The following is a 57,671-nucleotide window of genomic DNA, read 5'->3' on the forward strand; positions in this document are numbered from 1 at the left end:
AAAAGTCTGCGTAAGCAGAAGAGGTAAGAATTAGTGTTGAAAGTACGGAAGATAGGGCTAGAGATCGCATAAAAATCCATTGCAATAAAAAAAGAGCGGCGAAGCCGCTCTTTTTATAACTTAGATCAGAGTATTAACCTAGGTACTTAGAAAGTACTGGAGAGCGCTCCATAACCTTAACGATATCTTGGTAAGCTGACTCAGAAGTCACATCAGCCGTCGCAAAAATCATATCAAAGTTAGCTTGCATTTCTTGGTTGAAATCAGCCTTGTCTGCTGCTTCTACACCGATTAGCTCTGCAAGCGCATTCAAAGATTCACCTTCACCTTTCGCTGAATCAACAGCTAGAGGCTCTAAATTGTCATTGATAAATAACGCAACACCACCCGCAAGTGGCGCATCAGGGATATCACAGCCCAAAGTACCTGAAGTCATGCCGAAGGTCTGATTACCTGATGTTCCGTTTGTCGTTGCAGCAAGAACATGTTCATGCCATTCATTAGCATCTTTAAAGATAACTTCCGAACCCAGACCACAACCAGCAGGGCCGTACGCTGCAAAAGATGATACTGAAGTCGTTGCCAATAAAGCAGAAAGCAATAATTTTTTCACAAGTAATTTCCTTGAATTCCGTTTAATTTAATCACTAATAAAATTCCATTTTTAAAACCGGAAACTTATTAGTTATGCGTATTATATTGTTAAATTGCCTATAAGAAGCAAAACCAACCGTAATTAAATTGTAAAACTCTAAAAAAATTAAGAAGGCCGTTACCAACAGCCTTCTGTATACAGCTCAGTTTAAGCTTTTATTAATAAAGCTCTGAACGCAAGCCTTTGTAAATGCTTACACACATCAACAGCAGGATAACAGTGAATGGTAAACCTGTTGTCACAGCACCTGCTTGTAGAGAACTTAGTGCTTCAGAGCCGCCGCCAAACAATAGCACGCCAGCAATTAGCCCCACCATTGACGCCCAGAAGATACGCTGTGGCACAGGTGTTTCCACTTTACCACCAGCAGTAATCGAGTCGATTACCAGCGAACCAGAATCTGATGATGTAATAAAGAATACCAATACCAAGATGATCGCAACAATTGACGTCAGGGTGCTAAGAGGTAGATTTTCAAGCATCTGGAACATCGCACTGGATACATCACCTAAGCCGCCTGCTAGAGCACCTACGCCGCCTTGTACTTGATCGATCGCTTGGCCACCAAAAGCAGACATCCAAATAATAGATACCAACGTTGGCACCAACAATACTGCGATCATGAATTCGCGAACCGTACGGCCTTTAGAAACACGCGCGATGAACATACCTACGAATGGAGACCAGCTCACCCACCATGCCCAGTAGAATACCGTCCAGCCTTCATAGAATTTGTTGTCGTCGCGACCAATCCAGTTACTAAGCGGAATAATGTATTCAACGTAAGAAACTGTGGTGTTAAATAGGTGACCGAAGAAACCAATCAGTGAACCAAAGATTGCCACAAACAACACCAAAATAGCTGCAAGTGTCATATTGATATTACTCAACACTTTTACACCGCCATCAAGACCGCGCATTACAGATAGCACTGCAATACTCGTTACTACGATAATAATGCCGATCTGAGTCGAGATAGTATTTTCAACACCAAACAGGAAGTTCAAACCACCTGCTGCTTGCGTCGCACCTAGACCAAGAGATGTTGCCAGACCAAAGATTGTTGCAATGACCGCAATAATATCGATGACATGACCGATTGGTCCCCAGCAACGTTCACCAAGAAGTGGATAGAATGCTGAACGGATCGTTAATGGCAAGCCTTTGTTAAATGAGAAGAATGCCAGTGCTAGCGCCACAACACCATAGATCGCCCATGGGTGTAAGCCCCAGTGGAACATGGTTGCGCCCATGGCTGCAGAAGCAGCCTCATCTGTGCGAGCCTCAACATTAAGTGGTGTTCCCCACCAGTCTGTAAAGTAAGCCACAGGCTCAGCTACTGACCAGAACATCAAACCGATACCCATACCCGCTGCAAACAGCATTGAGAACCAAGACAATGTTGTAAACTCAGGTCGAGCTTCATTACCACCAAGGCGTACCTTACCAACAGGCAGCATAATCAAAGCTAAACAGAACAGTACAAAAATGTTCCCGCCTATCATAAATAGCCAATCAAACGATGCGATAGCTCCACCTTTCGCGCCATTTAACCACTCTTTCGCTGCTGCAGGGAAAAGTAGTGCAAATGCAATAAATCCAATAATCACCAATGCGCTGGTTGTAAATACGGGGTTGTTAACGTCCATCCCTAATATCTGAACATTATCCTGCCCCGCCTTATAGTCAGACGTATAATCTGTCGACTTTGGGCGTCTTTTCATTTTTTGATCCATCCGATTACTCCACCTTGTTGAATTGGCAACCACTCACTTAGACCCAACAACTGTGAACCTAGGTGATAAGTCACGGTTAAATATTTCATTATTTTTTATTTTCCGTGCATATAAGCCCACTTTATAAAGCCACTTTTACACGGTAAAAAAGATAGTACGATGACCAAGTGCTCAATTAGTGACCAATTGCGACAACACTGAACATATAATGACCGCATGCGGCGAATTTTAAAACACTAACGCTACTGCTTGAATAATGTTTTATATTTAAAAATTATTTATTAACAAACAGGATATTAAGAGGAGAATTTTATTTTTATCTATTCTATTCAATTTGGTATAAAATAGCCAAGCGTTAAACATTCTCCTTCAACTGAGTAAACGTTCCATCACTTGATGCACCTCAGGTAATAAAGTGGCCTGAGTAGCGAAGAGCTCATCGAAAGCGGACCTTAAAATGGCTTCATGTGCCGCATCTGCAAGTAACCAATTTTTCGTAACTTGCTCAACCTCCTCTAAGGTCTGACAATCCCTAACCGGAACATCAATACCCAACATTTTTTCTTTAAAATCCACTTCATCAATCAGGTCAACTATCATCATTTTCTAGAACTCTCTACATCTTTCTACAAGGCTACTGTAAGAAATCTAACGCAAAAAAAAGGGAATGGATAGAAGCCATTCCCTTTTAATCAAAAGCATATTATCGAATCACTTTCTCTTCGATTAATAAGTCAAAGATCGCTTGCGCTTTTTCTTGTGCAGATTCGTTTTTCATGACTTTACCCGATCCACCTTGTGGTTTAGCGGTCGCTGCCTTAAATCGGTCCGCAGCGGTTTTCGCCTTAACAACTTTCAGACGCTTAGGACGAGCTTTCGCTGGTACTTCGCTCCAGTTCACACGCACCGCATCCTCTTCTGCTGAGCCAGTTTGGGTAGCCATTTTGGCACGAAGGCCAGGACCGAATGCACTTTGACGTGCTGCTTGCGCAGCGTTATCAATTGACGCAATAAAAGGCAGCTTAACCGTAACTTGACGACGCTGACCTCGCGGAAGTGCCAGTAGAACCTGCGCTTCACCATCTTTGATTTCAACGATATCCGCCACACGAGCAACAATTGGCCAACCTAATTGCTCTGCAAGAAGGTAAGGCGTCATACCCGATGACTCACCGCTTTCAGAGCGAACACCCGTTAAAACGATATCCGCTTTTTCAGCTTTCAAGTAGCTAGACAGTGCAGGTAATGCGTCTGCGCTTTCCGCTTGTTCCAAAACCGTCACTTTTGATAGACCCATACCTGCGTATTGGCGCAGTACTGGCTCTTCTGCATTACCAGCATGAACCACATCTAAGTCTGTTCCAGCAAGCTTAAGCCCTAGCTCCACAGCACGGCTATCTTGATCAGCACGACGAGAACGACCTGATTGAGGATGACGGCCGACAGAGATTAAAGAAATGACTTTATGCGGCATTGCTATTCTCCTCCGCTTGATCGCTTAGGCTTGTTTGCTTGTGTTCAGCAACGAGTTTCATCAATTCAGCAAGAATTTCTTCACTGTCACCGATCACACTCAGCGCAGCACGTTTCACCATGTCACAGCCAGCGTCCGTGTTGATCGCAACCACTTTGTCTACTTGACCGATACCCTGCATGTGCTGAATCGCACCAGAGATACCTACTGCCACATACACACGCGCAGTTACCCACGTACCGGTTGCCCCCACCTGACGTGAACGCGGCATAAAGCCATCGTCGACCGCCACACGACTGGCACCTTCTGTTGCACCCAGCACTTTTGCGGCTTCGTGGAACTGATCCCAGTTATGGATACCGTTACCCGCAGACAAGATAAATTCAGCTTCTGCCATTGGGATCGCGTTTGGATCCACGGCCATCAGGCCTTTATCTTTGATCGTTGCTGCAGCAACAGATACATCATCCAAAGAAATTGGCGTCGCTTCATGACGCGTTTCGTCAATGGCGTCAGCACATTCTTCAAGCAGCATCAGAATTTTAGGTGTTTGACGCGTAATGTCTAAGCTCGCAGAAGCGCCACGGCTTACGGTTTGTTCAGCATTAACTTGCCATGCTTGTGTCGCTGGACGTTCACCTAGACGAGCAGCCAAACGAGACGCTAGGTCACAACCACCATGGATGCTGTCTGGGAACAGCCAGTGTTTAACCGTGTATTGTGCTTCCAATTTAGTCAGTGCTTGCACTCGTGCTTCAGGAGCGTAGCCTTCAAAGGCTTCACCTTGGATATGCAACACACGGTCAACACCCGCTGTATCGAAGTGTTCTTCTTTCACTTCACCGAAGCACACTGCAACAACGGCACCGTTGCCACCTTGCTCTGCGATCAGCTTGTGCGCAAGACCTAGGATATCTTTATCGTGGCCTGTTAAACGGCCACCGACCATATCCGCCACCACCATGATGTAGTAATCAGGGTTGTCCACCTTGTGTAGCGGTAATTGAACCTCTTGTGCCGCAGCTGAACGCTTACCTTTCGGTGCAGAAGAGTTACCTTTAAGACGGTCGATACGTTTAATACCGTTTGGACCGATAAAGCCAACTTTATGCGGGAACTTACGAATCAAGCCAGATGGGCCGCGAACTTCGCCACCCTCTTCTTGACTTGCGTATTGCTCATGCAGTGGGTGCAGACGGTTACGCATAATCCATTCTGCACGTGGGTCACGACGAATGATGTCACTCATTAGTGAACCTCCTCAATCAATTGATCCACTAGGATTTCAGAGATGTCTTTCACTTGTGGACGAGGTTCAACAACCCCCTCAAGCATAGCGGTACATTGCTGACAACCTACTGCCACAAGCTCAGTCCCCGTAGCGCTCGCATCTTCCATACGCATGTCTGCTATACGGCGTTCACCTGGAATATCCGTGATCGGTGCGCCACCACCACCGCCACAACAACGTGAGCGGAAACCAGAGCGTTCCATTTCAGCAATTTCAATACCCAAAGAACGTAATAGATCACGTGGCGCTTCGTACTCACCGTTGTATCGACCTAGGTAGCAAGGGTCATGGTAAGTCACTTTGCCGCCTTTGAAAGCGTCAAGTTTAAGCGCGCCAGACTGAACGAGTTGGTTCAAGAAGGTCGTGTGGTGCAACACTTCAACACCAGCCAAAGCACCGCCTTTATCGAAGTCAGCGTATTCATTACGCAGACAATGGTAAGCGTGCGGATCGGTCGTTACGATCTTGTTGAACTTGTATTGACCTAGCGTTGCCAAGTTGCGTCTCGCAAGACTTTGGAATGTCGCATCATCACCTAGACGACGAGCTACGTCACCGCTGTCACGCTCTTCGTCACCAAGGATCGCTACATCAACGTTAGCCGCTTTCATCAGTTTCACGAAGGCACGTAGAATACGCTGGCTACGCATATCAAAAGCACCGTCAGACACCCAGAATAGAACGTCGACTTCTTTCTTGTCTTTCATGACCGCAAGGTTTTGGTCAGCCGCCCAGTTAGTACGGCTACCAGGCGCGTAACCACCAGGGTTGTCGGTTGCGATGATGTTTTCTAAAACTTCAGAGCCTTTGTTTGGCGTTTCGCCTTTTTCCATGGTTAGGAAGCGACGCATATCAACGATGGCATCGACATGCTCGATCATCATTGGACATTCTTCCACACAAGCACGACAAGTGGTACATGACCAAAGGGTTTCTTGGCTCACAAGACCCGCTGTGATGATCTCGTTGGGACTGCCTTTCGCCTGCCCCACTTCTTTACCTGGATAAGGAGAACCTGCGTAATTCGCATCGCTACCACCAGCAAGCCCCACCACCATATCTTGAATCAGTTTTTTCGGGTTAAGCGGCTGGCCTGCAGCAAACGCAGGACACATTGCCTGACACTTACCACACTGTACACAGGCATCAAACCCTAACAGCTGATTCCATTTAAAGTCACTTGGCTTAGCAACACCAATCACCGACGCATCAAGATTCGCAGGCTTAAGGCCCGTTGAACGCCCACCACCGAAGCGCTCTGGACGACGGTGAAAAGCTAGGTGAAGCGCCCCTGCAAAGGCATGCTTCATTGGGCCACCCCAGCCCATGCCAAATAACAATTCGCCAAGACCAATCACGATACCAACACTTAGCACTGCGATAAGCAATACACCACCGGTTCCATCAGGAAGGATACCTGCCGCAGGAAGTGTTAGAACAATGAACGTTAAAGCAAATGTAATTAAGCTTTTTGGCAAACGCATCCAAGGGCCTTTTGAAAGGCGCTCAGGTGGATTCAATCGACGCTTGAAGACAAAAAAGGCACCCACAAGCATAAGAAGTAGCGCGCCAAGCAAAGCCCAAGCAACGATTTGCTGCTGAACTTTAAAGACGTGTACTACTAACACCAGCACCATCGATAGGACAAAGCCACCACCGGTTGCAACGTGGGTTTTCGACATGTATTTGTCGCGCTCTACCACGTGGTGCAAATCTTTCAGGTAGCGCCCCGGCATCGCCATAAGACCAGCGATAATATTGACTTTTTCTGGTTGTCCCGCGCGCCATAGACTCGCTCGGCGAAGCATGCCAATTACGCCTAATAGCAACAGCACAACAATTAGAATAGAAGGTAACCAGTCGATAACCATCTTTCACCCCATGTAACATTAAAGAGGCGGCGTAGTGCCGCCTCTTGGGTTCAGTATTTTGGTTTAGTTTTGAATGGCTAAACGGTTAAAGGTCTTTACACAGACGTAAAGCATCGTACATCGCCGCGTGAGTGTTACGCTGAGACACACAGTCACCTAGGCGCCACAGGATCATGCCATCGCCACTTTCAGAAAGAATTGGCTGTGGTTTGATGTCGAACAAAGCCTCCACATCAATCTGTCCCTTGTTGCGAGATTCACCTTTAAGCTCGTAGTACAACTCTTCGTTTGGACGTGTGCCGTTTTCGATGACAACTTGGTCTACCACACGCTCTTCACGCTGACCTGTGTACTCGTTCTCAAGCACCGCCACTAAGCTGTCACCCTCGCGATATACTTTTTCCAACAGGAAGTCAGAGGTCATGATGACTTCTTTCTCATATAAAGAACGGTAGTAAGTTGGGAAGGTCGTACCACCGATGCCAACACCCGGCTTAATATCATCGGTTACAAGCTCAACTAAAGAGCCTTTGGAGGCCAAGAAGTCTGCTGCTGACATACCAGAGAATTCACAAATGGTGTCGTAAATCAGGACATTCTTACCTGGCTCAACTTTGCCAGTTAACACATCCCAGCTCGACACACTCAGGCCTTCCTCTGCGCCCCATTCTGGGTTCTGCTCAACGAATGGACGACCACCCGTTGCTAAGATACAAACATCTGGTTGTAGGTCACGGATCACGGAGGCATCGGCTGCTACACCGGTTTTCACTTCTACGCCTAGACGGTCAAGTTCCATTACCAACCAACGAGTGATACCAGCGATTTGGTCACGTTGTGGTGCTTTTGATGCGATCGTGATCTGACCACCCAATTCGTCGTTACGCTCTAGCAGAGTCACCTTATGACCACGCTCAGCTGCAACACGCGCTGCTTCCATACCACCAGGGCCACCGCCCACTATGACGACGTTGCGTACTGGTCCTTCGGTTTTTTCGATAATATGAGGCATGCCCATGTATTCACGAGACGTCGCCGCGTTTTGAATACAAAGCACATCAAGACCTTGGTACTGACGGTCGATACAGTAGTTTGCACCCACACACTGACGAATCTGATCCACTTGATCCATTTTAATCTTGGCAATGAAGTGCGGGTCAGCAATGTGTGCACGAGTCATACCAACAAAGTCTACATAACCCGCTTCGATGATACGTTTCGCTTGGTTAGGGTCTTTGATGTTCTGTGCGTGAATAACAGGAACACTAACGACTTCTTTGATACCCGCTGCCAAGTGTAGGAATGGCTCTGGTGGGTAGCTCATGTTTGGAATCACGTTTGCTAATGTGTTGTGCGTGTCACAACCAGAACCCACTACACCGAAGTAGTCGATTAGGCCAGTGTCATCGTAGTACTTAGCAATTTGTTTCATGTCGTCGTGGTTTAGACCGTCTGGGTGGAACTCGTCACCCGTGATACGCATGCCCACAACGAAGTCTGGACCCACTTCGGCACGAACGGCTTTGGCAACCTCTAGACCGAACTTCATACGGCCTTCGAAAGTACCACCCCATTCGTCAGTACGTTTGTTGACACGTGGCGACCAGAATTGGTCAATCATGTGTTGGTGTACTGCCGACAGTTCTACACCGTCTAGGCCACCTTCTTTCGCACGACGCGCAGCTTGGGCAAAGTCGCCGATGACACGCCAGATTTCTTCCACTTCGATGGTTTTACAAGTCGCACGGTGTACCGGCTCACGAATACCAGACGGAGACATGAGGTTAGGCCAGTTCTCACCATCCCAGCGGGAGCGACGTCCCATATGGGAAATCTGAATCATGATTTTGCCGCCATGCTTATGCACAGCATCAGCTAAGTTCTGAAAATGCGGGATAATACGGTCTGTTGACAGGTTAACAGAGCTCCACCAGCTCTGAGGACTGTCAATCGAGACAACACTGGAACCACCACAGATACACAAGCCACATCCACCTTTGGCTTTTTCTTCATAGTATTTCACATAACGATCCGTCGTCATGCCTCCATCCGTTGCGTACACTTCTGCGTGAGCCGTACTGACAATACGGTTACGAATGGTTAATTTATTAATATTTAGTGGCTGAAACAGCACATCAAACTGGGACATAGTAGAACCCCGCCTTTCTCAAACAATAGACTGACAATTTTTAGTAATAATTAAAGCGGCGTTACTTCGAAGTAACCCACATCGCAACCTTCCTCTGCTGCGCACTGTGTTTGCTCTGCTTTGGTACGAACAGCTAATCCTTGGGCTTCTGCAATCTGGTCTAAGGCACCTGCAAACCAACCAGTAAACATGTAATCAATCTTGCGATTGACTTTTTTCCCATGGATTTTTTCATAGTGGTAAACAAAAGCTGAGTTCTCTAGTCTCACTTTTGCAGTGCCTTTCTCGATGTCTAGTTCCTCGGTGATAAAGAAGCCCCAACCGCGCTGTGAAAGACGTTTTAGATAGTGATGCCAAACATCAGCGCCAGAAATCCCATGGCACTCTGCTTCTTGTTCACACCAGAAGTAAGCAGACTTGTAACCTGCTTTATAAAGAATCTCCGCGTATCGTTCTGCGCCAATTTCGTCTTCGATTCCCATGTGATTGTTTACAAAGAAATGACGTGGCACATACAGCATAGGCAACGCATCCGTTGTCCAAACCCCAGTTTCATCGTCTACTTCAATTGGCATTTCAGGAGCGTGTACACCCATTTTTTAAACCTCAAATTCTGCTGTTCTGGATCGCATATCGCGTGTTAAGACATCATTTAATCAAATCGACAGGCTGGTCACTTTTCCGAAATCGACTCTCTGCCCTATCGAAAAGACGTTTTTCGACACTTTGGTTAATTGTTACTCACCCCAGATTTCACGTAACAAGTTGACCCAGTTTTCACCCATGATTTTGCAGACTTGGCGTTCAGTAAAACCATGACGCAAAAGTGCTTCCGTTAGATTTGGGAACTCGCCAACTGTACGAATGCCTTTTGGATTAATGATTTCACCGAAACGTGTTAAACGACGGGCATAGCCTTTGTCATGGGTAAGGTATTCGAAGAAGTCTTCCCCGTGGCCTTGGGTAAAGTCAGTGCCAATGCCGATCGCATCTTCACCCACAATGTTGTAGACGTATTGAATGGCTTCAACGTAATCATCGACAGTTGCGTTAACCCCAGCACGTAGGAACGGCGTAAACATGGTTACCCCAACGAAGCCACCGTTATCGGCGATGAACTTCAACTCTTCGTCAGAACGATTTCGTGGGTGCTCTTTTAGACCTGAAGGAAGGCAATGCGAGTAAGCAACAGGCTTTTTCGATTCGATGATGACTTCTTTAGCAGTATTCGGCCCCACATGAGACAGATCACACAACATACCCACTCGGTTCATTTCAGCGACAATTTCACGCCCAAAACCTGATAAACCGCCATCACGCTCGTAACATCCGGTACCCACGAGGTTTTGCGTGTTGTAGCACATTTGAACAATGCCAACACCAAGGTCTTTAAACACCTGTACGTAGCCGATCTGATCTTCGAACGCGTGGGCATTTTGGAAGCCCATCATGACCCCAGTCTTCCCTTCTTCTTTCGCTCGAAGAATGTCTTTGGTTGTGTAAACTTTTGTGAGTAGATCGCTGTTGGCTTCGATTAACTGGTTCATTTCTACGATGTTGCGAACCGTGCCTTCAAAATTTTCCCAAAACGACACAGTGCAGTTTGCGGCAGTTAACTTTCCTTTCGCCATGTCTTCAAACAGTTCGCGATTCCATTTCGCACAAATTAAGCCATCGATCACAATGGCTTGATCATGTAATTCTGCTGCGTTCATCGTTTTTTCCTTTAATACAAAGATAGGATTAGGGGAAGGAAGACCTTCTGATGAACTCAGTTTATGACTAAGAAAAAAACGTTTAGAGGCTGGAAACGACTTTAGAAAGACTAAAACCGACGCGCAATTTTAGTATAAGAATTCGTCAAAATACTCCTTAGAATGTTAGCTGCCCCTTTACGTAGCGATTAACGGCCTATTCCCCTATAATACCCGCTCCCTGAAAAACCATGTTCGAGGCGTTTACTCAATGCAATTAACCAGCTTAAATGCGATTTCCCCGATCGACGGTCGATACGGCTCTAAAACTAACGCGCTACGCCGCTCTGTTAGCGAGTACGGCCTATTACGTATGCGTGTTATCGTGGAAGTACGTTGGCTTCAAGCGCTCGCTGCGCACCCTGAAATTTCTGAAGTACCAGCACTGAGTGCTGAAGCAAATGCGATCCTAGATGATTTGGCTGCAAACTTCTCTGAAGCGGATGCGCAATCCATCAAAGACATCGAAAAAACGACTAACCACGATGTGAAAGCGGTTGAGTACTTCATCAAAGGCAAAATTGCAGACAACGCCGAGCTAGCAGCTGTTTCTGAGTTCGTGCATTTCGCTTGTACGTCTGAAGACATCAACAACCTTTCTCACGCATTAATGCTAAACGAAGCACTAGCTGAAGCCATCATTCCTGAGATGAAAGCGGTTCTAGCTGCTATCGAAGAATTGGCTATCGAACATGCGGGACAATCTATCCTATCTCGTACACACGGTCAGACAGCGTCTCCAAGTACGGTAGGTAAAGAAATGGCGAACGTAGCGGCTCGTCTTGCGCGTCAAATCAAGCAAGTTGAAGCCGTTGAGTTCCTAGGTAAGATTAACGGTGCAGTAGGTAACTACAACGCTCACCTTTCTGCTTATCCTCAAGTTGACTGGCAAGCACATGCAGAGAAGTTTGTAACCTCTCTTGGCCTTACTTGGAACCCATACACCACTCAGATCGAGCCACACGATTACATCGCTGAGCTATACGATGCGATCTGTCGTTTCAACACTATCTTGATCGACTTCGACCGTGACGTTTGGGGCTACATTTCTCTAGGCTACTTCAAACAGAAAACGATCGCTGGTGAAATCGGCTCTTCAACTATGCCGCATAAAGTTAACCCGATCGACTTTGAAAACTCTGAAGGTAACTTGGGCATCGCTAATGCAATCATGGGCCACCTAAGCGCGAAACTACCTATTTCTCGCTGGCAGCGCGACCTAACAGACTCTACCGTTCTTCGTAATCTAGGTGTGGGCCTTGGTCACAGCTTGATCGCTTACCAAGCGTCGCTAAAAGGCATCAGCAAACTAGAAATCAACTCTGTGCGCCTAAACGAAGACCTAGACAACTCTTGGGAAGTATTGGCTGAGCCAATCCAAACCGTGATGCGTCGTTACGGTATCGAAGCGCCTTACGAGAAGCTAAAAGAGCTAACTCGTGGCCGCACAATCAACCAAGAAATCATGCAAGAGTTTGTTGATAAGCTGGAACTTCCAGAGCAAGCGAAAGAAGAGCTGAAAGCTCTGACGCCATCAAACTACATTGGTAATGCAGTAGCACAAGCGAAAGCTATTCGCGGCTAATACGGCTGCCAATGCTATTTCTTATATACAAAGAGCCGTTTTAACGGCTCTTTTTTTGATGAGAACTGACTATGAATATCGATACGCCACTGACTATTCTCGCTGGCATGAGCGCAAAAACTTTCTACCAAGAGTACTGGCAAAAGAAACCTTTGCTGATCCGAGGGGGTGCAAAAGACATTGATCTGCCTATTGCTGCAGATGAGTTGGCTGGCCTAGCCATGGAAGACGAAGTGGAATCTCGTATCGTTATTGAACAAGGCGAGACACCTTGGCAATTACTACAAGGCCCTTTTAACGAGGATACCTTTGCCACCCTGCCGGAGCGAGAATGGACGCTTTTAGTCCAAGCGGTGGACCATTGGGTGCCTGAAGTACAGACGTTGAAAGAACGCTTTCACTTTCTACCCAGTTGGCGCGTCGATGATGTGATGGTCAGCTACGCCACCGAAGGCGGTAGCGTCGGCCCTCATTACGACCAATACGACGTTTTTTTAGTCCAAATGGCAGGCAAACGCCGCTGGCAAGTGCTCGCACCTGAGCAATATCAAGATTCAAATATTGAAGGGATCAAGCTTCATATTTTAGATAACTTTGATGTCGATCCAGAACAAGATTATGAGCTGAAAGCAGGCGATATCTTATATTTGCCCCCTAACTTTGCGCATAACGGCCGAGCGTTAGATAGCGAATGCATGACTTTTTCTGTTGGCTTCCGAGCGCCATCGGTACAAGCAGCTCTTCAAGGTATTACGGATAAGCTCTGCGAAGACATTAACGAGAAGAACCGTTTCGCAGCACCTGAGCCACTGGAACGTGACCATCATGCACAAATCCAAAACAGTGATATTGAACACCTAAGACAGAAACTTCTGACGTTAATCGACTCTCCGAACGAGTTAGCGAATTGGCTTGGTGAAACCATGAGTGAAAGCAAGTACCCAGAGTACAGTGCACAACTTAATGATGAAGAACTCGCGGAAACCTTCGCCCAAGCACAAAACGGCGATACCTTTATCCGACCGGGTGATGCACGTCTCTGTTATTATCTAAATGATGCAGAGTCCACTTGCACACTATACTGTAATGGCAACGCCCTAGAACTGGATGCTGAATTGGTTGATTTTATCCAAGCTATTTGTGACCAAGAAGAATTCGATTTCAGTGGGTTGGACCTAACAAAACACCCTCAACTACCTGACACATTGCGCTTTTTGCTCCAGCATCAAGCCATTGTCGCATTGCCCTACGAGGACGAGTAACGGCATGAAAGTACTGACATCTGACTGGAACAGTAGTAAAGCACAATTAACCTTTGTTCGCCGACAAGTATTCATCATCGAACACGGTATTGATGAACAGGATGAATGGGATGGTAAAGATGAAGACGCCGTTCATTTCGTTGCTTTTGGCACAACTGCGGTTCCGGTTGGTGTCTGTCGCCTGACTTCAGATGGACAAATAGGCCGATTGGCGGTACTCCCTAACTATCGTCACCAAGGAAATGGTAACCTATTACTGCGCAAAGCGATTCAAGTAGCGCGAGAAATGCAGCTCAAGCAGGTATTTTTGCGCGCGATGGTGGATGTGCAGATCTTCTATCAAACTCACGGCTTTAAAACCGATGGCAAGATTTTTATGGAAGCCGGCAAACCACACGTCAAAATGGTGCGGGACATCTAGCGCGTGTTGGATGTTTTGAAAGACAAAAAAATAGGAGCCGAGGCTCCTATTTTTATATGTATGGTTGATTAAACGATAGCGATTAGCTCAACGTCAAATACCAATACAGAATGTGGTTTGATCATCGCACCAGCACCTTGAGCACCGTAAGCAAGATCAGAAGGAATTGCAAAGCGGTACTTAGCGCCTTCCTTCATTAGTTGAAGACCTTCAGTCCAACCAGCAATAACGCCAGCTAGCGGGAACTCAATCGGCTCACCACGAGCGATAGAGCTGTCGAATACCTGACCGTCAACTAGGCGACCTTCGTAGTGAACACGAACAGTAGAAGACGCAACAGGTTGATTTCCTGTACCTTCTTCGATCACTTCAAACTGAAGACCAGATTCAGTAACTTGGACACCTTCGCGTGCTTTGTTCTCAGCAAGGAAAGCTTCGCCTTCTGCAACAGTTTCTGCAGCCGCTGCCTTAGACTTTGCTTCCATTTTTTCTTGAAGCTCAGCAAAAGCCGCTTCAAGTTCTGCCGCTGGAACTGCCATTGGCTGCTCGTTTAGCGCATCTTTAATCGCAGCAAATAGGTGATCCAAAGATAGTTCACCAAGATCGCTACCACGTAGCTGATCACCGATCTGACGACCGATACCGTACGCGATTTTCGCTTCGTTTGTGTCAAAAGACAGTTCAGACATAATGTAATCTCTTTTGTGTCGTTATAAATTCGGCGGCAAGGATACCATAACCACTTAACAATGCCGACAACCAGGTTAGAAACAAACTATAGACTTCATTAATGATATTAATTATCATTTGCTTTAAATATCATTAACAGGAAGCAAATCATGAAAAAAATCGTTTCTTCCCTATTCACCCCGACACAAGCTCAACAGAAGTGGAGCACGATCGCTTTCGTAGGAGCGATCCTGACAATTGCTGCATTCGGCTTCATTGCTGATGGTTACTACGACAGCATAAATCAGAAGAATATTTTATAAGTCGGAAGCCCTATTGATGTAAGTCACTTCAATTTAGTCAATAAGGATTAGACTACATTTTATCCGAGTGAGGAGAAAAGTGATGCTACCGAAAATCAATACAATCTTATACGCCTGTGATTTAGAGCCAAAAACAACTCAAGCCATGGAACTGGTTATGAATCTAGCGATTTCAAATCAGGCGAAGGTCGTTCTGATGCATGCAATGGAGCCTATTAGCGCACAAGCTGCTAATATGATTCATAACTACATGTCAGAACAAACTGTCAAAACCATGCGTGAAGAAGCGATAAAATCTGTCACAGACCGTATGACGACATACCTTGCAGAGTTTACTAAAACTCACGCTGACGACATGAACAACTTAAGTGAAACACCGCGAATCGAGGTGGTAAACGGCATCCCAGCTGAGGCTATTGAGAAAACAGCTGAAAATGTTGGTGCCGATCTCATTGTTATGAACAGTCGTACACACAGCAAAATCGGTCAGATGGTGATTGGGTCAACAGCCAATAAGATTGTCCATCACAGCCGTATCCCTGTACTCGTCGTACCGATTATTAAGTAAAACGACGACCATAGACTTGGATGCACAAAATACTGTTTAAATAACCATACACGTAATAATCTTTGTGCATCCATGATCTTATATATCGCTGAAAAACCAAGCCTTGCACGCGCGATTGCTAGCGCCCTTCCCAAGCCCCAGAAAAAACATGATGGTTACATTGAATTACCTAGTGGTGATTGCGTCACTTGGTGTATTGGCCATTTGCTAGAACTAGCAGAGCCTCAAGATTACGCTCCCCAATACAAACAATGGCAGCTAGACCACTTACCTATTGTTCCACAAGAATGGCAGTGGAAGGCCAAAAGCAATACAAAAAAGCAGCTCGGCGTGGTTCGAAAACTGCTCAAAAATACTCAGAAAATAGTCCATGCAGGTGACCCTGACCGCGAAGGTCAACTCCTTGTCGATGAAGTATTACATTTCGCTAAGGTCCCAAAATATAAGCTGGATCAAACCCAGCGCCTTTTGATTAGCGACCTAACGCCCGCAGCTGTAAAAAAGTCACTCAATAAACTGCGTTTAAATACTGAATTCGCCGCCCTGTCACGCTCCGCACTGGCCCGCTCTAGGGCGGATTGGCTATATGGTATCAATCTAACAAGAGCCTATACCGTAAAAGGACGGCAAGCGGGCTACAACGGTGTGCTATCGGTTGGACGTGTGCAAACACCAGTTCTTGGGCTCGTAGTGAAACGCGACAAAGAACGTGAAACATTTGTCGCGAAAGATTTCTATCAGGTGATCGCACACCTTGAGACAGGTACTTTGCCCTTCCAAGCCAAGTGGCAACCTAGTGAAGCTTGCGCCCCCTATCAAGACGAAGAAGGACGAGTGCTCAGTCGCCCCCTTGCTGAAAACGTGGCTCGACGGATTACCGATAAACCAGGTTTTGTAAAGCAGTTTGATAAGACACCCAAAAAACAAAATGCGCCTTTGCCTTACAATCTTTCAGCGTTGCAAATAGATGCGGCAAAAGCCTTCTCTATGAATGCTCAGAAGGTACTCGACACCTGTCAGGCGCTCTACGAGCGTCACCAAATGATCACTTACCCGCGCTCAGATTGCCGCTACTTACCAACAGAACAGTTTTCCCAAGCGAGTAGCATCGTATCAAAACTTAAAGAGATGCCTTTGCCATATCAAACGGCTGCGCAACAAGCAAACCCCGCACAGAAAAGTAAAGCGTGGAATGAAAAGCAGGTTGGGGCACACCACGCTATCATTCCCACTCAACAATTAAGTGCTTTTTCAAAATTAAGCGCAGATGAAAGAAAAATTTTTGAACTGATCGCACGTCAATACCTGATTCAGTTCATGCCTGCTTATGAGTACTTAGCGACCAAGATTGTGGTAGAAATTGAAGGTGGTCAGTTTATCGCGCAAGGCGTCACTGTGATTAACGAAGGCTGGAAATCACTGATGCCAAGGAGCAAAAAAGAAGAACCCGAGTTACCACAGTTAACCGTCAATCAAACGCTACATTGTCGCGTTGGTGAAGTACTTGAAAAACAAACAACACCACCTGATGCATTTACCGATGCAACCTTATTGGCTGCCATGACGGGGATAAATCGGTTTGTAAGCGATAAAGCAATTAAGGCGATATTGAAAGAAACCGATGGTTTAGGTACCGAAGCAACTAGAGCTGGCATTATTGAATTACTGTTTAAACGCGGCTTTCTACAACGAGAAGGTAAGCAGATTCATGCAACAGCGGCAGGAAGAGCACTGATCGATGCCCTTCCTGAAAGCACTACCGTTCCTGATATGACGGCAAAATGGGAAGCGATGCTTAATGGCATTAGCTTAAACCAGCAGTCATATCAGCACTTTATGCATGAGCTTGAAGACGCTCTCAACACCCTGATTCAAACTGCGAAAACTGGCAACATGACAGCTTTCGCGTCTCTTCCAAAGCAAGCAGCGAAACCTTTTACAAAGAAGAAGAGCACATCAAAAAAGCGCAACTACACTCGAAAGAAGTCAACCAAAGAGACAAAGCGTTAACCAAATGCGAGCCAGATACCCACACCTAACATTAAGGAACCCGCGATTCGGTTCATAATGCGAACGTTGCCACTTTTCAGTAGCAAGGAACGCAGCGTTCGCCCACCCGATGCGTAAATGAGCAAGCAACAAAACTCTAGGGCAAGAATCACGGTGATTAGACTGAATAATTGCTGTCCTAGAGGCTCATCTGCCTGTAAAAAAGGCGGTAATAATGCAACAAAGAAAGCCCATCCTTTTGGGTTAGCGATGGCAGTAACAAAGCCTTGGGAGATCAGCTCAAATACACTAGTCGGGCGCGTATTCTCTTCGGTTTTGATCGCCATTTTCCCTCGTGACAACCACATCTGGACACCCAAATACGCAAGGTAAGCACCACCCACATATTTAAATAGCACAAAGAAAGTTGGGTAGTTTAACAACAGGGCTGCCACACCAATAGACGACAATAGTGCGACCAAGCCGACACCAGTCAGCTCGCCCAACATCATCCACAACGAGCGTTTTACGCCGATAGTCATACCAAGCGTCATGGCTAACGTCATGCACATACCTGGTGTAATCGAGACAAAGAAGAACGTCGGAACAAATACCGACAAGAGCGCCAAACTCATACTTTATTCCATAAAGTTAAAGAAAAGATCGAAGTAAATTGCCAGATCTTATGACTGGCGACAATGAGGAAATAATGAAAAAATCGTCATCCTAGACAGGTTAAAAATGTTTCTTACGCTGGAAATCACCATCATCCATGAATCGCTGCCATTCGTTATCCAACTCTTCTTCCGCTTCGTTGTCACCTTGTTCTTCAGCTTCTAATGCAGCCTCTCTTTGTTGCAAGGCTATGTCGTCTTGAATTTCTTGGATCGTTTCAACAAATTTGTTAATCAACTCTGCGGCTTCGGGCTTTTCTTCAATGGGCTTAAGTTGGTTAATCGCTTCTTGATATTCACTTATGGCATCGTCCATTTTTTGGGTCAAGAAGAACTGACGGGCGAGATAAGAATGATGGTCAGCGTTTACCTTATAACGAAACCAATGCAGCATTTCATCGAATCGAGTAAAAGATTCTTCATTGATTTGTTTATTGGACTTAGCTGATAACAAATAGCCATGAAAAGATTCAAATAACCGCTTAAGCTCCATAATCTGAATCTCATCCACGACAGGCTTTGCGCGGCGCTTTTCCTTACTGGCTTGAAACTGGGACATTTCTTCTTGTAAGAAACGCCTACGCCTTGAAAGAGACTCATCGGCTTGTATAGCCAATAGCTCATCACACAAACCAATCATACGGCTGTATAGCCATAGGCGCATCTCTTTAGGCTGGTATTGCGCAGGCATTTCATCAAGATAACGACGAACTTGGCGCAACTGGTTATTAAGCAATGCAGCCTTACGCAGACGTTCTATGCGCGCTTGTTCTTTTAGCTGTAAATAAATAGCAAACGCAATAAAGCCACCAATAATCAACAGCAGTAGCGTAACAATGATTGCCGTCATAAGTCCCGTTTTCCAAAGCGTCCTAAATATGAACGCATTTTTATTTAGTATTTTCTTATATCAAAAGGGTTTAACTTACTCTAGAGCTTTTTCCAAATAATTCATTTTCAATGCGCTGAATGGTGCCATTCAAGGACTCTATTACTTGTCCAGCTTGCTCGAACGTTGCAACTTTTTCCATTTCAGCAAGTGCCTGTCGAAGCTTATCCAGTGCTGCAGCTTTCTTATCCAACTCTACACAAGCTTCCGCTTCTTTTACTAACAAATCATGATGAGCTAGGTGAAAAAAGAACCGAATCTGAGTTACTTGATCCTTTACCGTAGCTTTATCCAATAAATCATTGGACACCAGCCCTCTTAAGAGAGGTGGCAGTGCTTGTAGACCTTGTTGAACTTGAGAAAGTTGCACATGGGTTTGAACACAGTCTTTTAGCGTCGCTTGTTGATTGCTTTTTAACTCTTCAAGTAACTGTATAAAACCAGGCAATTCCGACTCTAAGGTTCTCCCCATTTTATAGCGAATTAATGTCGATATACTGGCAATAAGATACTCAACCAACAGTAATTTGGTCGTCAGGGGTAGGTAGCGATCCGTGATGATGTTCAGCAAATCAGCGATGCGGCCACAGCGCTTCTCAAGTTGCTCTAACTCTAGCTTATGCTGAGCTTGACGTTGTTGGTAATAACGCAGCAGCCCTACACAAACTAACACAGCACCTAATGCTAGCGCGGCACAAACAACAATGGTTATAAGAAAACTCGTTGACACAAAAAATACCGCCTCACGTCTTCGTTTGATTGTTCGTTAAGCATATAAAAAAACCGACCATTATGCATGATCGGTTTTTAAAAGAGTGCTTTTGTTAGCTAGTACATTACGCGACAGAGAAACCAAGTAAGGCGTAGAAAATAATCGCAGACAATAGCGCCGATGCTGGAACGGTAATGATCCATGCTGCGGCAATGCGAAGTAGAGCCGAACGTTTAACCAACTCTTTCTTGGTCGCCTTCTTAAGACTCTTACGCTCTTCTTTAGAAATCGGGGCAGAAGATTGCAGCGCTTTTACTTCACGAAGAATCGCACGCTTTTCTTCTACGTCGGCCATTTTGAAGCGTTCTAGGAATGCATTTGTCTCATCCACACCTAGGCCAGAGCGCTCAGAATGTTTCTCAATCTGAGCAAGTTTCTTCTCGTATGACAACTTAAGGTACTCGCGAAGAAAACCAACGCCGAAGATACCACCTACCGCAATATGTGTAGAACTTACTGGCAAACCTAACTGAGATGCAATGATTACAGTGATTGCCGCCGCCATTGCCACACAAAAAGCACGAGTCTTATCAAGCTCAGTGATTTCAGAGCCTACTGTTTTGATCAACTTAGGCCCAAACAATGCCAAGCCAATCGCGATACCAATACCACCTACTAACATTACCCATAATGGGATGGAAGCTTTAGACGATACGCCACCGTTAAGCAAAGCATCGTTGATCGCAGCCAACGGCCCGATAGCATTCGCAACATCGTTTGCTCCATGAGCAAAGCTTAATAAAGCTGCAGATACAATCAATGGGATCGTGAACAAGCTATTCACGGCATCCTTGTCATTTTTCAACGATTCGGCCGCACGATCTACTAATGGACGAACCACGAAGTAGGCCGTCAGAGCAAGACCAAAACCGATGATCAAAGCGGTAATAATGTCCAGCTTCCAGATCTTCTTAAGACCTTTCATTGCCAAGTAAGTAGCAAATGCCCAGACCATTAGTGATACCAATAGTGGAACCACTTTCTTAGCTGCTGCAATCATGTCACTTTGATAGGTGATAGAGCGCTTAATGTAAATCAAGAACGTCGCCGCAATAATACCGCCTAGCGCAGGAGAAATGACCCAGCTAGCAACAATGGCACCGACTTGACTCCAGTTAGCAATGCCCCAGCCACCAGCGGCAATACCAGCGCCCATTACACCACCAACAATAGAGTGTGTCGTTGATACTGGAGCACCTAGGTAAGTCGCTAAGTTCAGCCAAATTGCGCCCGCTAGCAATGCTGCCATCATCACCCAAATAAAGGTCGTCACATCTGCGATCGCATTAGGGTTAATGATACCTTTCTTAATAGTTCCGACAACACTGCCACCCGCAATGATTGCACCACCCGCCTCAAAAATAGCAGCAATTAAGATCGCACCTGTCATAGACAGTGCTTTCGATCCTACCGCAGGGCCAACGTTATTCGCAACGTCATTGGCGCCGATATTCAAGGCCATGTAGGCTCCAAATGCGGCTGCAATAGCAAGAATTGAAACGTTAGAAATACCTTCGCCGTGGCTGTAAGCATAAAAGCCTGCGACCAAAACGAACGCTAACGCGATAAGAATGCGGACAACTTCACTGCCGCGACTGGTCTTTGATTCTGAGCCGTAATTTGCAAGATCCATAAAAGAGTCATCTTAGGTTATTAAACGACACTGGCAGGCAAAAATGCCGAGTTACCCTTTCCCAAGTAACTACTCCAGCGATGCAAAAACTAATCCGTCATATTTCATAAAAGTGAAACGTGCGCCATTCTACACTTAGAAGTTTTTCATAAAAACCCAAAGCAAGGTTAATTAAGAAATTCCAATCAAATAACTGTCACATATTTCAATTTGGTGACATTTATATGTCTTTTGTGTGACAGAAATATTACAAGCAGTGTCATGTTACGAAATTAAATGTGAACGACATAAAAAAAGCCCCCAGAGGGGGCTTAAAGAATGGAATTGGGGGGCCAATTCTCAGGGTAACTAAAGGACAATTTAGAAGAAGCCTAGAGGGTTAATATCGTAGCTCACAAGCATGTTCTTCGTTTGTTGGTAGTGATCCAACATCATCTTATGTGTTTCGCGACCTACACCCGATTTCTTGTAACCACCGAATGCAGCATGTGCTGGGTATTGGTGGTAGCAGTTCATCCAAACACGACCCGCTTCAATACCACGTCCCATACGGTACGCAAGGTTTGTATCACGTGTCCAAACACCTGCACCAAGACCAAACTCAGTATCGTTCGCAATCGCAAGCGCTTCTGCTTCATCTTTAAACGTTGTCACAGCGACAACAGGACCGAAGATCTCTTCTTGGAAGACGCGCATATCGTTTGAGCCTTTCAGAAGCGTTGGCTTGATGTAGTAACCATCGTTAAAGCCATCAATCACTTCAGAATCACCACCAACTAGAACTTCAGCACCTTCATCGCGACCAATCTGTAGGTAGCTTAGGATCTTATCAAACTGTTCTTGTGAAGCTTGAGCACCGACCATTGTCTCTGTATCAAGTGGGTTGCCGCGCTTGATTTGACCAATACGCTCAATGACTAGCTTGATGAAATCATCGTAAATATCCTCTTGGACCAACAAACGCGATGGACAAGTACATACTTCACCTTGGTTAAAGAATGCTAGCACTGTACCTTCAACACATTTACTGATGAATTCATCTTCCGCATTCATAATGTCGTTGAAGTAAATGTTCGGCGACTTACCACCAAGCTCTACTGTCGATGGAATGATATTTTCCGCCGCACACTTCAAGATATGCGAGCCGACTGGAGTTGAGCCGGTGAAAGCTATCTTGGCAATACGAGTACTTGTTGCTAATGCCTGTCCCGCTTCAGCACCGTAACCGTTTACAATATTCAAAACACCCGCAGGCAGAAGATCTTTAATTAGGTCTGCTAACACTAAAATAGAAGCTGGCGTTTGCTCTGCAGGCTTGAGAATAACACAGTTACCCGCAGCAAGCGCAGGAGCCAACTTCCAAGCCGCCATTAGTAGAGGGAAGTTCCAAGGAATAATTTGGCCAACCACACCTAGTGGCTCATGGAAGTGATACGCAACGGTGTTTTCATCAATTTCACCGATTGAGCCTTCTTGCGCACGAATACAACCTGCGAAGTAACGGAAATGGTCCGCTGCTAATGGTACGTCAGCGGCTAATGTTTCGCGTACTGCTTTACCGTTATCCCATGTTTCAGCGACCGCTAGAGCTTCTAGGTTCGCTTCAATGCGATCCGCAATTTTTAATAGGATATGTGAACGTGCTTGAACAGACGTTTTTGCCCAAGCCACTTTGGCTGTGTGAGCTGCGTCAAGAGCAAGATTAATATCTTCTTCAGTAGATCGAGGGATGCGGCAGAATGGTTTACCATCAACTGGACTAACATTATCGAAGTACTGACCTTTAACTGGTGCTACCCATTCGCCACCAATAAAGTTTTCGTACTGTTCGTTAAAGGTTACAACACTGCCTTCAGAACCTGGTTTTGCATAGATCATACTGTTTACTCCGTTATTGTTGTTTTGTTTTATAATTAACAATGCTTTTCAATGTAGACCTATGAATGACAACTTACTTGCCTGAGAGTCTAAAAAACTTGACTATCAGTCCATATAAGTTGACCGTCCACTATAATTTGGGTTAATCATATTCCAGCGTTTTGAAAACACCGCTACCTAACAACAATTAAAGAGGTGTGTATGTCTCATCCGATTACAAGCTTAACGATAGATCGACAACCGACTGAGCTTGTCGAGAATAGAGTTTGTTTTGCAGGACCTCATTCTGAGCTAAGTATTTATGATACCTATGAGCAAGCCAATAAAGTCAGCTTAAAATCAGACGCACTACTCTATTGTGGCATGGTGACAGGCGCAAAGGTCATGCACACTCGCCATGAGCAGAATATTGCATTTCTGCCTCACGAATCTTTTATCCTTGCCCCAAAAGAAGAAGTCTTTATTGACTTTCCTGAGGCGCAAATAGACCGTCCTACGACCTGCTTAACCGTCGAAATCTCCCAAGAGCGCATTGCTCAGATTTGTGATCGCATGAACGATATAAACAATGTTGACGGTTTGTCGCCTATTGATCCAAATAAGCCATTACACACCTTACACACCCAAGGAACACAGCAAGTTCTGGACCGATTAGTCAGTGACTTTGTCCAAAATGATCCCGATCGAGATTTATTGGTAGATTTTGGGGTAAGTGAATTAGTCACACGAATTTTGCGCCACCATGGCAGAGAAGCTTTCCTACAATTTACTAAGACTATGCCAGACGCAAATGGACTAACTAATGCATTGAGCTTTATCGAAGCAAACCTTACACACCCGCTGGACATTGATTATTTAAGTAAATTAGCTTGCATGAGCCGTAGTCGCTTTTATCAAGCTTTTAAACGCCACCTCGGCTGCACGCCAAATGAATACCAACATCAACGCCGCATGAATATGGCGCTAAGCTACTTGAAACAGCGACGTTCTGTTACCGAAGTTAGCATAGAGCTTGGCTACCAAAGCCTAAGTCACTTTAGTCGTCGCTTCCATCAGCATTTTGGTCTTTCGCCAAGACAAGTCCAAAATCAACTTAACTGAACCTCTACACTTCACAAGAAATGAAAAAAGCATAACGAGAGCATTCATTCCCAGAATGTTCTCTGGCATTGCCCAAAGTAGTTGATATGATTCACTATCTCTCATCTTCTTGCCAAAGGTTGCCATGTCGTCTATCCCCTCTTCACTACTGAAACAAAAGAACTTTGTCCATTTTTGGATAGGTCAAATTGCATCTTCTTTTGCATTCCAAATGTTAAGTGTGGGTATTGGCTGGCAAATATACGATCTAACCGATAGTGCTATGGCGCTTGGACTCGTTGGTCTTTTTCAGTTTCTGCCGCAATTACTCTTAACACTAGTAGTTGGGCATGTGGCTGATCGCTATAACCGACGCATTATTTGTATTTGCACACGTTTAACCATGGCATCAACCGTCGGTGTGCTCGCGTATGGGAATTTAACCGAGACTATTTCAGCACAAATGATTTATAGCTGCGCTGTTATGATGGGAACAGCGCGGGCTTTTGAAATGCCGGCCGGCCAAGCTATTTTACCAAACTTAATTCCCTCTGCACTGCTATCAAGAGCCGTTAGCGCTATCGCCTCTGCTCGCGAAATTTCAGTCATCGCTGGCCCCGCTCTTGGGGGTGTCATTTACTTGCTTGGAGCTCCCACACTTTATTTGACCAGCATGGTTTGCTTTCTCGTCTCCTGCTGCATCTTATTTTTCTTACACTACAACTATGTGGCAAAAGCTAAGCAACCGGTTGATTTGCATCATTTATTGGGCGGCCTTCGTTTTATTAAGAACAACAAGCTCATCCTAGGCTCCGTTTCCTTAGATATGTTTGCCGTACTGCTCGGTGGCGCAACAGCCTTGCTGCCTATCGTAGCAAAGGACATTCTACATACTGGCCCATGGGGACTAGGCCTATTACGCTGTGCGCCCGCTGTTGGCGCTTTACTCATGTCAGTTTACTTAGCAAGATATCCATTAACTCATAGTGTGGGTAAAATCATGTATATCGCTGTTGCGACCTTTGGTGCGGCCACTATTTTATTTGGCTTATCAGAGCACTTGATTCTATCAATGATTGCTTTGTTTATCTTAGGGGCATCAGACATGATCAGTGTAGTGGTCCGATCAACCCTAGTACAACTAGAGACACCTGATGATATGCGTGGTCGTGTTAGCGCAGCGAATTCAATTTTCATCGGCAGCTCTAACCAACTAGGCGAATTTGAATCAGGGGCAACAGCAGCGCTGTTTGGTGTTGTTCCTGCGATCGTTTTTGGAGGCTTTGGCACAATCGCAGTGGTAGGTATCTGGATGTATCTCTTCCCCAGCTTATTGCATCGAAATACACTGGAAAACGAAGAGAAATAGCTAAAAAAATTTGTGTGATCGGCTAAATAATAAAAGCTCAGCAACAATAAGTTTTAGGCATAAAAAAAAGCTGACCTATTTCTAGATCAGCTTTTTTAAATTTGGTGCGGAAGGAGAGACTCGAACTCTCACGCCGTGAAGCACTGGAACCTAAATCCAGCGTGTCTACCAATTCCACCACTCCCGCAAGGAATGACGCGTATTATAGATAAGTGCGCCATAAGGTCAAGCGAATACTCTCTAATTTTTCACAAGAGAAATCACTTTAAAATCAAACATATACAGCTAAAACTAAAAAGGCCGATCAGAACGATCGGCCTTTTTAAATTTGGTGCGGAAGGAGAGACTCGAACTCTCACGCCGTGAAGCACTGGAACCTAAATCCAGCGTGTCTACCAATTCCACCACTCCCGCAAGCAGTGGTGCGTATTATATGGAAAGGCCCAACAAGGTCAAGAGAATTATTAAAAGTTTTCAAACAAAGTAAGAAAGAGAACAACATGTAAACTCTAGTAAACCTCAACCAACAAAGATAGTTTACTAAATACTCCACGCTATCTATACTCGCGCAAGCTATTTAAGGAGCTTACAAAGATGTGGATTTTACTGGTAATGACAGGGCTTTGGGCCTTTTCTTTTAGCCTGATAGGAGTGTATTTGGCAGGTCAAGTTGATCCTTGGTTCTCTGTCTTAATGCGAGTGACGTTAGCAATGCTGATCTTCCTTCCTTTTATAAAGTTTCGCCAAACGCCACGACCACTGGCAATAAAGTTAATGCTGATTGGTGCCTGCCAGCTCGGCATCATGTACGGATTTTATTATCAGTCTTTTCTTCATCTGTCAGTGCCAGAAGTATTACTATTCACTGTCATGACTCCAATATACATAGCGTTGATCAATGATATTTTGGAAAAGCGCTTTCATCTTGGCTACATCGTCAGCGCCATCATTGCTGTTTTAGGCGCTGTTGGCATTCGCTATCAAGGAATAGATGAAGGCTTTATTCAAGGATTTCTGCTCGTTCAAGGTGCTAACCTTAGCTTTGGTTTAGGCCAAGTCTGCTATAAGCGATTAATGGTAAACCAAGCCTCCGAACTGCCTCAACTAACGTTATTTGGCTGGTTTTTTATTGGCGCTTTTTTAGTAGTACTGCCTTGCTTTGCATTATTGGGCAATGTAGAGAAGCTACCTACCACCACTTTACAATGGGGTATTCTTATATACCTAGGGGTTATCGCATCGGGTATCGGTTACTTTGCTTGGAACAAAGGCGCTACATTGGTAAATGTGGGTGCATTAGCCGTCGCTAACAACCTCTTGATCCCAGCTGGGATATTAGTGAACGTACTATTCTGGAACCGTGATGCTGACATCATTCGCTTGGCATTTGGTGGCGGAATTATTGTTTTTGCCCTGTATCTCAATGAGTGGTTTGTTAAGCAAAAAGATCGCGCTCAATTAGCAGTTAGCTAGCCCCCTTCTCCTATGCATAAAATACAAAGGGGACACTAGATCCCCTTTGAAATACTGACTCAAACATGTTCAAGCCATTTTATTTGGCTAAAAACTCACTACGTGTTTTATCACTTCGCTTAAACAGACCGCCTAGTGCAGTAGTTTGGGTCGATGAACTCGCATCCATAACACCACGAGCTTTAACACAATAATGTGTCGCATCGATACTCACCGCAACGTTATCGGTTTCTAACAACGTTTGCAGCGTAACAAGTACCTGCTGAGTTAGTCGCTCTTGCACCTGAGGTCGTTGGCCGAAAAAGCGCACGATACGATTTATTTTAGAAAGGCCAATAATTTTGTTTTTTGGTAGATACGCAACTTTTGCCAACCCATCAATCGTCACAAAATGATGTTCACAGGTGCTAGTGAAAGAGATATCGCTCACCTTCACCATCTCATCGACCTTCATTTTATTCTCTATGACTGTGATCTTAGGAAACTGGCTGTAATCCAAGCCTGAAAAAATCTCTTTCACATACATCTTAGCGATACGATGAGGTGTTTCACATAAACTGTCGTCGGTTAAGTCCAAACCCAGTGTATAAACAACATCTTCAAATGCTGACTTAATTCTCTGGTACTTTTCTTCAGTAGTTAAGCCATTATCAATCATAGGCGTTTCTAGGCCATGCTTGATCAAAGCATCACGAACTTTAGAAGCCTCTGCTGAAAGTGCAAAAGGGCTAATGTTGCTGGTTTCTGCCATTGCAGTAGTCATATTGATACCTGTCTCTCTAATTCGTCTAACATGTGCTCAGTGCGCCAAGCTTAGATTAAGCCAAATGACGACCGCCGTCTAAAGCCAAAGTACGCCCAGTCATGTAACGACTATTTAAGAGGTATTGTACCGCTGCAACCCCCTCCTGTTCACCTGGTTCTAGGCATAATAGCGATTTTTTTAATGCTTTCTGCTGATATTCCTTATTGTCATCTGCTTGAAACATCAATAAAGAAGGCGCGATAGCATTCACCTTTACCTTTGGCGCCAGCTGGCGAGAGAAGGATAAACTTAAATTGGCGAGGCCTGCTTTACTCGATGCGTACGCAATATGCTTATCACTGCCTTTTTCCGCAACAAAATCTGTTAAGTGAATGATGTCAGTTGCTTCACCTAAGCTCTCAGCGGCATGAAGAAGCAAAGTTTGTAGCGACATATTTATATGGTAAGGCGCTGCAACATGAACCTGCCACATTCTCTCCATTAATGCGTACAGATCTGATTCTTCCGCTTCAGATGCCCAATCAGAAGCATTGTGAATGATACTTCTAAGGCCTGTGTATTCCGATTGGATTTGTGTAATGAGATCATCAAGCTGTCGCTTCGAGGTAAAATCTGCCTGGATGCAATGCACTCCAAGGGAATTTAGCTCTTCCACCTCATTTGAATGGGTGCGATAGCTCATTACAACTTGTTCACCTTGAGCAACAAGGTGCTGAATAATCGCAAGACCCAAGCGCCTCCCTCCACCCGTTACCAAGTGAGGAAGTCGAATATTTGAAGCATCACAATCCGCTCTACTGATCATTTACTAAGCTCTCTCATCCATTATGAGTAAACATACGTAAAGAAACTTAGTCCGGTTTAATACAATAGTCTAAATTTCATACTACCTTTTCTGCACAGAAGCTGATGGAGCACACATGAAAAATCGTTCAGATTTACCTTCTATTCCCCAAGCCGCATTTGACTGGTATGACGAATACGCCCACGGCGATATTGACCGTAGAACCTTTATTCGTCGACTATCGACTTTAGGGGTTGCAGGGCTAACCGTTTCGGCCGTGTCATCGGCATTGTTGCCGAACTACGCCATGGCGGAACAAGTCTCTTTCAATGACCCAGATATAACTGCTAGGTACATTGAGATAGACGCCCCTAGTGGCCATGGAAAAGCAGGTGGATATTTGGTCACACCGAATAAAGTAACCAAAGACAATCCAGCTCCTGCAGTGTTGGTTGTGCATGAGAACCGAGGGTTAAACCCATATATAGAGGATGTCGCTCGTCGACTAGCGAAAGCTGGATTCGTTGCCTTTGCGCCGGATGCTCTCTTCCCTCTCGGCGGCTATCCTGGGAATGATGATGAAGGGCGAGCAATGCAGAAAACCTTAGACAGAGAGAAAATCCTAGGGGACTTCACTGATGCTGCCACGTACTTAAAATCTCAACCTATAACTACTGATAAATTGGGGGTTGTCGGTTTCTGTTTTGGTGGGTACGTGTCTAATCAATTAGCAGCCTCTTGGCCAGAAATGATTAACGCTGCAGCTCCGTTTTACGGCACACCGCCTACGGCAAACCTGCAAAGCATCAAGGGTCCGCTACTATTACATTTCGCGGAGTTGGACCAACGTGTGAATGCGACTTGGCCGGATTACGAAAATGCCCTAAAGACCTTAGGTGCTCAGTATGAAGCCCACATGTACGAACGAGTTAATCATGGCTTCCACAATGACTCTACCGCTCGTTATGATGAAAAAAGCGCTGAGTTAGCTTGGCAACGAACGCTAGACTTTTTCAATCTTCATTTGAGCTAAAATGCAATTCATGTGACCCTGGGCTACTTGCTCAGGGTTACATGATTCTCAAGAAGCTTTCATAAACGGTTTCGATTTATCAAACGACACACCGTTTGCAGGCGTCACGGATTGCCATAGAGATTGGCTCAGTTCCTCGATTGGGGTCGTTGCTCCATTCGCTACCCACTCCGCGATTCCCTTTGCAACATTCGGAAATGTTACGCGAACCACTTTGGCGTCATCCAGCCAACCGCTGATAACTTGAGACGACAATTCATAGGTTGCTTTGGCAAAGCCTAAATGCTCAAGAGCCACCACATTAGAGAGCTGCTCTACCTGACCATGCAAAGGTTTCACCATGATTCGACGCCCCATGTGCAGCGCTTCAGAATTCAATTCGAAGCCAGCATTACAGAGCACAGATTGGCACTCATGCAAATTCTTTTGAAAACCCTCCCTACTAAAAGGGAATACTTCAACATTACCGTATTTTCCCGGCTCGATATCTTTACAGTGCATTCGAAAAGTATAATTAGGGACCCCTTCGAGCCACTCCATCACATCTTCAGAATTCTCAAACGGCAAATACACCAACACTTGATCATCCATAGCACCAGATTGGCTGTCTGCGTGCTGAATAATTGGCGGTAAGATTGGCTGATCGAAATGGTGCCAGTGTACCCCCAGTCCACGAGAAACAGGCGCAAACCAACTCATAATCCAAGTGCCAATCGCATCACCTGTGTACTTCGGTATGTCGTAGTGAAAAGCGTACTGATGCCCTACTCCAATGCACGGCTTTCCTTGTCGCTTTGCGGCCCAAGCCGTAATTGGCTCAAAGTCCGTTAACACTAAATCATACGAAGACAAATCAAGCGAATATATGTCTTTCAATAAACGCATTAACTGCGCATTACGATACGTAGCAAGAAAACTGACTTTGCCATTTTTCGCGACAAACGATAGTCCCGGGAAGGTTCGATAATTTCCAAAGCATGCCATATCGAAGTAATCTTTTTGATCTCGCCCAGAGAAGATAAAATCAACCTCAATCCCCAAACGAGTAAGCTCCTCACTCATTGCTCTGGCTCTCGTAATATGGCCATTTCCCGTTCCCTGAACACCGTAAAGAACCTTCATGCAAACACCTCAAACGCTAACATGGCACAAGACGTTCCCAGTAACGCCCCCATCGCAGTGTCAGTTGGAAAATGCACCCCTAAAAAGATACGAGACATGCCAACCATTACCGACCAACTGTAAAAACTGACGTAAAACTCAGGGAACCACTCACTTAGACAGTAGGCCATGAAAAAGGCCCCCGATGTATGACCTGAAGGAAAAGAAAACTGATCGGATGGACGAATGAAGCTGGTAAAATCATCCAGTATGTCTGCTGGGCGGTTACGCTTGAAGCTACGTTTCAAAACAAGATACAGGAGCCGTTCAAAAGCAAAGCCTACCGCTATGATAAGCGTCCAAGTCGGATAGCCAAGAGCCCAAAATGACAACCCTAACAACACGTATAAAGGACCATCGGCTGAAATCGAAACAATTCGGCTTACCCTAGTGAGTAGCTGACGTCGTTTGCGGGCCATCAACCAGTAAAAAGTCGTTACGTCCATGTTATGAATGCTATTCAGTATGTTCATACCTTTTCCACCTATACATGTCTTCTATAGTTTCAAATTAGACCGTTTAGGTGTCACTTTCATGGCAGGGTCATGATGCTTTTATGACAACAAAAAAGCGCCTAAAAAGGCGCTTTCTCTGGATCTTGGCAGGCCAAGAATGGATTACATTTTGTTCGCTTCTTTGAATTTAGCCATCAGCTCAACAGGCTTTTTCTTCTTGTTTTCGCCGTTCAATGCGTAAACAACCGTTTCACCATTTGGGCCAGCAGCGATATCGGTGTAACGAAGTGGCACCTCTCCAACGAGACGTGCGTTGTTCATCTCTTCAAGTGACTGGAATACGTAAATACGCCCTTCCATGCGCATTTCACCATAGAAATCTTCCGCACCGCTAAGGTCGCCGTCGAACATATCGATGCTCGCAATGCCGCTTGTCTTTTTCTTGTCTTCGTTGGTCAAACCAAATACCAACGTCTCACCTTTTGGGCCTTCGCCAATGCGCACTTTACGGTAAGATGTTTCACCAATTGCAAGAAAGTCTTCATACGTTGCACGATCATCGAATAAGTAAATTCGACCTTCATCATGAACTTCGTACAAGTCTTGGTTATTTAAAGACACTTCTGTTGCAGCCATATCTGAACCAGACTGTGTATTTGTGCCAGCACAAGCAGTAAGCAGCAAAGAGGAAGCAATTAAACCAACAAAAGGTAGTGAGCGTTTAGCCATGAGATATTCTCCTTAATGTAATTACCCATAACTTAACAATTCAATATTGCAAAAATATTGCACTCCTAAAGCCAGTTGGTCAGCATAAAGCCAATCCCGAATGAGCGGGTGTAGTTATCGTAGTCTAGTAACGATTGACCATACCCCTCAAAGTATTGGGCATACCCTCGTACTTTCCCCCACATAGGGAAACTCACACCTAAGCGCACCGCACCTCGGTTAGTGGAGAAGTCTAGGTTATTTCTGAGTTGTAAATCGTAGGTCACATCATTAACAACGTGAACAAACGTCAATTCACCATGACCTAAATACTTTTCGATATCCGGGTTATCATCATCAGCCTTAGACTCAGGTATACGATACCAAGGCTTGAACGATACAACTGTGTTGTCATGCTCAAATACAAAATCCGCGAAAACACGATTCCAAGAACGTGAAAGCGGCTCTCCACGACCATTAGACTGATGATTAACACCAAAGTTTATATGGGTCAGTTTTGTGCCAAAAAACGTAAAATCTGTTTCCTTGGTGATGAAAGCTTCAGGCTCGTAACTCGTATCACGAAAAGGCGCCGAGATTTTGCTGTTATATGCCTGCCAATAGGATTCTTGTGTGTAGGCAAACCATAACTTGGAATCATCCCCTAATACCCCTTTGGCAACAGGGAACTTCATACTGACTTGGAATTTAAACTCTGTATCCTGAAGGGTGTCATTGGGATTGGCACTGTTGTACAAATCTCGATTACCAGACTTTTGAGCATAATAAACAGGCAGAAAGTAATTAGGTCGATGGGGCGTCAATACAAATGGGTCATTAGCTGTTCTTTCTTCTCGCTGCACTCGCTGCTCGACCATACCATTCGCTTTGCGAGCACGTTCCGCAATCGGTTCAGGCGTCTCTGGCTCCATCGTCGTCTCAGCAGTACTGTCTGTTGGCACTAGTTGTGACACAACCTCTTGAGCCCAAGCTCCAGAAGCAACACCTACTCCTAAAAGCAACCAATTCATTTGTCGCCACACCATTACTTACTCCTAGATTAGAACGCTTGCACTCTATATGCTAAGCAGGAATGACTTTCTTCAGATAGCTCTCGCCATCCATTTCTATGATCTCAACAGAAAGACTAACCTGTTTCACTGAAAAACGGCTTAAAGCATCTAGGACAGACTGTGAAAGTTCCGATTTTTGATGCTGGCTTCTTCCGGGTAGCATTCTTATAGATACATGTACGAAGGCATCTTGAACTCCCCCAGTAATGAAGTGTTTGCAGGCAAAGGCTCTCAGTTTTATATCAGCCGGATGAAATAAATCAGACTCAATACAGGCTTTTTGAACTGACTCCATCCAGTCCAATGGTGGTACTTCTTGTTCTAAATTCTGACTGTATTCAATAATACAATGTGGCATGGAGACTTCCCGTTTTTAACTTTGTTATGAAGTGTCAATATCCTAACTGTAAATCAACCGTTGCAGGTAACATATTCAGATGTCGATAATTGCGGACATTCTGCGCCACGATGGAAACCGCGCTTTCAACGGTTGTCGGTGCCGATATGTGTGGCAAAACAGTAATATTTGGATGAGTCCAAAAAGCATGAGAACGCGGTAAAGGCTCATATTGAAATACATCCAATACAGCATGATGAATACGTCCTACGTTTAGCTCGTACAATAGCGCATCTTCGTCGATTATCTTGCCGCGAGCGAAGTTAATTAGCTGGGCACCGGGCTTAAGCTTAGCAAGGTTCTCATACCCTAGAAGCCCTTCTGTTTCAGATGTTTGCGGTAAGAGACAGACCAAGATATCGCTCTGCGACAGTAAATCGTCAAGCCCATCTTGCCCATTTAAACACTCGACACCAGCAATATCTTTTGCACTTCGACTCCAACCTATGACAGAAAAGCCAAAGTTTTTCAGTATCTTGGCCGATGCCTGCCCTAACTCTCCAAGCCCTAACACACCGACTTTTCTTTCAGAAGCCGACACATAAGGTAAAGGATCCCAAACAGCTTTTGCTTGTTGCATGCGATAGTCTGGCATATTGCGATGTAAATAAAGAGACCAAGCTAAAACTGCTTCACTCATGGTTCGACTGAGCTCAGGATCGATCAAACGCACAATACTATAATTGGGGGCTGTCATATTTCCTTGGAGTAATTTTTCCACTCCTGCCCAAACGCTATGAACCCATACCAAATTCGGTAACTCGTTTAAATCTTCTGGGTTAGGATTCGCAATGATCGCTATATCAGCATTACTTTTCTCTTGTTCTGTTAATTGACCAAGTGGAAGAACCTTTTCGTCGAAGAGCGTCATTGAAAAAGCATGGAGCCATTCGCTTTCTTCATCCTTATTTAAGCTGCTTACAAAGGGGATCGGGGACAGAGGCACGACTACTCCAAAAGAAACTTTTGCACATTAAATGAATTTGACGAGCTAAATCGTCTCAGATTCCATGTGCGTTTGGCAATAAATTTGAAAGTCAGTAGCACAGACTGGGCGACCAAAGTAATAACCTTGGTAGTTGAAACACCCCATTAATTGTAATTGTTGGAAGTGTTCCAGCGTTTCAACACCTTCAGCCAAAACATTCAGAGACAATGCATTTGCCATGGCTATGATTGCTAAAACGATCGCATAATCATCTTTATCACTGATTAAGTCTCTTACAAAGGACTGATCAATTTTCAGCCTATCTATAGGCAAATCTTTTAAGTACTTGAGCGAAGAGTAGCCTGTACCAAAATCATCGACTGATAAGCTAATCCCTAAATCACGCAACCTTTCCATTTTAGCAAGTGCGCTACCCAAATCTGACATAAGAGTGGTTTCAGTAATTTCAATATCAACAAGCTCAGCAGGTAAGCCACTATATTCGAGAGCAGAAATCACATCATTTACTAAATTAGCATGGGCGAACTGCATCGGGCTGACGTTAATTGATATTCTCCAATCATCACGCCAAATACCCTGCTTTCGCCATTCAGCCACTTGCAACGTGGATTTAAGGAATACAAGCTTTCCTATTTCATGGATTAAACCAATTTCTTCGGCGACTGGAATGAATTCCATCGGTGAAATAAAGCCGTTCTCCTGATCTTGCCAGCGTAATAAGACTTCAGCACCGATAATATTTCCTTTGTCATTAGTTTGGGGCTGGTAATAGAGTTGAAATTCGTCTTTTTTGAGTGCGCGGTGCAGTGATTTTTCCATGTGTAAACGAGCATCAGATATAGACTGCATATCTGCTTTAAAAAAAGCATAAGTGTTTCGGCCTTGCTCTTTTGCCTTGTATAGGGCGGTGTCAGCCTGGCGCAAAATAGTAGCCGTAGACTCTTCAGCCCCATCAAAAAATGAAATGCCCATACTGGCTGTCACATGGAGATCATGACCATCTACATGCTTAGGTTGCGCACACTCTTGCAATACTATTTCAATAAAACTGTTTAACGAGGCATTATTTTCATCCATTTCGCCACGAACATTACCCCATAAGAAAACAAACTCATCCCCTCCTACTCGAGCGAAAGTTGTATTAGGCGGGACTAAAGGCATCAGGCTTTCAACAACTTCAACCAGCAGTTGATCTCCTATATTATGACCCAAAGCGTCATTAATAGTTTTAAAACGATCCAGGTCGAGAATAATCAAAGCACCGTAGCCATCTGGTTTCATATCGTCCATGGCTTTCTGAAGATGATCAATCATCAAAGCTCGATTCGGGAGGCGTGTTAAAGAGTCATAGAAAGATAAGCGATTTATACGCTTCTGCGCTTCCTTTCTTTCAGATAAATCACGCATCAAAAGCACGATTTCAACTTCACCTTGAACTTCATACTTACTGATTCTAATTTCGATTGGAATAAGGTTGTTATTGTTTGAAAGAGTAGTTTCTGCCGTCATCGTTTGATCTATTGGTAAATCACGTAATGACGCATCTAAAGAATACCAGAAGTTGCCAGACTTAATCTCTGTCAGCGCTAAAGATACGATTTGATTTGACTGCATATTGAACAGGTGCTCAGCAGCCTCATTCACCATTTGAACTCGGAGAGCTTGATCTAATACTACAATACCGTCCGCAGCATGACTGATCATCGCCTTCGAATGTTGATGACTTCGCTCTAGGGCATCAAGCGCATTTGTTAAACGCAACCAAAGGGTATTGAATGTTGTTTTCAGGCGCCCTAATTCATCATTGCTGTGCATAGTATCAAAGCTATTAGGGACTGAAACTCCATTGCTCTCATCAACCCTAGCTATAGACCAAGTTAACTGCTTCACAGGCCTTGTCACCAGTACATAGAACAGCCACGACAAAATTAAGGCAAGCAACACATCTTTGATTAGGTTTTGTACAAACAACTGACTGTTAAAAGAGATAATTTGCTCAATAAGATACCTTCGGTCCAGTTCTAGATGAATTCTTCCTAGAGGCACTTCGATGCTACTAAAGTTTAATTGTCGGTCTACTGATAATTGCTCTTTAAGCAAAAAATTAGCCACTTCATTCGAAAAAGAAGAGATATGACTTAGAGCACTGGCTTCCGCAAAAACCTGATCATTCTCATCATAAACGGTAGCTTTTTGTATTGCAGGGTTATAAAGCAAACTTTCAACTTGTTGCTGAGCAAATGTTACATCCAAACGAAATAATGCTTGAGACAAAGGTCTCTCTACTATGGTCAGGGTATCATTGAACTCTTTTTGAATGCGCAAAGGCTCTTGCTGAATAGTGCGATAGGCTTGAAAGAAACTTAGGACGAGACTAAGAACAACCGCAAATGCTAATGTCGCCAGCGACTGTTTTATGTAAAGCGATCGATTTAATGCGGATATCATTCTTACCCTACAACTTCAGCCTGATAGACAATGAAAGCGTCCCAACGATACAAACTAACCCCTCACTAGTGAATGACTATACAGGGTTCATTCTCATATGCAAACTGCCACTCTAGTGATTTACCTCATCATTAGAGCATGTATGAGAAAGCGATCGAAAGAATGATATAAAATAATAATTCATTATCCAAATCAATAAGATAACCCTTAATTAGAGTTATCTTTGATAAGCTTCTTTTTTACCCTTAGCAACTACTAGATGCTCGCCTTGGTGATACCGGTTAAGAAACCATGTAACCACCAACACCCCCGCTAAAATAAGTAGTGATCCCATAACAACCGCTTGCCATTTTCCGTAGTTCCAATAAGGATCCAGGTAAAAGCCCCCTAAGCTTGCCCCCAAATAATAAAAGACAAGATACAAAGAAGACGCACTTGCCTTCGCTTGCTTGGCATTTTTGCTGACATAACTGCTTGTCGTAGAGTGGCACAAAAAGAAGCCAAAGCAGTTTACAAACAAGCCAATAATAATAGCTATCAGAGAAGGGTAAAGCGTCACTAAAGAACCCAGCATGATGGTTCCTGTCCCAATCATCATGATTTTAGGTTGGGACAAATAACCGGCTAGTTTACCTGAAAAAGCGGATCCTACCGTGCCACTCAAATAGGTCAAAAACAATAAGCTTACGTATTTAGCAGATAAGCTATATGGGGCATCTTCGAGCACAAATGTTATGTAACTAAATTGGTTGATAAAAATGAAGAAGTTAAAACCGCCAATTAAATAGCACATTACTAATACAGGGTTACGCATATGTAGAGCAACATGGGTCACTAATGTGCGAACCAAAAAAGGCTTAGCCTGAAAATATTGAGATTTAGGTAGCAATAACCAGAACAATAGAAAACAAACAAGGCTTACGACCGCCATCGTTGTAAACGCCGCAGAAGGTCCTTGCCACTCCCCAACAAAACCGCCAATCAAACGACCGCCTATTCCACCAAGGCTATTGCCACTAATGTAAAAACCTACAGCAAGCGCCATGGCATGAGGTGTATATTCGTCTCCAAGATATGCTACGGCAATAGCAGGCAAACCTGCTAAGAAAAAGCCTTGTATGGCACGCAGCAATAACAGAGTGCTGTAATCGCTAACAAGGCTAAGAGCAAATGTCGTCAAGGTCACGCCGAAAAGTGTCAATACCATAATTTTCTTACGGCCAAGCGCATCGGATAAAGGACCATAAAAAAGCAATGAAAGACCAAGTGTTAGGGTGGTAATCGTAAAACTGCTTGCAGCTTGAAGCTCGCTGATCTCATAGGTCTGAGCAATCATTGGCAACAGTGGCTGAGTGACATAGACGTTGGCAAACACCATAAAAGAGCCAATTATCAGCGCCAACGTACCTCGCCAAAATGCCCAACCATTCGATTCAATCAATGCCTTTACCCTGTGTGAAATTACTTTAAAAGCACTATACGCTGACGCCATTCATCAATAAAATATATATAAATTATCATTTGGATCAAAAATTTTGATTGAAATAAAGCCGCTACGCTACTTTTTAAAGGTTGCTGATACACTCAGCTTTACCAGAGCCTCTGAGCAATTATTCGTGGCTCAGCCGGCTATCAGTATGGCCATTAAAAAACTTGAGCGTGACTTCGGCGTGACCCTTTTTCATAGGCGAGACAGGAAGATAAGTTTAACTGATGAAGGACGGGTGCTTTTCGAGCATGCAAAGAAGCTGATTCAGCAGGCAGACCAGACCCAACTGGCCATGGAAGAACTGAGCGGCCTCAAAACAGGAGAGGTTCGGGTGGGTATCCCAAGCATGCTTGGCTCTTACTATTTTCCCCCTATCCTGATGGCCTTTCGACATCGCTACCCTAACTTGACCCTTCAAGTGATTGAGGGAGGCACATGGAAGCTTCAACAAATGTTAGAGAATGGCGAGATCGACCTTAGCGTCATTGTTGCGGAGGCTCCAAATGAGTCGCTGGAAACTCGGGCACTTCTCAAAGAGCAAATGTTAGTCACCTTGAACCATGACCACCCTTTCGTAGAGCAGCAAAGCATTTCACCCGAGCTCTTTTTTCAAGAAGAACTGGTGATGTTTAAAGAGGGTTATTTTCACCGACGTGTCATTGACCGACTGGCAAGCCAACAAGGCATCAAACCAAACATTGGCTTTGAAACCAATTTGATACCTCTTATCAAATCAATTGTGAAACAAGGCTTCGGTATCACAACGCTACTAGGCATGGTGATCGAAGATAACGATGGACTTGTAACGCGACCGTTTTCAGATGAAATTTGGTTAGACATCAATATTGCTTGGCGTAAAGACGGCTATTTATCTAAAGCTAATCGAACATTTCTTGAATTCTTGCTAAAGGAGAACCAGCATAACCAAGAATAAGTCAGTGCTGCTGTTTAGCGCAGGGATTGAATTGATAACTGACAACAACATATCGATGCATCTATAAAAAAGACACAATCTCTAATGTAAACTTATGTACCTTTTACTACAATCGACCTCGGCACCTATGTTTACCGGAACGTAAGGTAGATCCAATCGCACTTTAAGGATGAAATAATGAGCTTCTCCCTCCAAAGCAAAATTACACTGCAAAGTATTCTTGCTATTCTGATCGTCTCAATTTCTGTTGGCTGGTTGGCATACAGTGAATTTAGCGCAACAAACCAAGACAGCATTCAGTCAGAATCAGCTTCTCAAGCATCTGCTATCAATATTTATTTAACTAACTGGTATTCCGATCGAGAGTCCACCATGGCTGCTGTGAAGAAACATTTAGAAAAGTCTCTATCAAACAACAATGAAAACGAAGCAGAGATACTATCTATCCTTCAGCAGGCGCAAGCAAGTCTAGGCTTTGGGATGACTTTTCTAGGTTTGGAAAACGGTAATATGTATCGTCACGACCCAAGCTTAAACAGTGCTGGCTACGACCCAAGGGTACGGTCTTGGTACAAAGATGCCAAACAACATAAGCAAGCTTATGTAACTGCACCTTATGTATCAGCATCTACAAAAAAGCTTTCTATGACATTTGTTGAGCCTATTTATGTCAAAGGTGAATTCATCGGAGCCATTGGAGGTTTAGTCTTCTTAGATGATTTACTGGACCGAATCCTGGAACTTAAAGTATTAGGTGAAGGAGAACTGATTTTACTTAGCAGTTCGGGTGATATTATTGCTCACCAGAACAAAAATCTGATTCAGAAAAAGCTGACCGAACAAGACTATCAGCTGACTCAAAATGATATAAATCAATCGAAAAATAGACCGTTGTTTAAAGAAATAAAGGTCAACAGCATGTCGAAATTTGCGTATCTGCAAGAGCTTAGTGAAGCAAATTGGACCCTTGTTTTGGTCATGGATAGAAACATCTTAATGGCCCCCATTCACAAATTTACAACGTCCGCTGTGATTTTTACTGTGATACTACTTTTCGTCTTATCGCTATTTATTTTCAAACTGTCACAATGGCTTTTGAAAGACTTAAGAACAGTCACTTCTCGCCTACACGATATCGCACATGGCGAAGGCGATTTAACCGCACGCATCTCGGTCAACAGCCAAGACGAAGTAGCAGCCCTAGTAACAGCTTTTAACCAGTTTGTTGAACGCCTGCAAAAGACCATCAACAATATTAAGTCCATTGAAAATAAAATTGCCCAACAAACAGACTCTATTAATAGAACTTCTGATCACAGTCACAGTCGACTTGTAGCACAACAAGACAGCATCACTATGGTGGCAACAGCGGTTCATGAAATGGCTCAAGCGACTCAAGAGATCGCAGACAATGCACTCGAAACTGCCCACAATGCTGACAATGCAGTGTCATCCAGTGAATCAGGGCAGGCGCAAATTGACACTAGCCAGAAAAGTATTCAAAAGCTAGCTCAGGAAGTTGGTGCGGTTTCAGAAGTTATTCAGCGTGTTAGCCAAGACGCTGAAAATATTAACTCCATTCTCAATACGATTTCTGATATTGCGGAGCAAACCAATCTATTGGCCCTGAATGCAGCAATTGAAGCGGCTCGCGCTGGCGAACAAGGCCGAGGCTTTGCCGTCGTTGCAGATGAAGTTCGAGTGTTGAGCCAGAGAACCTATAGCTCGATTGAAGAAATTCAAAAAATGATTGAGAACCTACAGAGCAGCAGCGGGCATGCTGTAACCCAGATCCATAAAAGCCATGAGCAAGCCGAGAAAAGTGTGACGGACATTCATGCAGCTCGAATGAGTTTTGATGAAATCAAACTTCTCATTACCAGCATCAGTGATAGAGCCACTCAAATTGCAAGCGCGACAGAAGAACAAACCAGCGTAACAAAAGGAATTAGCCAGAACACAACGGAAGTTGATGAGGGGGCTCGCGAGATGGTGACGTTCGCGCAACAAAATGCTGAAACGGCCAACCAGTTAGCTAACTTAACGAAAGAGTTAAACGAAAATATCCATTACTTTAAAAGCTAATATGCTGCGCAGGTCGAAGCAGGGTTGTTGAAAACAACCCTGCTTTCATCCTTTAGGCAAACGGTGCCACACCAATCAGCCATGCATGTAAGTGGAAAGCAACAATATAGTAAGCGATTAGGCTAAGCACCACGGCAAGCAGGTCAAACTTAAAATCAGGCGCTTGATAAACCACCTCCTCACTTCTGATACGGCGCTTAGAAATCACGAAATTTGTGACCGCCCACGCCAGGAAGCTACCAAATAAGACCACATCAGCGGTAGTACCATTGCTAATCAAGTGCGCAAAAGCCCATAGCTTAACGCCCACGACCATTGGTACGCCGATTCGAGACTTCGTTTTACTGTATGGCATGGCTGCTACAATCATGTAGAAAAATGCAACCAACACCAGTAACGCTGCAACATGGCGAGTCCATACAGGAGGAAACCAAAGCCACTCAGCACTGTATCGTGCGTAGCCGTACCCCATAATCGTGGTCAGTAAGCCTATTAACGCCACTGCCGCATGCATAAGCTTCCAATTTTTACTGCCCAGTTGCTCAATCATAAATTGACGCCACTCAGGTGCAAACAAGCGTATTGAATGAATGCCAATGAACAGAACTAACCCTACGAGCAACAACGCCATCTTTCTCTCCAAATCAAGCTAAAAGAACCTCTAATACATCCAACAAACAGGGTGCAGAACAGCAACATTGAGTGCATAATCCGCCATGTTTGATGTCATATTTCCTATATTATTCAAGCGATTATACAGTCTTTACATTTTATGGATGCGACTATCTCACATTTCGTTTTCTTTGCAATTTCCCGACACCAAAATCACATTATCCAGCCAATTTATCATTATGATTAATGACTATGGTCAGATGAGTGGCTCTTACCAAAATCCCTAGAAATTTATTTTAATAAGCGAATAACGAACTTATATGCTGAAATTTTCAACGTTAACATTACCTGTGATCGCGAGCTTAGCATTATCGAATGCATCTTGGGCAGAAGAAAGCTTGCCAAGCACTAATGAAAACAAGGAACAGACCTCAAACTTAGCGTCATCAGAGCAAGCTGGCTACAGCTTCTCTCGTCAAACCGTTATCGATTTAGCGAAAGCGCTTGCCGCAGAGCCGATGAAAGCGCCTCAGAAAGCAGCGCCGGAATTAATTAACTTGGACGCCGATACCTATCGCCAAATTAATTTTCAGCAAAACCAAGCCGTCTGGGGAGAAGCTCCAACACAGTTCTCTATTCAACTATTCGCGCCGGGGTTTCTATATCAAGATCTAGTCGAAATTGATGCGGTTGAAAGCGGACGTGCTTATCCCATCAAAGCCACGAGCGACTCCTTTGTCACTCCAAATGAAAACATAGGTAAGCTGATTGCGGAACTGGGCAAATTCGCAGGATTACGTTTGCACTACCCCATCAACACCGATGATAAGAAGGATGAATTTATTGTCTTTCAAGGTGCCAGTTACTTTCGCGCCATTTCCAAAGGCCAAAAGTATGGCGTTTCAGCCAGAGGGCTCGCGGTTGATGTCGCACAGCCCAAAGGGGAAGAATTCCCTATGTTCCGCCACTTTTGGATAGAGCGACCTTCAAGCTCACAGCAGGCGATTGTTGTGCACGCTTTGCTTGACAGTGAAAGTGTTACCGGCGCTTATCGATTTGGTATCTTCCCCGGATCACCAACACGAATCGAAGTGGAATCCACACTGTTCCCGAGAAAGGATTTAGCACATGTTGGTTTAGCACCTTTAACATCTATGTACCTGTTTAATAATACGATGGACGATTCCCCATCAGCTGACCACCGTGCAGCAGTACACAATTCAGAAGGTCTACAGATTCAAACAGGACAAGGGGAAATGCTATGGCGCCCATTGACTAACCCAGACAACCTACAGATTAGTGCGTTTATGGATGAATCACCACAAGGGTTTGGCTTGATTCAGCGCCAGCGCCAATTTAGTGCCTATCAAGATTTAGAAGCCCTTTATCAGCGCCGTCCCTCTATCTGGGTGAAACCAATGAATGACTGGGGCAAAGGCCATATTGAGCTGGTTGAAATTCCTTCTCAGTCTGAAAGTAACGACAATATCGTTGCTTACTGGCAACCAGAAGCGCCCCTTAAAAAAGGTCAACCTTTTGAATATTCATACCGCCTGACACTCACTAATGACACGCCAGTATTATCGGGACAACCGCACATTGTTCGCAGTGCGGTAAACAAGTCTTCATCTGAGCCCCAATTGGTAATTGATTATGAAGATTTGAGCGTATCAACGCTTGAGAGCCTTCAAGTAGATGCCAGCATCAGTCAAGGCAAAATTGTTGACACTAAATTGGTTGCAAACCCTTATCAGCAAGGTGTTCGAGCTTTTGTCACCTTTGACCCAGCAGAAGCCGACACGGCTGAGATTAGACTACAGCTAAAACAAGACAATAAACCACTCGCGGAAACATGGTTATATCGATGGACGGGAGAATGATGGATCATAAAATGAAACACTCAACAGGTTATGCTTTACCCAAAGACGCGGTACTCGAAATGCCAAGGCATGGGGTCAACGAGCAGAGAAAGGACTCAAAAAAGCAGCAACAGCGCTTTTTTTTCACAACCATACTATCTAGATTATTAGTACTATTTTCTACCGTGGGACTCTCTGCTTACGGCGCGAAGGAGATGTATGAGGTACTGAGCACCAACCACATTACTTGGTTGCAGTGGTTGTTTCTTGGGCTTTTCTGTATCAACTTCACTTGGATATCGTTCGCTTTTAGTCAAGCGACTCTCGGCTTGCTATTCAAGTTGTCACCCTTTCGCAAAAAGCGCTTGGAAGCTGAACCCGACGGCGTTACCGCAATATTGTTGCCAGTTTACAATGAAGATCCTATGCGGATTCGAGCTAGCATTGAAGCCATGCAGGAAGACCTATTGGAGAATGCGCCAGGTAAGTTTGCCTTTTTCATTCTGAGCGATACCAATAGAGCCGAAAATAGTATTCGCGAAAAACAAGCCTTTCATCCGATTCTCAATAATGATCAGACTGGTTGCCCTATTTACTATCGTCGCCGCTTTAATAATGCCGAGCGAAAAGCGGGGAATGTTTCAGACTGGGTAACCCGTTTTGGCGCTGAATATGAGTGCATGATTGTACTTGATGCGGATAGCTTGATGAGTGCAGAGTGCTTAATGTCTATGGCTCGTCGTATGGCGGCAGAACCTACCTTAGGCTTAATCCAAACACTTCCAACGATTATACGTGCCGATACGCTCTACAGCCGAATTCAGCAATTCGCCAATCAATGTTTTGGACCAATTTATGCCGCAGGATTAACAACTTGGCACGGTAACGCTTCGAATTTCTGGGGCCATAACGCCATTATCCGAACTCGCGCCTTCGCTGAAGCTTGTGGTTTACCCATCCTTCCTGGTAAAGCACCATTTGGCGGACATGTCATGAGTCACGACTTTATAGAAGCCGCACTCTTGCGCCGGGCTGGATGGGGCGTTCGCTTTGATACCGATTTACAGGCCTCATATGAAGAGGCGCCGCCATCACTTATTGACGTCATGGTTCGCGACCGTCGTTGGTGTCAGGGTAACTTGCAGCACAAAGCATTTGTTCCAGCTAAAGGCCTACACTTCGTCTCTCGAATGCACTTGATGACGGGCATATTCTCCTACTTCAGTGCTGTTTTTTGGTTTGCACTGATTGCCGTCGGTTTTGCTCTTGCGGTGCAAGCCTACTTTGTCAGACCTGAGTATTTTAACAATTTATCGCTTTTCCCAACCTGGCCGGTATTTGACTTTGAAAAGGCACGCTCGTTATTCATTGTCTCCATGGCGTTAGTATTAGCCCCTAAGTTTTATGGCTGGGTTAATGCGATGCTACATTGGCGTGTTTGCCGTCAGTTTGGCGGGCCGATTATGCTGACCATAGATACACTGCTGGAAGTGCTCATTTCGGCCCTTTACGCACCTATTTTGATGTTCTCACAATTTTTAGTTGTAGTAGACGTATTGAAAGGTCGAGACAGTGGCTGGAAGCCGCAGTCCCGAGATGACGGTGCGAACCGCTGGCCTGAGGCAGCACGTGCGCACATTTACCATACATTGTTTGGTATGTTACTTGCGGCCAGCGCCTACTTTTTGAGCCCACAACTATTTTATTGGTCGCTACCTATTTCATTTGGATTGATTTTCTCAATTCCCCTTTCTTGGTTAAGTGGTGGCTCTAAACGAGGTAACTTGCTCGCTAGATTGGGGCTGTTGAAAGGTCCAGAGGAACGTAGGCCAAGCAAAATCGTAAGCTTGTTAGAGCAACATATTTCGAGACTCGAGCATCACGCAAGCAGCTCTAATACTCTAAAAGACTATGTCGATAACAGAGAGTTTTACTATTGGCACCTTGCTCAACTCCCTGAGCTTGAAAACAAACAGTTTGATAGACATAAGGTATGCGCTGCATGGCAAATCGAACACAGTGACTCTATTGATGCACTTTATGAACATATCAATGAAAAAGAGCTACTATCTATTCTCAAGCATCGATCTTTATTTTTGCGCTTACAAAAGTTTTTACCGGCAACATCTGACAAAGCCCATAGTGGTTCTGCACTTGCATAAATACCTGCCAGCCACTGAATGGTGGCTGGCGGTCCCCATTCGCGCATAATTTCTCATTTTTACGCGCAAACCTCTACAGCGATATCCTTTTCATGACATAGATTAATAGAATCCATGAAACCATCGCACGTATCCGTCAAAAACTAACCTAGATCAATTTCTTTTTTTTGTGTAGGCGTATGGTGAGCACATCTTATTTGATTTGCACCCACTAGGAGACATGGATATGAAATCTGTAACTAAATTCGCCTTACTTTCTGCTGCTTTAATCAGTGCACCAGTCATGGCACATGAAGCGGGCGATATGTTTATTCGTGGCGGTTTGGTAAACGTTATGCCAAATGCTGATGATCATACTGGAATTGGTCTTGATGTTGACAGTAACCTTCAAGTAGGTCTAACTGGCACTTATATGTATAGCGACAATATTGGTGTTGAACTCCTAGTTGCGACACCTTTTACTCATGATATTGAAGCTGGTGGCTCAGACATTGGTGAGACGTCTCATTTGCCACCATCTCTGATGGGACAATACTACTTTGGCACTGCAAGCAGTGATGTACGTCCATATCTAGGTGCTGGTTTTAACTACACAGTGTTCTTTGAAGAAAAGCTAGATTCCGGTGCTAAACTAGAATTAGCTGACTCTTTTGGCCTCGCTTTCCAAGCAGGTCTGGATTACAACATTTCCGAAAACTTATTCGTAAACGCATCAATTTGGTACATGGATATCAATACTGACGTTACTATTAATGGTAATGATGTTGGTGATCTAGACATCGACCCAGTTTCTGTAATGGCGAGCATTGGTTACACTTTCTAAACAGCAAAACAATCAACTCTCCCCTTTTAAAAGCCTCAACCTTTGGTTGAGGCTTTATCGTTTCTGTCTGTCAAGAAAACTCAAAAAGTAACGCTTTGTGATAGCTTGTAGCACGTAAACAGAATAAAACGCACAAAAATATTGAAGTTAGCACTACTCGCATTTACTCCCTAATCAATCTGATCAACACTGAATTCGTTCTTACAAATTGGTCACAAGGAGTAATACAATGAAAAAAGTTATGCCAATCATCGCGAGTACCATTGCCCTTTCATCGTTTGCGGGAGTAGCTCACGCAGAAGATTGGAGTACGAACGAAAGCGGCCTATACATTGGTGGTAACTACGGCTATTTAAAAGTTGATAGCGACGATGACTTTGATGACAACAATGATGTATGGCAAGGCCTTATTGGTTATCGTTTTAGTGAGTTCTTTGCTCTGGAAGGTGGCTACACTGACTTCGGTTCTTACGGTGGCAGCTTGGCAAATGCTGAAACGGATGGTTACAGTGCGGCCCTTAAAGGAATACTACCTTTAACCGATTCTATTGAGTTTTTCGCTAAAGCTGGTCAAATTTGGTATGACACAGACTATTCCGTTGGTGGCGTAACAGGAAGTACAGATGATGAAGCACTGTTCGCAGGCGCGGGCTTGAACTTTAAACTGTCTGAGCAGTTACTGCTTAATGCTCAATACACTTGGTACGATGCCGAGCTAAGCGCTGATGACTTAGACGAAGACAGTGACTTTGACACCAACTTTAACCAAGCGAGTGTTGGTGTTGAGTACCGCTTCTAAGCAACCCATCAAGCAATAAAGAGGGCCCTTTACTGGGCTCTCTTTCGTTTACGCAATGTTTTTCACATGACTGTATAAACGGAAGCCTGCAATGAGTCCTACCATAGCGAACCCAATCCAAATCAACTCTCTCGGCAAAGAAGACCAAGACAGCAACATCCCTACCAGTACATTACCTATAAATGCGGCCAAACCACCGACACACGAATACATCCCGTAATAGCTACCCAGCTCAGATCTAGAGCAAAATTTTGGTACGTAGGAGCCTAGTAATGGTAGGACAAGCATTGAGCCAACACTGAACACAGCAGCGTACAGAACAAAGTTCGCACCAGGGAGGAATGTCGTGTTTGGTAAAAACAGCAAATAAGAGCTCCCCATCAGTACAAGCCCCAAGCCCATCGCTTTGGCACTTCCTATGGTCTGGCTCACCAAGCGACTAATAGGTAATTGAAAACATATTCCCAAAATAGATGAGGTCATAAACACCCAAGTAATCACCCTTGAGTCCAATGCTCGCGTTTCGACTTCGTTTGGCAAGGCTAAATACAATTGATGGAAAAATAAGTGGAACGCACAGGCATAAGCGATGAACTTTATAAACGCTGTGTTTTGAAGCATGTCTAACCAGTGCTGCCAAAACGCACCTTCATTGCGACTTCGTTTTTCTTGATCAGCCAATTCAGGTAAAAAGCGCCACTGGATTAAGAACAGGCTGAAAAATAACAGTGCGGCTCCAAAACCCACCCACATAAAGTCTATGGTCACTAACATAATCCCTAATAGAGGTCCAAGAAACATACCTGATTCACTAGTCCAATTTTGCATGGCAAAAATACGATCGCGACGTATTTGATCGGGTGCCTCATGTGCCAAATACGCATTACTAGAGGGGGTAAATAACGCACCAGCAAAGCCAGTTAAAAACGCTCCAAGTAACAGTAATGGGAAGTTCGCAGCGAAGCCCAGCAACCCAAAACCTGCTACTCGAACAAGGCAACCAAGCAAAATAAGCTTTTTATAACCTAAGTAATCGCCTAGAGTTCCCCCCACCAGAAATAAACCTTGCTGACTTAGTACTCGTAAGCCAATCACAATCCCCACGTGCCATGGGCTCAGGCCGAGATTCCGTTGCAGATGATCTGCCAGATATGGCAGTAACATGTAAAAGCCGAGATTGAAGGTGAAGCCATTGATAACAAGGACACGACTGGCCGCAGATAATGCGCGCCAGTCTGCTAAGAAGTGATTAGCGTTCATGCTGTGGGTTATTTAACCTGCTCTAGGATAGCGTCAACACGCTCAGGGTTGAGAGCGATCTTATTGCGAAACGAAGGGTAAAATTGATCAAGAGATTCTTTATTTACCGCCTGCCCCACTTGAATCACACCGACCATCCCCATCATCAAGTGTGGTGGGCAATAGTATAAATTCACGCCTTCTTCAGTGAGCTCTACGGTATACGTCTCATTTAGTTTTGATGACCATGCCTTTTGCTGGTCTGGCGTCAAAGCAGAAGCCGCATGATGACCTGGTTGAGTGGGGAGGAAAGTAACCGTATCACCAACTTCTGCTTGGACGAAATCCGGCTCAAACACCATTGGCCCTTTTTCACCATAGCTTAACATCTGCACTTGCCAGTCTTTAGCAAAGACGGATGAGCAAGCTATTGAGGTCATAGCCGCAAAAAGTAGCGATCTAGTTAACATAAGATGATTCCGGTTTTGCTTCATTTAAAGACTCCTTCATACTGACATAGGCGTGTGCACCACGTCTTTGTGTACGTATGAAAGGCACGCCTAGACTATCTAATTGCACATCCGCTTTAACCCCGTACACATCCTCCACCATAGCAGGTGTTATAACGTCTTTCGGTGCCCCCTGCGCAACCACTTTTCCACCTTTTAGCACCAATAAATTGTCCGCATATTGTGCTGCTAGGTTCAGGTCGTGAAGAATCATTAGGGATACCCAGCCCTTTTGCTTTGTCTGTTGATCTAAGTGATCTAACAGAACTTGCTGAAAATGTAGATCCAAAGCACTCACCGGCTCATCCAGCATTAAAATCTTGGGCTTACGCATTAAGGCCTGGGCGAATAGGATCATCTGACATTGACCACCGCTCAAAGTTCGCACATCACGGTTTGCCAAATGCAACAGACCAATTTGATCTAATGCTTGCAACGCCTCTTCTAACAGCTGATCACCAAGTTTAAGCGACAAAGCATTTAACTGGCCAAGCAGAACGACTTCTAAAACCGTTAAACCTACATCTAAGCGAATGTCTTGTGGCATATAACCAAATTGGGTACGCCAAGTAGATAACGTTGCTTTAGTTAAAGGAGCCCCATCAAAAGACACTTGTCCCTTTTGAGGTTGAATATCGCCAAATAGTGTCTTTAACAAAGTGCTTTTACCGGTGCCATTAGGGCCAATAATGACATGAGTTTTGCTGGCTTCTAATTCGAAGCTCATATTGTCAGCTAACACTAGGTCATCGAACGATAAATCCAGGTTCTCAACTTTTAACATCGTTATCGCCTCTTACCGATGATCAGCCAAAAGAAAAATGGCACACCTATGATTGCAGTGACAATGCCTATCGGAAATAGAGCCCCTGGAACAATAACCTTGGAAAGTACAGAAGCGCTTGAGAGCAAAAACGCCCCCACCACAAATGACAATGGTAGGAAGTAGCGTTGATCTTCACCCACTAGCATTCTTGCAATGTTGGGAGCAACAATCCCGATAAAGCCGATAATCCCTACAAAACTGGTCGCCGTCGCCGTCATAATAGCAACCAAGATAAGGGTTTTTAATCGCAGCCTAGTGACATTAACCCCCAAGCTTTTTGCTCGCTCTTCACCTAAGCGAAGTGCAGTCAGTTTCCAAGAGTCTTTTAGCAAAACAGCCATGCAAGCAAAGGTCACTACTGCAGTAATGGTTACATTGGTCCAGTTAGCTTTCGTTAAACTGCCGAATAACCAGAACAAGATCTGTTGGCTTAATTCAGGGGAAGAGACAAACTGAACCAAAGACAGTAATGACTGGAACAAAAACAGCAATGCGATACCGGCTAAGATAAGCTGCCCTGAGGTGATATGGCGCATCATCGCCAAGCCAAATAATAAGCTTGCAGACAACATACAACATACGAAGGCGCCGATTGGTACCGCAATTTGAGAACTCAGGCCTAATGAGCCGATGTACAGCATCAATGCGGCCCCGAACCCCGCCGCCGCAGCCATGCCAAGCGTATAAGGGCTCGCCATAGGGTTATTTAATAAGGTCTGCATTTCAGCGCCCCCAACACCTAGGGAGCCGCCGACAATAATGGCCATTAAAGCAATCGGTAAACGAAGATTTGTGACAATCACTTCTGTAGTACGTGCTACCTCAACCGGGGCACCCAGTTTGTTTAACAAGGCATCGGTCACATCGCCAAGGTCAAGCAAAGACGGTCCAGTTGCGATATCAAAAATAAATGAACAGAGCAGTAATATAAGCAGTGCAGATAGCACGAACCAACGACGCTTTTCAGAACGCCTCTGCGAGTCCAGTGCTTCGGCAATCATAATGGAATGTTGCATGAGTCTTTAGTCTATTAAGAGATCCGTTTGCCATAGGTAATCATATACCTCTTGGGAGAACACAAACCATCTCATGCTATGTTGCTGCACATATAATCAAATGATAATGATTTGCAGAAACATTTTAAATAACTGTAGAATGCGCCACAAGGAATAAATGGTATTTCTCGTCAATGGAATTGCTGATTTAGGGTTTTGAAACAAAGGAAAACACTATGCTGTCGAAAATCACGGCTTTTTCTACTTTACTACTTACGTCTTCAATCTGTTTGGCACAAGATGTCACCGTGACAGACATTCTAGACCGACAAGTCACATTTGATGCACCAGCTAAACGTGTTGTAGTCGGCTTTTACCCAGAAGACTACATGGCGATTGGTACTGAAGCGGCTTATGACCATGTGGTTGGTATGTCTAAATACATTTGGCAAGCACGCCCAGCGAACTGGGAAATGTACCTAGAACACCGCCCTTCTCTAGATGAGATCCCAGGAATCGGCCGAGTCGATACAAAAACGTTTTCTGTGGAAAAAGTCATCAGCCTAAACCCAGATTTAATCATGCTAGCGGATTGGCAATACAAGGGACTAGGAAGCGACATCGAACGACTAGAAAATGCTGGTATTCCGGTCATCGTAGTGGACTACAATGCACAAACCCTTGAGCGCCATGTGAAAAGCACTGAAATTATTGGTGTCATTACAGGTCAAGAAGAGCGTGCTAAAAAAATTGCGGATGAATACACGCAAAACCTTAGCATGATTCAAACGCGTATTGAGCAAGCGAACCTTCCTAAACCGACAGTTTACACTGAGTACGGTGCAGCAGGCGTTAATGAGATTGGCTACACATTTGGTAAAAACATGTGGGGCGCTATTTCCACTATGGCCGGCGGCGACAACATTTCAGCACCTTACGTCGAATGGTGGGGCAAACTCAACCCTGAGCAAATCCTTGCTGCCAACCCTGACGTAATCGTAATGACAGGATATGAAACTGGCTCTGGTGATGATGCAATGGTTATGGGTCAAGGCGTTGATGCGGATCTAGCCAAGTCTCGACTAGCAGGTTTCAAAGATCGTACTGGTTGGTCTAGCTTATCAGCGGTAGAAAATGATCGTATGTATGGAGCCTACCACGGTGCAGTGCGATCTATTTTAGACGGCCCAATGATCCAGTTTTATGCTCAAGTGCTTTACCCTGATCTGTTTACAGACCTGAACCCTGAGCAAGCTTATCTAGACTTCTATAAAAAATACCTACCTGTTATGCCTACAGGCACCTTCGTAACAGGTCTTTAAATACTTAACCTAACCTACAAATGGCGCTCAAATGAGCGCCATTTTTCTATGCTCTAAGTAATGAGTCAAGCTGTTCAATGGCCTCATTCCAAGGCGAAGAAGGCTCTTTCCATTGCTTAATTTTATCAGCTTCTACCGCATCCCATTCAGGCGCTTCCCAAAGCTCTAAATTACTAGGAATCGGGGCTATGCTCACAACAAGCATTTCAATGCTTCGTTCCGAGCCCTCTAGCCCTAATTGTTCGACCAGGTGGACCAAGGAAAATAAGTGAGTCTCCATATTGACCTCCAAAAAGGAGTTGATTATTTGATCAGTTATTTAAAGCCTAGCTTAATTAAAACTATAGCGCTACGAGATGAAAGAGGAACATTTGCTATGCTTTCGCAAAGTTTGAAAGCGCTACGTCAACAGCTTCCTCGCCATCCGTCAACTCAATAATCTCACGTCGTATAAGCGGTAAATCAATTAAACTTGCTAAGACCTTGGCCACATTACCACGCTTCACTGTACCGTAAGGGATGGCTTTTCCAAGACTGACTGCCCCATCTCCTTCTTCATCGAGTAATGTACCGGGTCGAACAATAACCCAATCAAGACTTGTCGCAGCAACTTCAGCATCTGCTTGCTTTTTCACTTCCATGTAAAATTCAAAGCCTTCTCCCAAGTCTTTTTTTCTCCCCGCTTCAGGGAAAACAGAAACTAAATACAAACGACTTATATTGTTTCGTTTCATTGCCTCAATGACTTTTACAGGACCGTCACCATCAATCGCTTGGGTGCGATCTAAACCACTGCCCGCAGCGCCTGCCGAAAAAACAACGACATCATGACCCGCCATCAAATCAGACAGTTCTTCCACACTGATATCAATAATGTCTCCGTTGACACTGGTTACTTGGTTTTGCTGGTACCAACTATCATTGGCGCTACTGCGACTCAGCCCGGTTACATTATGTCCCGCTGAAACCAGCATTGGACTCAAGCGTTTACCGATTTTTCCCGTTGCACCGATTACAAATACATTAGACATATCGCCTCCAAATCACTAAAAACATTAGCTTTATTAAAGCAGCCCCTGATCTGGGACGTGCGCAAGAAAAGACAAAACAATGTGGAGTCTTATGGCTCTGAAAACAAAAAGCCACCCGAAGGTGGCTGTTAGACAAACCGAATGACTCATTAAAGTTTAAATCGTGAGACAACATCCTCTAATTGATGTGCCAATTCCGAAATCTCGTGACTTGAGCGAGAATTCAGTCTGACGGCCTCAGAAGTATCCATGGAAATCTCATTGATAATGACCACATTACGATTGATTTCATTCGCTGCAACCGATTGCTGGCCAATAGCCGTCGCCACAGATTGTGCCATTTCAGAGATTTCATTCACTTCACGAGTAATTCGCTCTAATACTTCACCGACAACAGAAGCTTCATCACGGCTACGCTGACCTTCCTCGCCACTAGATTGCATGATGGTGACAATACTTTGGGTACGTTGCTGCAACGAGTTAATGATGTCAGAAATTTCAACTGTGGCATCATGAGTACGGCTCGCCAAAGCACGAACTTCATCGGCAACAACAGCAAAACCACGCCCTTGCTCTCCAGCCCTAGCAGCTTCTATTGCTGCATTTAGTGCAAGTAGGTTGGTTTGTTCAGCTATATCTTGAATGACATTTAGCACAGTACCAATACTTTCACTTTCTTTAGCAAGTTCTTGTGCAGAAAGAACGGAAGACTGTAATTGTCCTGATAAATTATTAACAAGACTTACAGCTGAAGTGACTCTGGCCTGACCATCAGAAACACTTTGCTGAGCATTTTGCGATTTGTCGGCTGCCACTTCCATGTTACGTGAAATATCTTCAATAGTGCCGACCATCTGCGCTACTGAAGCTGCAACCATATCTGTTTCATCACGTTGACGCTCCGCATCTTTTGCCGTGCGTTCAGCGGTTTGAGAAAGTTGCTGAGTTTGTTGCTTCATGTTCAACACTGTCTCATTTACAGAGCCAACGACTTTTTGAAAGCCCTCTAGCATCTGATTAATGCTTCGTGCAACATCACCAATTTCGTCTTTACCCTGATAGGTCACTCTAAGACTTAAGTCTCTCGACCGATCAATTTCAAGCATGGCCTCACGAATAACGGCCAAAGGACGGTTAATCGAAGCCCCCACCCGCCAAGCGACCAAACTTGCGATCACTGCGATGACGACAAATAAACTAGTAATCAACCACTCAACTTTGATTAATAAGGACTCCGTTTGCTGTGACATACTTGAAACCATCGCCTCAAGCTTGGTTTCAGTTTGATGAATCGTACGACGCATTTCGCCTAAGATACCTTCTTCACTAGAAAGTCCTATTCGCTGTTGCTGTGCCACGTAGTCTGAAAACTTACTGCGATATACCTCAGCAAGATTCGTCAAAGACTGCTTTTCACGATTGCTGATCTGAGCACTCTGAAGCTGATTTATTAGTGTCGATATTGTTGTATCAAAGCGTTCAATATATTTGGCATCCAGTCGCAACATAAAGTCTTTTTCATGACGCCTTAGTTGCAACATAGTCACCATGATGGCAGGCTGATCTAATGTCTTAAGCGCAGTTTCTATATCATGTACCGCCGAACGAAGTTGCCCTTCAAGCCCTTGGTCGTGACTCAAGCCCATTGCCTTCTTCGCATCGACCAGCTCTACAAATTTATTCCGGTAATCGCCAAATAATGTCGTTAAATTGCTAAACGCTTTAACTTCAACACCACTCTCGGTAAACATAGCATCAAGAGCGGATTGTTGTTCGATGATTCGTTGCGCTACGTCTTCAAAGCGCGATGCATACTTTTCATCGCCACGTGCCAAAAAGTCTTTTTCATGACGCCTTAAGAGCAGCATTTCAGACTCTTGACGTTGAGCCATTTCTTTTCCTTGAATCAACTCTTTCAAACGAATTTCTGCAAATAGGAAGGCAACAATTAAGAAAACGAGAGATACCACGACAACGCTGGTATTTAGGATAAGCTTCTGCTTGATCTGCACAGGATTACCTACTGATTGAAAAGTGTCTATCCATGAATGATATATAAGACAGCTTCCTTAACTAATTCAGTGTAACAGACGTAAATTAGAGCACACTGGTTGAATCGGTAGACTTTATTAAGTTTATGTGACTTTTTTGTTACAGAAAAAATCAATTCATTAGAATAATTTATAAGTTTATCTATTCATGCTGAACGTACCGTTAAGCATGACAGTCCGTATAAACATAAAATAATGGCATGTAGAAACGTGACATCAATCTGCCACTGATATGCTAGAGGTTTGACAAAAAACAGCGTGGCAGCGACAGGCAAAAGCAACAGAGCACCTCGTTTAACACTTAATGTCACAACGAAATTTTGCTCACAAGATTCGCAGTGAGTTGGCTTAAAAAAGCTCGACAGGGCTCTCTTACTTGGCAAGTTTTGAGCGCAACTTGGACACTTCATCGTTCGTTCTCAATCACATAAATTTCTAAAAATCATGCATATGTCCACTTATTTAATACTAGTTTTCGTCAAGATCCTATGTACATAGACGTAATTGCAAACATTCAGGACAAACTTTCTTGTTAGCTAAAACCTCTCTTAGCTTTTGACCTTTAGTATTCATGATTGTTTCCATCATGATGGTGAGATGCTTATGCTAGCCCGAAGATTTTTAATCAGCATAATTATAACTGCTTTAAGCGGTCAAATCAGTGCAAACTCTTTGATCAGTCTAACCCTAGACAACGACTACTTCGTCAATCATGATGATGGTTACACTAACGGCTTATACTTTGCTCACATAGACAAAGAAAGTTTTGATAGCGGTCGGGCTAACCTAAGCCCAAGTTTCCTTGTTGCTCCTCTCTTATGGAGTTTACCCAACGAAAAGTACCAAGAAGTTATTAATGCCTATAACGTCGGTCAATCGATGTTTACACCTTCAGACATCACTCGAGTCATTCCCGACGAGAACGATACACCTTATTCAGCCCTGATTACTCTTACAAACAACTACGTTCTTCAGGGGCAATACTATGCAGATGTTGTTAGTACGACGTTGGGTATTGTCGGCCCTGCTGCATTAGGCAAGCAATCTCAGAATGCGATACACAGTGTCCTTGGTTCCCAAACTCCACAAGGGTGGGATGCACAATTGCATAATGAAATTGTGTTTCAATTTGGACGTGGGCGGGTCTGGCGCACTTGGTCTTCCGATCTTGATAACTATGATGTTCTTACAACAGCTAAAGCTAATATCGGAACACTACAGAGCTCTGTAAGCTCTAATATGATTGTTCGCTACGGGCGTGACTTACGCCACTCGTTTGGTAGCGTCCTGCTGATGGATACTAGAACCAGCAATCCAATCGCTGCAAATGGTGAATGGTATCTGTATCTAGGCGTTCAAGCACAGTACGTGTTTAACCAAATATACACAGATGGCAATACTTATCGCGACAGTGCCAGTGTAGATTATGACCATACTTTTATTGGTTTGAACTATGGTCTTACATACTCCTGGGGAAGAAGTGCTCTCACACTCGCTGTAAACCATTCGGATTTATTCCAAAGCGAATCAGAGCAATATCGTAATGATACTCGTTATGGCACGTTAACCTACTCATGGTTGATGTAACCAGCTCAGAGAGATCTCAGTAAAAATGGCTATGGGAATCATAGCCATTTTTGCCTATC

The 57,671-nt window shown here is 44.4% G+C and carries 52 protein-coding genes and 2 tRNA genes (1 of these 54 running past the window's edge); 18 read left to right on the forward strand and 36 right to left on the reverse strand.

What is annotated here, in order from left to right; translation table 11 throughout:
- The 10 genes from ACXAC1_RS01630 to ACXAC1_RS01675 all read right to left on the reverse strand — a co-directional run.
- Nucleotides 1-70: the 5' end (the start) of an Lnb N-terminal periplasmic domain-containing protein gene (locus tag ACXAC1_RS01630; protein WP_475058034.1), read on the reverse strand. The gene continues 1,787 nt to the left of window position 1, outside the view; 70 of the gene's 1,857 nt are visible here — the first part of the coding sequence; its start codon is at nucleotides 68-70; its stop codon lies off the left edge, out of view.
- 63 nt (nucleotides 71-133) lie between these two features.
- Nucleotides 134-613: a DUF3015 domain-containing protein gene (locus ACXAC1_RS01635; RefSeq protein ID WP_475058037.1), complete on the reverse strand. Its 480-nt coding sequence runs from the start codon at nucleotides 611-613 to the stop codon at nucleotides 134-136.
- 200 nt (nucleotides 614-813) lie between these two features.
- On the reverse strand, nucleotides 814-2,379 hold the full coding sequence (locus ACXAC1_RS01640) for a BCCT family transporter (protein ID WP_475058039.1): 1,566 nt from the start codon (nucleotides 2,377-2,379) through the stop codon (nucleotides 814-816).
- A 381-nt stretch (nucleotides 2,380-2,760) separates the two neighbouring features.
- Complete coding sequence (locus ACXAC1_RS01645) at nucleotides 2,761-2,994, reverse strand: hypothetical protein (protein ID WP_475058042.1); 234 nt, start codon at nucleotides 2,992-2,994, stop codon at nucleotides 2,761-2,763.
- Between the two features lie 100 nt (nucleotides 2,995-3,094).
- Nucleotides 3,095-3,865 carry an electron transfer flavoprotein subunit beta gene (gene etfB, locus ACXAC1_RS01650; protein ID WP_475058044.1) on the reverse strand — a complete coding sequence of 257 codons (771 nt, stop codon included), beginning with the start codon at nucleotides 3,863-3,865 and terminating at the stop codon, nucleotides 3,095-3,097.
- Nucleotides 3,855-5,114 carry an electron transfer flavoprotein subunit alpha gene (gene etfA / locus ACXAC1_RS01655; protein ID WP_475058046.1) on the reverse strand — a complete coding sequence of 420 codons (1,260 nt, stop codon included), beginning with the start codon at nucleotides 5,112-5,114 and terminating at the stop codon, nucleotides 3,855-3,857. Before etfA ends, etfB begins: the two co-directional genes overlap by 11 nt.
- On the reverse strand, nucleotides 5,114-7,027 hold the full coding sequence (locus tag ACXAC1_RS01660) for a (Fe-S)-binding protein (RefSeq protein ID WP_475058048.1): 1,914 nt from the start codon (nucleotides 7,025-7,027) through the stop codon (nucleotides 5,114-5,116). Before ACXAC1_RS01660 ends, etfA begins: the two co-directional genes overlap by 1 nt.
- Before the next feature lie 85 nt (nucleotides 7,028-7,112).
- Nucleotides 7,113-9,176 carry a dimethylglycine demethylation protein DgcA gene (gene dgcA, locus ACXAC1_RS01665; protein WP_133560563.1) on the reverse strand — a complete coding sequence of 688 codons (2,064 nt, stop codon included), beginning with the start codon at nucleotides 9,174-9,176 and terminating at the stop codon, nucleotides 7,113-7,115.
- Between the two features lie 50 nt (nucleotides 9,177-9,226).
- On the reverse strand, nucleotides 9,227-9,772 hold the full coding sequence (locus ACXAC1_RS01670; RefSeq protein ID WP_199462903.1) for a DUF5943 domain-containing protein: 546 nt from the start codon (nucleotides 9,770-9,772) through the stop codon (nucleotides 9,227-9,229).
- Nucleotides 9,773-9,913: 141 nt separating this feature from the next.
- The gene (locus tag ACXAC1_RS01675) at nucleotides 9,914-10,891 is read right to left on the reverse strand and encodes a dipeptidase (RefSeq protein ID WP_133560567.1); all 978 of its coding nucleotides are present in this window, start codon (nucleotides 10,889-10,891) and stop codon (nucleotides 9,914-9,916) included.
- 250 nt (nucleotides 10,892-11,141) lie between these two features.
- Between ACXAC1_RS01675 and purB the strand changes: the two genes are divergently transcribed.
- The 3 genes from purB (at nucleotide 11,142) to ACXAC1_RS01690 (ending at nucleotide 14,198) form a co-directional block, all read left to right on the forward strand.
- Nucleotides 11,142-12,515 carry an adenylosuccinate lyase gene (gene purB / locus ACXAC1_RS01680; RefSeq protein ID WP_475058051.1) on the forward strand — a complete coding sequence of 458 codons (1,374 nt, stop codon included), beginning with the start codon at nucleotides 11,142-11,144 and terminating at the stop codon, nucleotides 12,513-12,515.
- Between the two features lie 71 nt (nucleotides 12,516-12,586).
- Entirely contained in the window at nucleotides 12,587-13,777 is a 1,191-nt protein-coding gene (locus tag ACXAC1_RS01685; protein ID WP_475058053.1) for a JmjC domain-containing protein, read from the forward strand.
- Between the two features lie 4 nt (nucleotides 13,778-13,781).
- Nucleotides 13,782-14,198 carry a GNAT family N-acetyltransferase gene (locus ACXAC1_RS01690; RefSeq protein WP_475058057.1) on the forward strand — a complete coding sequence of 139 codons (417 nt, stop codon included), beginning with the start codon at nucleotides 13,782-13,784 and terminating at the stop codon, nucleotides 14,196-14,198.
- Between the two features lie 68 nt (nucleotides 14,199-14,266).
- On the opposite strand, the gene ACXAC1_RS01695 is transcribed toward ACXAC1_RS01690, so the two are convergent.
- On the reverse strand, nucleotides 14,267-14,887 hold the full coding sequence (locus ACXAC1_RS01695; protein ID WP_133560576.1) for an FKBP-type peptidyl-prolyl cis-trans isomerase: 621 nt from the start codon (nucleotides 14,885-14,887) through the stop codon (nucleotides 14,267-14,269).
- A gap of 150 nt (nucleotides 14,888-15,037) precedes the next feature.
- On the opposite strand from ACXAC1_RS01695, the gene ACXAC1_RS01700 reads away from it, so the two are divergent.
- From ACXAC1_RS01700 to ACXAC1_RS01710, 3 genes are all read left to right on the forward strand, one after another.
- Nucleotides 15,038-15,190 carry a hypothetical protein gene (locus tag ACXAC1_RS01700; protein WP_475058060.1) on the forward strand — a complete coding sequence of 51 codons (153 nt, stop codon included), beginning with the start codon at nucleotides 15,038-15,040 and terminating at the stop codon, nucleotides 15,188-15,190.
- 82 nt (nucleotides 15,191-15,272) lie between these two features.
- Nucleotides 15,273-15,758, forward strand: a complete 486-nt coding sequence (locus ACXAC1_RS01705) for a universal stress protein (RefSeq protein WP_475058063.1) — start codon at nucleotides 15,273-15,275, stop codon at nucleotides 15,756-15,758.
- 72 nt (nucleotides 15,759-15,830) lie between these two features.
- On the forward strand, nucleotides 15,831-17,768 hold the full coding sequence (locus tag ACXAC1_RS01710) for a DNA topoisomerase III (RefSeq protein ID WP_475058065.1): 1,938 nt from the start codon (nucleotides 15,831-15,833) through the stop codon (nucleotides 17,766-17,768).
- Here ACXAC1_RS01710 and ACXAC1_RS01715 read toward each other — a convergent pair.
- From ACXAC1_RS01715 to exaC, 5 genes are all read right to left on the reverse strand, one after another.
- Nucleotides 17,765-18,382, reverse strand: coding sequence for a LysE family translocator (locus tag ACXAC1_RS01715; protein WP_475058068.1), 618 nt, complete (start codon nucleotides 18,380-18,382; stop codon nucleotides 17,765-17,767). The two genes, ACXAC1_RS01710 and ACXAC1_RS01715, sit on opposite strands and share 4 nt — an antisense overlap.
- Before the next feature lie 100 nt (nucleotides 18,383-18,482).
- On the reverse strand, nucleotides 18,483-19,271 hold the full coding sequence (locus ACXAC1_RS01720) for a hypothetical protein (protein ID WP_475058071.1): 789 nt from the start codon (nucleotides 19,269-19,271) through the stop codon (nucleotides 18,483-18,485).
- Between the two features lie 70 nt (nucleotides 19,272-19,341).
- Nucleotides 19,342-20,040 carry a hypothetical protein gene (locus ACXAC1_RS01725; RefSeq protein WP_475058073.1) on the reverse strand — a complete coding sequence of 233 codons (699 nt, stop codon included), beginning with the start codon at nucleotides 20,038-20,040 and terminating at the stop codon, nucleotides 19,342-19,344.
- A gap of 106 nt (nucleotides 20,041-20,146) precedes the next feature.
- Complete coding sequence (locus ACXAC1_RS01730; RefSeq protein ID WP_475058076.1) at nucleotides 20,147-21,715, reverse strand: inorganic phosphate transporter; 1,569 nt, start codon at nucleotides 21,713-21,715, stop codon at nucleotides 20,147-20,149.
- 360 nt (nucleotides 21,716-22,075) lie between these two features.
- Nucleotides 22,076-23,593 (reverse strand): acetaldehyde dehydrogenase ExaC, encoded by a 1,518-nt coding sequence (gene exaC, locus ACXAC1_RS01735; RefSeq protein ID WP_475058079.1) that lies wholly within the window; start codon nucleotides 23,591-23,593, stop codon nucleotides 22,076-22,078.
- 201 nt (nucleotides 23,594-23,794) lie between these two features.
- Here exaC and ACXAC1_RS01740 point away from each other — a divergent pair, with 201 nt between their 5' ends.
- Together ACXAC1_RS01740 and ACXAC1_RS01745 are read left to right on the forward strand one after the other, a co-directional pair.
- Entirely contained in the window at nucleotides 23,795-24,694 is a 900-nt protein-coding gene (locus ACXAC1_RS01740; RefSeq protein ID WP_475058082.1) for a helix-turn-helix domain-containing protein, read from the forward strand.
- Nucleotides 24,695-24,818: 124 nt separating this feature from the next.
- Nucleotides 24,819-26,042 carry an MFS transporter gene (locus ACXAC1_RS01745; RefSeq protein ID WP_475058084.1) on the forward strand — a complete coding sequence of 408 codons (1,224 nt, stop codon included), beginning with the start codon at nucleotides 24,819-24,821 and terminating at the stop codon, nucleotides 26,040-26,042.
- Nucleotides 26,043-26,144: 102 nt separating this feature from the next.
- Here ACXAC1_RS01745 and ACXAC1_RS01750 read toward each other — a convergent pair.
- Both ACXAC1_RS01750 and ACXAC1_RS01755 read right to left on the reverse strand, forming a co-directional pair.
- Nucleotides 26,145-26,229: transfer RNA gene (locus ACXAC1_RS01750), tRNA-Leu, on the reverse strand.
- A gap of 142 nt (nucleotides 26,230-26,371) precedes the next feature.
- Nucleotides 26,372-26,456 (reverse strand) — tRNA-Leu (locus ACXAC1_RS01755).
- Nucleotides 26,457-26,636: 180 nt separating this feature from the next.
- On the opposite strand from ACXAC1_RS01755, the gene ACXAC1_RS01760 reads away from it, so the two are divergent.
- Nucleotides 26,637-27,515 (forward strand): carboxylate/amino acid/amine transporter, encoded by an 879-nt coding sequence (locus tag ACXAC1_RS01760; RefSeq protein ID WP_475058087.1) that lies wholly within the window; start codon nucleotides 26,637-26,639, stop codon nucleotides 27,513-27,515.
- A gap of 79 nt (nucleotides 27,516-27,594) precedes the next feature.
- Here the strand turns inward: ACXAC1_RS01760 and folE are convergent, their stop codons facing one another.
- A complete protein-coding gene (gene folE, locus ACXAC1_RS01765; RefSeq protein WP_475058090.1) occupies nucleotides 27,595-28,278 on the reverse strand; it encodes a GTP cyclohydrolase I FolE in 684 nt (227 codons plus the stop codon).
- 55 nt (nucleotides 28,279-28,333) lie between these two features.
- Nucleotides 28,334-29,086 (reverse strand): dihydromonapterin reductase, encoded by a 753-nt coding sequence (gene folM / locus ACXAC1_RS01770; protein ID WP_475058092.1) that lies wholly within the window; start codon nucleotides 29,084-29,086, stop codon nucleotides 28,334-28,336.
- Between the two features lie 115 nt (nucleotides 29,087-29,201).
- Between folM and ACXAC1_RS01775 the strand changes: the two genes are divergently transcribed.
- Nucleotides 29,202-30,098, forward strand: a complete 897-nt coding sequence (locus ACXAC1_RS01775) for a dienelactone hydrolase family protein (RefSeq protein WP_475058095.1) — start codon at nucleotides 29,202-29,204, stop codon at nucleotides 30,096-30,098.
- A 48-nt stretch (nucleotides 30,099-30,146) separates the two neighbouring features.
- Here the strand turns inward: ACXAC1_RS01775 and ACXAC1_RS01780 are convergent, their stop codons facing one another.
- From ACXAC1_RS01780 to ACXAC1_RS01815, 8 genes are all read right to left on the reverse strand, one after another.
- Entirely contained in the window at nucleotides 30,147-31,220 is a 1,074-nt protein-coding gene (locus ACXAC1_RS01780) for an MJ1255/VC2487 family glycosyltransferase (RefSeq protein ID WP_475058098.1), read from the reverse strand.
- The gene (locus tag ACXAC1_RS01785; RefSeq protein ID WP_475058101.1) at nucleotides 31,217-31,732 is read right to left on the reverse strand and encodes a phosphatase PAP2 family protein; all 516 of its coding nucleotides are present in this window, start codon (nucleotides 31,730-31,732) and stop codon (nucleotides 31,217-31,219) included. Before ACXAC1_RS01785 ends, ACXAC1_RS01780 begins: the two co-directional genes overlap by 4 nt.
- Nucleotides 31,733-31,876: 144 nt before the next feature.
- Nucleotides 31,877-32,443 (reverse strand): hypothetical protein, encoded by a 567-nt coding sequence (locus ACXAC1_RS01790; RefSeq protein ID WP_475058104.1) that lies wholly within the window; start codon nucleotides 32,441-32,443, stop codon nucleotides 31,877-31,879.
- Nucleotides 32,444-32,508: 65 nt separating this feature from the next.
- A complete protein-coding gene (locus ACXAC1_RS01795; protein ID WP_475058107.1) occupies nucleotides 32,509-33,468 on the reverse strand; it encodes a phospholipase A in 960 nt (319 codons plus the stop codon).
- A gap of 37 nt (nucleotides 33,469-33,505) precedes the next feature.
- Nucleotides 33,506-33,853 carry a 5-carboxymethyl-2-hydroxymuconate Delta-isomerase gene (locus tag ACXAC1_RS01800; RefSeq protein WP_475058110.1) on the reverse strand — a complete coding sequence of 116 codons (348 nt, stop codon included), beginning with the start codon at nucleotides 33,851-33,853 and terminating at the stop codon, nucleotides 33,506-33,508.
- A 34-nt stretch (nucleotides 33,854-33,887) separates the two neighbouring features.
- Nucleotides 33,888-34,838, reverse strand: coding sequence for a 2-hydroxyacid dehydrogenase (locus ACXAC1_RS01805; RefSeq protein WP_475058113.1), 951 nt, complete (start codon nucleotides 34,836-34,838; stop codon nucleotides 33,888-33,890).
- 45 nt (nucleotides 34,839-34,883) lie between these two features.
- Nucleotides 34,884-37,289, reverse strand: a complete 2,406-nt coding sequence (locus ACXAC1_RS01810; RefSeq protein ID WP_475058116.1) for an EAL domain-containing protein — start codon at nucleotides 37,287-37,289, stop codon at nucleotides 34,884-34,886.
- Between the two features lie 217 nt (nucleotides 37,290-37,506).
- The gene (locus ACXAC1_RS01815; RefSeq protein WP_475058119.1) at nucleotides 37,507-38,730 is read right to left on the reverse strand and encodes an MFS transporter; all 1,224 of its coding nucleotides are present in this window, start codon (nucleotides 38,728-38,730) and stop codon (nucleotides 37,507-37,509) included.
- 97 nt (nucleotides 38,731-38,827) lie between these two features.
- Between ACXAC1_RS01815 and ACXAC1_RS01820 the strand changes: the two genes are divergently transcribed.
- Together ACXAC1_RS01820 and ACXAC1_RS01825 are read left to right on the forward strand one after the other, a co-directional pair.
- Nucleotides 38,828-39,712, forward strand: coding sequence for a LysR family transcriptional regulator (locus ACXAC1_RS01820; protein ID WP_475063763.1), 885 nt, complete (start codon nucleotides 38,828-38,830; stop codon nucleotides 39,710-39,712).
- A 177-nt stretch (nucleotides 39,713-39,889) separates the two neighbouring features.
- Nucleotides 39,890-41,797, forward strand: a complete 1,908-nt coding sequence (locus tag ACXAC1_RS01825) for a methyl-accepting chemotaxis protein (protein WP_475058122.1) — start codon at nucleotides 39,890-39,892, stop codon at nucleotides 41,795-41,797.
- Nucleotides 41,798-41,849: 52 nt separating this feature from the next.
- On the opposite strand, the gene ACXAC1_RS01830 is transcribed toward ACXAC1_RS01825, so the two are convergent.
- Nucleotides 41,850-42,428 carry an NnrU family protein gene (locus ACXAC1_RS01830; RefSeq protein ID WP_475058124.1) on the reverse strand — a complete coding sequence of 193 codons (579 nt, stop codon included), beginning with the start codon at nucleotides 42,426-42,428 and terminating at the stop codon, nucleotides 41,850-41,852.
- Between the two features lie 301 nt (nucleotides 42,429-42,729).
- Here ACXAC1_RS01830 and ACXAC1_RS01835 point away from each other — a divergent pair, with 301 nt between their 5' ends.
- From ACXAC1_RS01835 to ACXAC1_RS01850, 4 genes are all read left to right on the forward strand, one after another.
- Entirely contained in the window at nucleotides 42,730-44,289 is a 1,560-nt protein-coding gene (locus ACXAC1_RS01835) for a glucan biosynthesis protein G (protein WP_475058127.1), read from the forward strand.
- Nucleotides 44,290-44,300: 11 nt separating this feature from the next.
- On the forward strand, nucleotides 44,301-46,430 hold the full coding sequence (gene mdoH, locus ACXAC1_RS01840) for a glucans biosynthesis glucosyltransferase MdoH (RefSeq protein WP_475058130.1): 2,130 nt from the start codon (nucleotides 44,301-44,303) through the stop codon (nucleotides 46,428-46,430).
- Nucleotides 46,431-46,656: 226 nt separating this feature from the next.
- A complete protein-coding gene (locus ACXAC1_RS01845) occupies nucleotides 46,657-47,253 on the forward strand; it encodes an OmpW/AlkL family protein (protein ID WP_475058132.1) in 597 nt (198 codons plus the stop codon).
- 229 nt (nucleotides 47,254-47,482) lie between these two features.
- Nucleotides 47,483-48,052, forward strand: a complete 570-nt coding sequence (locus tag ACXAC1_RS01850; protein WP_475058135.1) for a porin family protein — start codon at nucleotides 47,483-47,485, stop codon at nucleotides 48,050-48,052.
- 48 nt (nucleotides 48,053-48,100) lie between these two features.
- Here the strand turns inward: ACXAC1_RS01850 and ACXAC1_RS01855 are convergent, their stop codons facing one another.
- Genes ACXAC1_RS01855 through ACXAC1_RS01870 form a run of 4 tightly spaced genes read right to left on the reverse strand, consistent with a single transcriptional unit; the run spans nucleotide 48,101 to nucleotide 51,642 of the window.
- Nucleotides 48,101-49,312 (reverse strand): MFS transporter, encoded by a 1,212-nt coding sequence (locus tag ACXAC1_RS01855; RefSeq protein WP_475058137.1) that lies wholly within the window; start codon nucleotides 49,310-49,312, stop codon nucleotides 48,101-48,103.
- Between the two features lie 8 nt (nucleotides 49,313-49,320).
- Entirely contained in the window at nucleotides 49,321-49,785 is a 465-nt protein-coding gene (locus ACXAC1_RS01860) for a plastocyanin/azurin family copper-binding protein (protein WP_475058140.1), read from the reverse strand.
- The gene (locus tag ACXAC1_RS01865) at nucleotides 49,751-50,584 is read right to left on the reverse strand and encodes an ABC transporter ATP-binding protein (RefSeq protein WP_475058142.1); all 834 of its coding nucleotides are present in this window, start codon (nucleotides 50,582-50,584) and stop codon (nucleotides 49,751-49,753) included. Before ACXAC1_RS01865 ends, ACXAC1_RS01860 begins: the two co-directional genes overlap by 35 nt.
- Before the next feature lie 2 nt (nucleotides 50,585-50,586).
- Nucleotides 50,587-51,642, reverse strand: coding sequence for a FecCD family ABC transporter permease (locus ACXAC1_RS01870; protein WP_133560636.1), 1,056 nt, complete (start codon nucleotides 51,640-51,642; stop codon nucleotides 50,587-50,589).
- Between the two features lie 215 nt (nucleotides 51,643-51,857).
- On the opposite strand from ACXAC1_RS01870, the gene ACXAC1_RS01875 reads away from it, so the two are divergent.
- A complete protein-coding gene (locus tag ACXAC1_RS01875) occupies nucleotides 51,858-52,943 on the forward strand; it encodes an ABC transporter substrate-binding protein (RefSeq protein WP_475058145.1) in 1,086 nt (361 codons plus the stop codon).
- Between the two features lie 46 nt (nucleotides 52,944-52,989).
- On the opposite strand, the gene ACXAC1_RS01880 is transcribed toward ACXAC1_RS01875, so the two are convergent.
- The 3 genes from ACXAC1_RS01880 to ACXAC1_RS01890 all read right to left on the reverse strand — a co-directional run bounded on the left by ACXAC1_RS01880 (nucleotide 52,990) and on the right by ACXAC1_RS01890 (nucleotide 55,986).
- Nucleotides 52,990-53,223 carry a DUF2789 family protein gene (locus ACXAC1_RS01880; RefSeq protein WP_475058148.1) on the reverse strand — a complete coding sequence of 78 codons (234 nt, stop codon included), beginning with the start codon at nucleotides 53,221-53,223 and terminating at the stop codon, nucleotides 52,990-52,992.
- 94 nt (nucleotides 53,224-53,317) lie between these two features.
- Nucleotides 53,318-53,974: an NAD(P)H-binding protein gene (locus ACXAC1_RS01885; RefSeq protein ID WP_475058150.1), complete on the reverse strand. Its 657-nt coding sequence runs from the start codon at nucleotides 53,972-53,974 to the stop codon at nucleotides 53,318-53,320.
- Between the two features lie 149 nt (nucleotides 53,975-54,123).
- Nucleotides 54,124-55,986 carry a methyl-accepting chemotaxis protein gene (locus ACXAC1_RS01890; RefSeq protein ID WP_475058153.1) on the reverse strand — a complete coding sequence of 621 codons (1,863 nt, stop codon included), beginning with the start codon at nucleotides 55,984-55,986 and terminating at the stop codon, nucleotides 54,124-54,126.
- A gap of 642 nt (nucleotides 55,987-56,628) precedes the next feature.
- Between ACXAC1_RS01890 and ACXAC1_RS01895 the strand changes: the two genes are divergently transcribed.
- Entirely contained in the window at nucleotides 56,629-57,612 is a 984-nt protein-coding gene (locus ACXAC1_RS01895; protein WP_475058155.1) for a lipid A deacylase LpxR family protein, read from the forward strand.
- Nucleotides 57,613-57,671: the final 59 nt, after the last annotated feature.

The organism is Marinomonas sp. AWM4_232 (assembly GCF_056158325.1).

What these genes read in the sequence shown, in the direction of transcription:
- ACXAC1_RS01640 (WP_475058039.1), bottom strand. Translation starts at nt 2,379, where the DNA reads ATGAAAAGACGCCCAAAGTCGACAGATTATACGTCTGACTATAAGGCG.
- ACXAC1_RS01645 (WP_475058042.1), bottom strand. Translation starts at nt 2,994, where the DNA reads ATGATGATAGTTGACCTGATTGATGAAGTGGATTTTAAAGAAAAAATG.
- etfB (WP_475058044.1), bottom strand. Translation starts at nt 3,865, where the DNA reads ATGCCGCATAAAGTCATTTCTTTAATCTCTGTCGGCCGTCATCCTCAA.
- etfA (WP_475058046.1), bottom strand. Translation starts at nt 5,114, where the DNA reads ATGAGTGACATCATTCGTCGTGACCCACGTGCAGAATGGATTATGCGT.
- ACXAC1_RS01660 (WP_475058048.1), bottom strand. Translation starts at nt 7,027, where the DNA reads ATGGTTATCGACTGGTTACCTTCTATTCTAATTGTTGTGCTGTTGCTA.
- dgcA (WP_133560563.1), bottom strand. Translation starts at nt 9,176, where the DNA reads ATGTCCCAGTTTGATGTGCTGTTTCAGCCACTAAATATTAATAAATTA.
- ACXAC1_RS01670 (WP_199462903.1), bottom strand. Translation starts at nt 9,772, where the DNA reads ATGGGTGTACACGCTCCTGAAATGCCAATTGAAGTAGACGATGAAACT.
- ACXAC1_RS01675 (WP_133560567.1), bottom strand. Translation starts at nt 10,891, where the DNA reads ATGAACGCAGCAGAATTACATGATCAAGCCATTGTGATCGATGGCTTA.
- purB (WP_475058051.1), top strand. Translation starts at nt 11,142, where the DNA reads ATGCAATTAACCAGCTTAAATGCGATTTCCCCGATCGACGGTCGATAC.
- ACXAC1_RS01685 (WP_475058053.1), top strand. Translation starts at nt 12,587, where the DNA reads ATGAATATCGATACGCCACTGACTATTCTCGCTGGCATGAGCGCAAAA.
- ACXAC1_RS01690 (WP_475058057.1), top strand. Translation starts at nt 13,782, where the DNA reads ATGAAAGTACTGACATCTGACTGGAACAGTAGTAAAGCACAATTAACC.
- ACXAC1_RS01695 (WP_133560576.1), bottom strand. Translation starts at nt 14,887, where the DNA reads ATGTCTGAACTGTCTTTTGACACAAACGAAGCGAAAATCGCGTACGGT.
- ACXAC1_RS01700 (WP_475058060.1), top strand. Translation starts at nt 15,038, where the DNA reads ATGAAAAAAATCGTTTCTTCCCTATTCACCCCGACACAAGCTCAACAG.
- ACXAC1_RS01705 (WP_475058063.1), top strand. Translation starts at nt 15,273, where the DNA reads ATGCTACCGAAAATCAATACAATCTTATACGCCTGTGATTTAGAGCCA.
- ACXAC1_RS01710 (WP_475058065.1), top strand. Translation starts at nt 15,831, where the DNA reads ATGATCTTATATATCGCTGAAAAACCAAGCCTTGCACGCGCGATTGCT.
- ACXAC1_RS01715 (WP_475058068.1), bottom strand. Translation starts at nt 18,382, where the DNA reads ATGAGTTTGGCGCTCTTGTCGGTATTTGTTCCGACGTTCTTCTTTGTC.
- ACXAC1_RS01720 (WP_475058071.1), bottom strand. Translation starts at nt 19,271, where the DNA reads ATGACGGCAATCATTGTTACGCTACTGCTGTTGATTATTGGTGGCTTT.
- ACXAC1_RS01730 (WP_475058076.1), bottom strand. Translation starts at nt 21,715, where the DNA reads ATGGATCTTGCAAATTACGGCTCAGAATCAAAGACCAGTCGCGGCAGT.
- exaC (WP_475058079.1), bottom strand. Translation starts at nt 23,593, where the DNA reads ATGATCTATGCAAAACCAGGTTCTGAAGGCAGTGTTGTAACCTTTAAC.
- ACXAC1_RS01740 (WP_475058082.1), top strand. Translation starts at nt 23,795, where the DNA reads ATGTCTCATCCGATTACAAGCTTAACGATAGATCGACAACCGACTGAG.
- ACXAC1_RS01745 (WP_475058084.1), top strand. Translation starts at nt 24,819, where the DNA reads ATGTCGTCTATCCCCTCTTCACTACTGAAACAAAAGAACTTTGTCCAT.
- ACXAC1_RS01760 (WP_475058087.1), top strand. Translation starts at nt 26,637, where the DNA reads ATGTGGATTTTACTGGTAATGACAGGGCTTTGGGCCTTTTCTTTTAGC.
- folE (WP_475058090.1), bottom strand. Translation starts at nt 28,278, where the DNA reads ATGACTACTGCAATGGCAGAAACCAGCAACATTAGCCCTTTTGCACTT.
- folM (WP_475058092.1), bottom strand. Translation starts at nt 29,086, where the DNA reads ATGATCAGTAGAGCGGATTGTGATGCTTCAAATATTCGACTTCCTCAC.
- ACXAC1_RS01775 (WP_475058095.1), top strand. Translation starts at nt 29,202, where the DNA reads ATGAAAAATCGTTCAGATTTACCTTCTATTCCCCAAGCCGCATTTGAC.
- ACXAC1_RS01780 (WP_475058098.1), bottom strand. Translation starts at nt 31,220, where the DNA reads ATGAAGGTTCTTTACGGTGTTCAGGGAACGGGAAATGGCCATATTACG.
- ACXAC1_RS01785 (WP_475058101.1), bottom strand. Translation starts at nt 31,732, where the DNA reads ATGAACATACTGAATAGCATTCATAACATGGACGTAACGACTTTTTAC.
- ACXAC1_RS01790 (WP_475058104.1), bottom strand. Translation starts at nt 32,443, where the DNA reads ATGGCTAAACGCTCACTACCTTTTGTTGGTTTAATTGCTTCCTCTTTG.
- ACXAC1_RS01795 (WP_475058107.1), bottom strand. Translation starts at nt 33,468, where the DNA reads ATGGTGTGGCGACAAATGAATTGGTTGCTTTTAGGAGTAGGTGTTGCT.
- ACXAC1_RS01800 (WP_475058110.1), bottom strand. Translation starts at nt 33,853, where the DNA reads ATGCCACATTGTATTATTGAATACAGTCAGAATTTAGAACAAGAAGTA.
- ACXAC1_RS01810 (WP_475058116.1), bottom strand. Translation starts at nt 37,289, where the DNA reads ATGATATCCGCATTAAATCGATCGCTTTACATAAAACAGTCGCTGGCG.
- ACXAC1_RS01825 (WP_475058122.1), top strand. Translation starts at nt 39,890, where the DNA reads ATGAGCTTCTCCCTCCAAAGCAAAATTACACTGCAAAGTATTCTTGCT.
- ACXAC1_RS01830 (WP_475058124.1), bottom strand. Translation starts at nt 42,428, where the DNA reads ATGGCGTTGTTGCTCGTAGGGTTAGTTCTGTTCATTGGCATTCATTCA.
- ACXAC1_RS01835 (WP_475058127.1), top strand. Translation starts at nt 42,730, where the DNA reads ATGCTGAAATTTTCAACGTTAACATTACCTGTGATCGCGAGCTTAGCA.
- mdoH (WP_475058130.1), top strand. Translation starts at nt 44,301, where the DNA reads ATGAAACACTCAACAGGTTATGCTTTACCCAAAGACGCGGTACTCGAA.
- ACXAC1_RS01845 (WP_475058132.1), top strand. Translation starts at nt 46,657, where the DNA reads ATGAAATCTGTAACTAAATTCGCCTTACTTTCTGCTGCTTTAATCAGT.
- ACXAC1_RS01850 (WP_475058135.1), top strand. Translation starts at nt 47,483, where the DNA reads ATGAAAAAAGTTATGCCAATCATCGCGAGTACCATTGCCCTTTCATCG.
- ACXAC1_RS01855 (WP_475058137.1), bottom strand. Translation starts at nt 49,312, where the DNA reads ATGAACGCTAATCACTTCTTAGCAGACTGGCGCGCATTATCTGCGGCC.
- ACXAC1_RS01860 (WP_475058140.1), bottom strand. Translation starts at nt 49,785, where the DNA reads ATGAAGCAAAACCGGAATCATCTTATGTTAACTAGATCGCTACTTTTT.
- ACXAC1_RS01865 (WP_475058142.1), bottom strand. Translation starts at nt 50,584, where the DNA reads ATGTTAAAAGTTGAGAACCTGGATTTATCGTTCGATGACCTAGTGTTA.
- ACXAC1_RS01870 (WP_133560636.1), bottom strand. Translation starts at nt 51,642, where the DNA reads ATGCAACATTCCATTATGATTGCCGAAGCACTGGACTCGCAGAGGCGT.
- ACXAC1_RS01875 (WP_475058145.1), top strand. Translation starts at nt 51,858, where the DNA reads ATGCTGTCGAAAATCACGGCTTTTTCTACTTTACTACTTACGTCTTCA.
- ACXAC1_RS01880 (WP_475058148.1), bottom strand. Translation starts at nt 53,223, where the DNA reads ATGGAGACTCACTTATTTTCCTTGGTCCACCTGGTCGAACAATTAGGG.
- ACXAC1_RS01885 (WP_475058150.1), bottom strand. Translation starts at nt 53,974, where the DNA reads ATGTCTAATGTATTTGTAATCGGTGCAACGGGAAAAATCGGTAAACGC.
- ACXAC1_RS01895 (WP_475058155.1), top strand. Translation starts at nt 56,629, where the DNA reads ATGCTAGCCCGAAGATTTTTAATCAGCATAATTATAACTGCTTTAAGC.